Origin of the sequence: Chryseobacterium shigense, assembly GCF_900156575.1 — a bacterium.
Taxonomy (GTDB): domain Bacteria; phylum Bacteroidota; class Bacteroidia; order Flavobacteriales; family Weeksellaceae; genus Chryseobacterium; species Chryseobacterium shigense.
The window spans coordinates 1-57,671 of the sequence record NZ_FTNY01000004.1 but is presented as its reverse complement, the minus strand read 5'-3'; the positions used below and the strand labels follow the sequence as shown (position 1 = coordinate 57,671).

59 protein-coding genes (1 of these 59 running past the window's edge) are annotated in these 57,671 nt (G+C 38.3%); 18 read left to right on the top strand and 41 right to left on the bottom strand.

The window, feature by feature from the left end:
* A protein-coding gene (locus tag BW964_RS13730) for a flotillin family protein (protein WP_076508037.1) crosses the window boundary here: on the top strand, positions 1-96 show its final stretch. 1,473 nt of this gene lie to the left of the window's left edge; the window shows 96 of its 1,569 coding nt (coding positions 1,474-1,569); the start codon falls outside the window, past its left edge; it ends in the stop codon at positions 94-96.
* A gap of 285 nt (positions 97-381) precedes the next feature.
* Here BW964_RS13730 and BW964_RS13725 read toward each other — a convergent pair whose 3' ends face one another.
* From BW964_RS13725 to ppk1, 5 genes are all read right to left on the bottom strand, one after another.
* Complete coding sequence (locus tag BW964_RS13725; RefSeq protein WP_076508036.1) at positions 382-3,420, bottom strand: choice-of-anchor I family protein; 3,039 nt, start codon at positions 3,418-3,420, stop codon at positions 382-384.
* A gap of 215 nt (positions 3,421-3,635) precedes the next feature.
* Positions 3,636-3,788: a hypothetical protein gene (locus tag BW964_RS22565; protein ID WP_165789177.1), complete on the bottom strand. Its 153-nt coding sequence runs from the start codon at positions 3,786-3,788 to the stop codon at positions 3,636-3,638.
* Positions 3,785-4,438, bottom strand: coding sequence for an NAD-dependent epimerase/dehydratase family protein (locus BW964_RS13720; protein ID WP_076508034.1), 654 nt, complete (start codon positions 4,436-4,438; stop codon positions 3,785-3,787). The genes BW964_RS22565 and BW964_RS13720 overlap by 4 nt, the downstream gene beginning before the upstream one ends.
* 288 nt (positions 4,439-4,726) lie before the next feature.
* Positions 4,727-5,611, bottom strand: a complete 885-nt coding sequence (locus tag BW964_RS13715) for a Ppx/GppA phosphatase family protein (protein ID WP_073336132.1) — start codon at positions 5,609-5,611, stop codon at positions 4,727-4,729.
* A complete protein-coding gene (gene ppk1 / locus BW964_RS13710) occupies positions 5,608-7,680 on the bottom strand; it encodes a polyphosphate kinase 1 (protein WP_076508033.1) in 2,073 nt (690 codons plus the stop codon). The genes BW964_RS13715 and ppk1 overlap by 4 nt, the downstream gene beginning before the upstream one ends.
* Before the next feature lie 255 nt (positions 7,681-7,935).
* Here ppk1 and dnaK point away from each other — a divergent pair, with 255 nt between their 5' ends.
* The 4 genes from dnaK to BW964_RS13690 all read left to right on the top strand — a co-directional run bounded on the left by dnaK (position 7,936) and on the right by BW964_RS13690 (position 12,515).
* Positions 7,936-9,834: a molecular chaperone DnaK gene (gene dnaK / locus BW964_RS13705; RefSeq protein ID WP_076508031.1), complete on the top strand. Its 1,899-nt coding sequence runs from the start codon at positions 7,936-7,938 to the stop codon at positions 9,832-9,834.
* Positions 9,835-10,183: 349 nt separating this feature from the next.
* On the top strand, positions 10,184-11,281 hold the full coding sequence (locus tag BW964_RS13700; protein WP_076508030.1) for a heparan-alpha-glucosaminide N-acetyltransferase domain-containing protein: 1,098 nt from the start codon (positions 10,184-10,186) through the stop codon (positions 11,279-11,281).
* 192 nt (positions 11,282-11,473) lie between these two features.
* Complete coding sequence (locus BW964_RS13695) at positions 11,474-11,806, top strand: hypothetical protein (RefSeq protein WP_076508028.1); 333 nt, start codon at positions 11,474-11,476, stop codon at positions 11,804-11,806.
* Between the two features lie 190 nt (positions 11,807-11,996).
* Positions 11,997-12,515 (top strand): thioredoxin family protein, encoded by a 519-nt coding sequence (locus BW964_RS13690; RefSeq protein WP_076508027.1) that lies wholly within the window; start codon positions 11,997-11,999, stop codon positions 12,513-12,515.
* A gap of 93 nt (positions 12,516-12,608) precedes the next feature.
* Here BW964_RS13690 and BW964_RS13685 read toward each other — a convergent pair whose 3' ends face one another.
* From BW964_RS13685 to BW964_RS13655, 7 genes are all read right to left on the bottom strand, one after another.
* Complete coding sequence (locus BW964_RS13685; protein WP_084175873.1) at positions 12,609-14,081, bottom strand: thiol-activated cytolysin family protein; 1,473 nt, start codon at positions 14,079-14,081, stop codon at positions 12,609-12,611.
* A gap of 2 nt (positions 14,082-14,083) precedes the next feature.
* A complete protein-coding gene (locus BW964_RS13680; RefSeq protein WP_076508023.1) occupies positions 14,084-15,154 on the bottom strand; it encodes a thiol-activated cytolysin family protein in 1,071 nt (356 codons plus the stop codon).
* 255 nt (positions 15,155-15,409) lie between these two features.
* A complete protein-coding gene (locus tag BW964_RS13675; RefSeq protein WP_123911940.1) occupies positions 15,410-16,009 on the bottom strand; it encodes a hypothetical protein in 600 nt (199 codons plus the stop codon).
* A 225-nt stretch (positions 16,010-16,234) separates the two neighbouring features.
* Complete coding sequence (locus tag BW964_RS13670) at positions 16,235-16,630, bottom strand: DUF7674 family protein (RefSeq protein ID WP_073336152.1); 396 nt, start codon at positions 16,628-16,630, stop codon at positions 16,235-16,237.
* A gap of 48 nt (positions 16,631-16,678) precedes the next feature.
* Positions 16,679-16,810, bottom strand: coding sequence for a hypothetical protein (locus tag BW964_RS22840; protein WP_262484544.1), 132 nt, complete (start codon positions 16,808-16,810; stop codon positions 16,679-16,681).
* An 80-nt stretch (positions 16,811-16,890) separates the two neighbouring features.
* Entirely contained in the window at positions 16,891-17,247 is a 357-nt protein-coding gene (locus tag BW964_RS13665) for a DUF7674 family protein (RefSeq protein WP_076508020.1), read from the bottom strand.
* A 614-nt stretch (positions 17,248-17,861) separates the two neighbouring features.
* Positions 17,862-18,728, bottom strand: coding sequence for an AraC family transcriptional regulator (locus tag BW964_RS13655; RefSeq protein ID WP_076508017.1), 867 nt, complete (start codon positions 18,726-18,728; stop codon positions 17,862-17,864).
* Positions 18,729-18,923: 195 nt separating this feature from the next.
* On the opposite strand from BW964_RS13655, the gene BW964_RS13650 reads away from it, so the two are divergent.
* Together BW964_RS13650 and BW964_RS13645 are read left to right on the top strand one after the other, a co-directional pair.
* Complete coding sequence (locus BW964_RS13650; protein WP_073336235.1) at positions 18,924-19,937, top strand: nucleoid-associated protein; 1,014 nt, start codon at positions 18,924-18,926, stop codon at positions 19,935-19,937.
* A 62-nt stretch (positions 19,938-19,999) separates the two neighbouring features.
* Positions 20,000-20,959 carry a hypothetical protein gene (locus BW964_RS13645; protein ID WP_076508016.1) on the top strand — a complete coding sequence of 320 codons (960 nt, stop codon included), beginning with the start codon at positions 20,000-20,002 and terminating at the stop codon, positions 20,957-20,959.
* Positions 20,960-21,204: 245 nt separating this feature from the next.
* Here BW964_RS13645 and BW964_RS13635 read toward each other — a convergent pair whose 3' ends face one another.
* Genes BW964_RS13635 through BW964_RS13610 form a run of 6 tightly spaced genes read right to left on the bottom strand, consistent with a single transcriptional unit; the run spans position 21,205 to position 28,256 of the window.
* The gene (locus tag BW964_RS13635; protein WP_076508014.1) at positions 21,205-21,954 is read right to left on the bottom strand and encodes a succinate dehydrogenase/fumarate reductase iron-sulfur subunit; all 750 of its coding nucleotides are present in this window, start codon (positions 21,952-21,954) and stop codon (positions 21,205-21,207) included.
* 12 nt (positions 21,955-21,966) lie between these two features.
* Positions 21,967-23,883 (bottom strand): fumarate reductase/succinate dehydrogenase flavoprotein subunit, encoded by a 1,917-nt coding sequence (locus BW964_RS13630; protein WP_076508012.1) that lies wholly within the window; start codon positions 23,881-23,883, stop codon positions 21,967-21,969.
* 11 nt (positions 23,884-23,894) lie between these two features.
* Positions 23,895-24,551: a succinate dehydrogenase cytochrome b subunit gene (locus tag BW964_RS13625; protein ID WP_076508011.1), complete on the bottom strand. Its 657-nt coding sequence runs from the start codon at positions 24,549-24,551 to the stop codon at positions 23,895-23,897.
* An 18-nt stretch (positions 24,552-24,569) separates the two neighbouring features.
* Positions 24,570-26,000 (bottom strand): anion permease, encoded by a 1,431-nt coding sequence (locus BW964_RS13620; protein WP_076508010.1) that lies wholly within the window; start codon positions 25,998-26,000, stop codon positions 24,570-24,572.
* A gap of 21 nt (positions 26,001-26,021) precedes the next feature.
* Positions 26,022-27,182 (bottom strand): porin, encoded by a 1,161-nt coding sequence (locus tag BW964_RS13615; protein WP_076508008.1) that lies wholly within the window; start codon positions 27,180-27,182, stop codon positions 26,022-26,024.
* Between the two features lie 27 nt (positions 27,183-27,209).
* Positions 27,210-28,256, bottom strand: coding sequence for a linear amide C-N hydrolase (locus BW964_RS13610; RefSeq protein WP_084175870.1), 1,047 nt, complete (start codon positions 28,254-28,256; stop codon positions 27,210-27,212).
* 382 nt (positions 28,257-28,638) lie between these two features.
* On the opposite strand from BW964_RS13610, the gene BW964_RS13605 reads away from it, so the two are divergent.
* The 3 genes from BW964_RS13605 to BW964_RS13595 all read left to right on the top strand — a co-directional run bounded on the left by BW964_RS13605 (position 28,639) and on the right by BW964_RS13595 (position 32,450).
* Positions 28,639-30,828, top strand: a complete 2,190-nt coding sequence (locus BW964_RS13605) for an ATP-binding protein (protein ID WP_076508005.1) — start codon at positions 28,639-28,641, stop codon at positions 30,826-30,828.
* 27 nt (positions 30,829-30,855) lie between these two features.
* A complete protein-coding gene (locus tag BW964_RS13600; protein WP_076508004.1) occupies positions 30,856-31,407 on the top strand; it encodes a biliverdin-producing heme oxygenase in 552 nt (183 codons plus the stop codon).
* 116 nt (positions 31,408-31,523) lie between these two features.
* Complete coding sequence (locus tag BW964_RS13595) at positions 31,524-32,450, top strand: malate dehydrogenase (RefSeq protein WP_073336180.1); 927 nt, start codon at positions 31,524-31,526, stop codon at positions 32,448-32,450.
* Between the two features lie 258 nt (positions 32,451-32,708).
* Here BW964_RS13595 and BW964_RS13590 read toward each other — a convergent pair whose 3' ends face one another.
* The 11 genes from BW964_RS13590 to BW964_RS13540 all read right to left on the bottom strand — a co-directional run bounded on the left by BW964_RS13590 (position 32,709) and on the right by BW964_RS13540 (position 39,851).
* Complete coding sequence (locus BW964_RS13590; protein WP_076508002.1) at positions 32,709-33,245, bottom strand: hypothetical protein; 537 nt, start codon at positions 33,243-33,245, stop codon at positions 32,709-32,711.
* 35 nt (positions 33,246-33,280) lie between these two features.
* Positions 33,281-34,204: an alpha/beta fold hydrolase gene (locus BW964_RS13585; protein ID WP_076508001.1), complete on the bottom strand. Its 924-nt coding sequence runs from the start codon at positions 34,202-34,204 to the stop codon at positions 33,281-33,283.
* A gap of 343 nt (positions 34,205-34,547) precedes the next feature.
* Complete coding sequence (locus tag BW964_RS13580) at positions 34,548-34,796, bottom strand: hypothetical protein (RefSeq protein WP_076507999.1); 249 nt, start codon at positions 34,794-34,796, stop codon at positions 34,548-34,550.
* Position 34,797: 1 nt separating this feature from the next.
* Positions 34,798-35,394, bottom strand: coding sequence for a hypothetical protein (locus tag BW964_RS13575; RefSeq protein ID WP_076507997.1), 597 nt, complete (start codon positions 35,392-35,394; stop codon positions 34,798-34,800).
* A gap of 45 nt (positions 35,395-35,439) precedes the next feature.
* Positions 35,440-36,018 (bottom strand): hypothetical protein, encoded by a 579-nt coding sequence (locus tag BW964_RS13570; protein ID WP_076507996.1) that lies wholly within the window; start codon positions 36,016-36,018, stop codon positions 35,440-35,442.
* A gap of 137 nt (positions 36,019-36,155) precedes the next feature.
* Positions 36,156-36,389, bottom strand: coding sequence for a bacteriocin-like protein (locus tag BW964_RS13565; protein WP_076507994.1), 234 nt, complete (start codon positions 36,387-36,389; stop codon positions 36,156-36,158).
* A gap of 210 nt (positions 36,390-36,599) precedes the next feature.
* Complete coding sequence (locus tag BW964_RS13560; protein ID WP_076507992.1) at positions 36,600-37,337, bottom strand: SDR family oxidoreductase; 738 nt, start codon at positions 37,335-37,337, stop codon at positions 36,600-36,602.
* A 70-nt stretch (positions 37,338-37,407) separates the two neighbouring features.
* Entirely contained in the window at positions 37,408-37,992 is a 585-nt protein-coding gene (locus tag BW964_RS13555; protein WP_076507991.1) for a TetR/AcrR family transcriptional regulator, read from the bottom strand.
* Positions 37,993-38,113: 121 nt separating this feature from the next.
* Positions 38,114-38,647: a GNAT family N-acetyltransferase gene (locus tag BW964_RS13550; RefSeq protein WP_076507990.1), complete on the bottom strand. Its 534-nt coding sequence runs from the start codon at positions 38,645-38,647 to the stop codon at positions 38,114-38,116.
* A gap of 24 nt (positions 38,648-38,671) precedes the next feature.
* Positions 38,672-39,064: a VOC family protein gene (locus BW964_RS13545; protein ID WP_076507988.1), complete on the bottom strand. Its 393-nt coding sequence runs from the start codon at positions 39,062-39,064 to the stop codon at positions 38,672-38,674.
* 7 nt (positions 39,065-39,071) lie between these two features.
* Positions 39,072-39,851, bottom strand: a complete 780-nt coding sequence (locus BW964_RS13540; protein ID WP_076507987.1) for a hypothetical protein — start codon at positions 39,849-39,851, stop codon at positions 39,072-39,074.
* Positions 39,852-39,951: 100 nt separating this feature from the next.
* On the opposite strand from BW964_RS13540, the gene pafA reads away from it, so the two are divergent.
* A complete protein-coding gene (gene pafA / locus BW964_RS13535) occupies positions 39,952-41,598 on the top strand; it encodes an alkaline phosphatase PafA (RefSeq protein WP_076507985.1) in 1,647 nt (548 codons plus the stop codon).
* A gap of 103 nt (positions 41,599-41,701) precedes the next feature.
* Here pafA and BW964_RS13530 read toward each other — a convergent pair whose 3' ends face one another.
* The 12 genes from BW964_RS13530 to BW964_RS13475 form a co-directional block, all read right to left on the bottom strand.
* Positions 41,702-42,517: a hypothetical protein gene (locus tag BW964_RS13530; protein ID WP_076507984.1), complete on the bottom strand. Its 816-nt coding sequence runs from the start codon at positions 42,515-42,517 to the stop codon at positions 41,702-41,704.
* A gap of 41 nt (positions 42,518-42,558) precedes the next feature.
* Positions 42,559-43,353: a hypothetical protein gene (locus BW964_RS13525; protein ID WP_076507982.1), complete on the bottom strand. Its 795-nt coding sequence runs from the start codon at positions 43,351-43,353 to the stop codon at positions 42,559-42,561.
* Positions 43,354-43,397: 44 nt separating this feature from the next.
* The gene (locus BW964_RS13520; RefSeq protein ID WP_076507981.1) at positions 43,398-44,189 is read right to left on the bottom strand and encodes a hypothetical protein; all 792 of its coding nucleotides are present in this window, start codon (positions 44,187-44,189) and stop codon (positions 43,398-43,400) included.
* A gap of 291 nt (positions 44,190-44,480) precedes the next feature.
* Positions 44,481-45,725, bottom strand: coding sequence for a hypothetical protein (locus BW964_RS13515; RefSeq protein WP_123912037.1), 1,245 nt, complete (start codon positions 45,723-45,725; stop codon positions 44,481-44,483).
* A gap of 67 nt (positions 45,726-45,792) precedes the next feature.
* Positions 45,793-47,040: a hypothetical protein gene (locus BW964_RS13510; RefSeq protein WP_123912036.1), complete on the bottom strand. Its 1,248-nt coding sequence runs from the start codon at positions 47,038-47,040 to the stop codon at positions 45,793-45,795.
* A gap of 72 nt (positions 47,041-47,112) precedes the next feature.
* Positions 47,113-48,363, bottom strand: a complete 1,251-nt coding sequence (locus BW964_RS13505) for a hypothetical protein (protein WP_076507976.1) — start codon at positions 48,361-48,363, stop codon at positions 47,113-47,115.
* A gap of 119 nt (positions 48,364-48,482) precedes the next feature.
* Entirely contained in the window at positions 48,483-48,788 is a 306-nt protein-coding gene (locus BW964_RS13500) for a barstar family protein (RefSeq protein WP_076507975.1), read from the bottom strand.
* 57 nt (positions 48,789-48,845) lie between these two features.
* Positions 48,846-49,154 (bottom strand): GIY-YIG nuclease family protein, encoded by a 309-nt coding sequence (locus tag BW964_RS13495; RefSeq protein WP_076507973.1) that lies wholly within the window; start codon positions 49,152-49,154, stop codon positions 48,846-48,848.
* A gap of 56 nt (positions 49,155-49,210) precedes the next feature.
* On the bottom strand, positions 49,211-49,726 hold the full coding sequence (locus BW964_RS13490; protein WP_084175867.1) for a ribonuclease domain-containing protein: 516 nt from the start codon (positions 49,724-49,726) through the stop codon (positions 49,211-49,213).
* A gap of 22 nt (positions 49,727-49,748) precedes the next feature.
* Positions 49,749-50,543 (bottom strand): NAD(+) synthase, encoded by a 795-nt coding sequence (gene nadE, locus BW964_RS13485; protein WP_076507970.1) that lies wholly within the window; start codon positions 50,541-50,543, stop codon positions 49,749-49,751.
* Between the two features lie 197 nt (positions 50,544-50,740).
* On the bottom strand, positions 50,741-51,268 hold the full coding sequence (locus BW964_RS13480; RefSeq protein ID WP_228432174.1) for a GNAT family N-acetyltransferase: 528 nt from the start codon (positions 51,266-51,268) through the stop codon (positions 50,741-50,743).
* 9 nt (positions 51,269-51,277) lie between these two features.
* Complete coding sequence (locus tag BW964_RS13475; protein WP_076507967.1) at positions 51,278-51,919, bottom strand: leucine-rich repeat domain-containing protein; 642 nt, start codon at positions 51,917-51,919, stop codon at positions 51,278-51,280.
* Positions 51,920-51,971: 52 nt separating this feature from the next.
* Between BW964_RS13475 and gldB the strand changes: the two genes are divergently transcribed.
* The 7 genes from gldB (at position 51,972) to BW964_RS13440 (ending at position 56,781) form a co-directional block, all read left to right on the top strand.
* Complete coding sequence (gldB, locus tag BW964_RS13470; protein WP_084175864.1) at positions 51,972-52,955, top strand: gliding motility lipoprotein GldB; 984 nt, start codon at positions 51,972-51,974, stop codon at positions 52,953-52,955.
* Between the two features lie 190 nt (positions 52,956-53,145).
* Positions 53,146-53,475 (top strand): gliding motility protein GldC, encoded by a 330-nt coding sequence (gene gldC, locus BW964_RS13465; RefSeq protein WP_076507966.1) that lies wholly within the window; start codon positions 53,146-53,148, stop codon positions 53,473-53,475.
* 28 nt (positions 53,476-53,503) lie between these two features.
* Complete coding sequence (locus BW964_RS13460; protein ID WP_076507964.1) at positions 53,504-54,064, top strand: hypothetical protein; 561 nt, start codon at positions 53,504-53,506, stop codon at positions 54,062-54,064.
* Positions 54,065-54,075: 11 nt separating this feature from the next.
* A complete protein-coding gene (locus BW964_RS13455; RefSeq protein WP_262484547.1) occupies positions 54,076-55,218 on the top strand; it encodes a cystathionine gamma-synthase in 1,143 nt (380 codons plus the stop codon).
* A 19-nt stretch (positions 55,219-55,237) separates the two neighbouring features.
* On the top strand, positions 55,238-55,720 hold the full coding sequence (locus BW964_RS13450) for a nuclear transport factor 2 family protein (protein WP_076507961.1): 483 nt from the start codon (positions 55,238-55,240) through the stop codon (positions 55,718-55,720).
* A 5-nt stretch (positions 55,721-55,725) separates the two neighbouring features.
* A complete protein-coding gene (locus BW964_RS13445) occupies positions 55,726-56,178 on the top strand; it encodes a GNAT family N-acetyltransferase (protein WP_076507959.1) in 453 nt (150 codons plus the stop codon).
* A gap of 96 nt (positions 56,179-56,274) precedes the next feature.
* Positions 56,275-56,781, top strand: coding sequence for a DinB family protein (locus tag BW964_RS13440; RefSeq protein WP_076508945.1), 507 nt, complete (start codon positions 56,275-56,277; stop codon positions 56,779-56,781).
* Positions 56,782-57,671 lie beyond the last annotated feature (890 nt).

Genomic DNA, 57,671 nt, shown 5'->3' with positions numbered 1-57,671 from the left:
GAAGAAATTCAGAAAGAAATTGTCATGGTTCCGGAAAAGAAAGAGAAAAAGAATTTTGATGATATGAATCCGGAAACTGAAGCTCCGAAAGCATAATATTGAAGTATAAAGATAAGTTCGGGGCGGAAAGCGAAGCTTTCCGCCCCGAACTTTTTATTTTAAAATAATTTTTGCGCCGTGGTTGGCAAAAAGGTTCATTATTATATTAAAACTAGTCTTAAATAATTTTTTACTTCTTTGATGATTAATCCATGTTAATTTTGAAATCGATTCTTTTTAAATTATTTCAGGACATTAGTACTGCCCTAAATCTACCGAATTTGCAGATCAAAAAAAGCCCCGGAAAATCCGGCACCCTATCAACTGAACTATATTTATATGCTATTTTACAATAACCCTTTTAATGGACCCTTCTGAGGGTTTCAAAAGATAAACGCCTGTAGAAAGTTTTGAAGTGTCTATGATTAATGCATTTTTCTCTTTTCCAAGCATCTTCCCGGACATATCGTACAATTCATAATCCTGAGATCTGTTGAAATAAAGCATATTCCCTTTTGTCACAGGATTAGGGAATACATTGAATGTAGCTTTTTCCGTTTTTGTTTCACCCGTTGCTAAGGTAGCAGGAAAAGCCACTTCATACGTCGATAATGTTCCGCTGATTTCGTTCGCAACAATCACATAGCCTTTTCCGGTTGTCGTGTTTCCAGGAGCGATATAAGTGATGCCTTCAGGGCCATTATCACCGCCATAAGCTGATGTAGAACGGGAATGTTTATAATCTGTAAACGTAGGATGGTTAGGATTAGTAATATTGTATACCATTACTCCTCCGGTTCTTTCCAATGTAATAAAAGCATAAGTCTGCCCGTTGATCGTAGCTAATGCAACACCTTCCGGTTCAGGACCTTTGGCGCGGCTTCGGTTTTTGGCACCATTACCTTCATTGTCTGCATTAAAGATCAGTGGATGCTTGGCTGCAATATATCTTTCAAACTGGTCACCACTGTCATACACCAATTGCTTTGTATCCGCATTAAAAATAGAGAATGAACGGGCACCTAAAGCCGAAATCTCTTCAAAATCCGAATCTGCATCCGTATTTCCTGTAGCACTGGAAACCCTGAATCTTCCTAAATTGTGGGAAGCCTTTAAAACAGATGCCTGAGGAAACAGGACGGGGTCTAAAGTATAAGTTCCTGCTCCCACAGTTGTTCTTTCGCTAAAACCGGAGAGATCCTTTTCATCTCCTTCGTTGGCTGTTACGATATAATGGATATTGCCCACTTTGTAATTTTGAACCGCATCAGGAGTATAGTACGTTTTCAAGGGCCAGTTGGCAATTAAAACTTCTCCATTATTATCAGAGGCGTCAAAACCGTTCCCCGGAAGACTCATATCTTTTTTGCCTAATCCCCAGATACTTGTAATCGTTTTCGTAGCTAAATTAACTTCTGCAATGCCATTGTTTTCCTGAAGCGTTACCCATGCTTTCTGACTGTCCGCACTTACCGTAATATATTCAGGTTCCAGATCCTGGGAAAGCGTATTATTGGTTCTCACTTTTCTTAGTCCTGTTGCTAGTAAAGCAGGAGTTTGAGAATCGAAACTGTTAAAATTAAGAGTTGTGACATTACTTTGGGTAAGATTTCCTATACCTCCTGAAATATCAATAATACTGATCGTTCCTTCAGGGTCTACCGTATATGCATCGTTCGGTTCACCTTCATTCGCTGTGATCACTTTAGTTCCGTCGGGAGTGAAAGCCACCATATCAGGAAGCGCGCCCACAGTTACCTGTTTCAGAAAGTTTCCGTTGATATCAAAGAATACGACAGAGCCATTTTGCTGTGGGTCTGCATTCGGAGAAGCAGTAGCAATGATACCATTTTTAACTGCAATGCTGGTGATTCCACCGTATGGCGCCATATTTACGGTTTTAACCACCGATAGAGCAGTGGGAGTGCTGAAGTCAATAATATCAAAAACATCGGTAATCGAACTGATGGTGAACAGTTTTTGGGTAGCAGGATCATGAACTACAATTTCTGTAGAACTGTTATTATTTCCGGAAGGGTCAAAGCTTCCGATGTAGTTCAGCTGGATCTGTCCGGAAGGAACCGGTGCAGGTTGATCATTATCCACAATATAAACCGTTGCCGTATGATCTCCTGAAATAGTCGTTCCCGTAGGATTTTCCAAACTTACCACGAAATATTCTGCCTGCTGCTCTTCGAGGGTATCATCAATGATTGGGATATTGACGGTATAGGTGGTTGTAGAAGGAATAATATTGATCGTTTGATTGACCAATGTAAAATCATTGCTATCGGCAGTACTGAACGGGGCTGGTTTTACCACAAGATTGACAGTAGCCGCAGAAGGATTGGAAACATTAATCTTGAATGCCAGAGTTCCGGCATTTTCATTGACTTTAATGAAGTTTTTATCCAGAGAAACTGTAGTCCCCGCTGTTGTGAAAGAACTTGATGTTACTGTTGTAACCCCATTATCATTGAAGTCTTCAACCGTATTAGGTTTAAGGGAAAGATAATACGTCTGTCCTGGAGTGAGGGGAGCTCCCGGAATCACGGTGATCTTATTATTGTTAAAAGTAGTTGTAAAGGGAACGGGAGTACCTGAAGCATTTCCAGTACGGAATTCTACAAGGTTTTGTGCATTAGAATCGTTGATCGCGGAATTGTCTGTAAGTTTTACATTTTCATTAAAAGAAATAGTGGGCTGTACAGAAGTAGAAGCATTATTTGTGTTGTGAGCGGGAAGATAAGTGGTGGTAGGGGGAGTTGTATCAACACCTCCGGATGCCGTGGCATCCATTGTAAAATTATCGAAACGGTTATTACCTCCCGTCCCGCCACCTGTAGCAGTGAATTCTACTTTTAATTTGAAATTCGGGTTATTGGAAACTCCGGAAACTGCAGAAAAATTAAACGTGATCAGTTGAGGATTGGCATCCTGCGGATTGACATTTTGGTACGGAATAAAAGTTGTTCCATCGGTTGAATAAGACCAAACCTGGGTTCCTGCGCCCTGTCCCGATCTTCTTGTCGTAAATTTTACAACAGCATTTTGATACCCTGTCGTAGGGAGATTAAACTGTAATGCTCCGCCAATAGGAGTGTTGAATCTTAAATGAGTTCCGGATGGATCATTGTTTCTTGTATTTAAATTAGCATCACTAAAATTTTGCCCCGTTCCTCCGGCAAAATCTATTTCGCTGGTTCCTCCAGCCACGGCAGCAAGAGATCCGCCGGTTAAAGAGAAAGAAGGCGCTGTAATGGCTGCTGCAGATGCATTATTGTTGAAATTCCAGTAATGGATAAGGGTCTGTCCGAAAAGTCCGCCCTGAAGGAAGAATGCGGCAATGACAGATCCTTTTAAGAGATAGTTGTGGATCATTTTTATTTATAATTAGATATATGCAAAAATGAACTTTATACTTCGCAAGTATTTTAATGGAATTTTAATAAATGTTTAATAAAAAGGGAGTCTATGTTACGAAAAGGTGAATTTAAAACTTTAAAAAAGGAAATGTGGAAAAAATGAAACGAAATGGAAATAAGCAAATAAGCTGATGAGCTGATTTGCGTTCTCAGAAGATCATTTCTTTTGGCCTATTTTAAATGATTTCCGGAGAGATTCGATGTTTTATTGATCGATGTCTTTCCGTCCAAAGGATTTTTCTGCATATAGAAAAACCCTGAAATTGCCGTCAGAACCAATAGTACAAAAATAACCAGAACAATTCTTTTGATCATTTCTCTCATATAGTCAAGTTTTTAATGTCCCTAATTTCCAGAGCAGAGGTAGGATAGCCTTTATGTACGGCATTGATCATTGCTCTGCCTACTTCGTGTAAAGTTAATGATTTTGAAGGAAAAAAAACAGGAAAAAACCAAATAAAAGGTTTGAAAAACCATTTTACATTAATTTGACCTTCAACGGGTTTCATGAATCCGGGACGGAAATTGAATGCATTCCTGAAGCCGAGTTTCTTCAACGCATTTTCAGTTCTTCCTTTCACTCGTGCCCACATCAGTTTTCCGCTTTCCGTACTGTCGGTATGAGCTCCGGAAACATAATTGAACACCATATCCGGATTTTGATTCAGAACAGCCCTGGCAAAATGAAGGGTAGTGTCATAAGTAATCTTGGTATAGTCTTCCTCGTTCATCCCTACACTGCTGATTCCGGCGCAGAAGAAGCAGGCGTCATATCCTTTCAGCTTCTCATCATGAAGGTCAATAGCCATAAAATCAGGCACCAGATATTCTTTGAGTTTGGCGTGTGTTTTTCCGGATGGTTTTCTGCTTATGCTTAATATTTCAGAAACGTTTGGGTTTTCCAGGCATTCCATTAAAACTCCTTCCCCTACCATCCCGGTCGCTCCTGTAATAATTATTCTGATCGGATTCATTTTTTTCTATTGGTATTAGGTAAGACGTATTATCATTTAGTATTACTTTAAATTTACAGTAAAAAAATTACATTTTGAAAGATAATATGGATGGATAGCCTTTTATAGATAAATAGAATGATCATTCACCACAAACTTTACAAACCCAATTTTTAAAATTGAAAAAATAGAGAGCATTTCTGTGATAATAGTCATTGGAGATCAGTTTATTATGCTTGTGCTGACAGATTTCAAAAACAAAAACCAGCCAATGAGCGGCCGGTTTTTACGATATTTTGGGTGAAAAATTTATTTCTTTTCGTGCAGCTGACTGAAAATATTGTGAATCAATCCATCGGCTACTGATATTTTAGGAACAAAGATCCTGCTGATATCAGACCATGACATGACATTATTGAAAATTCTCAAAGCGTGCACAAGAACATCTGCTCTGTCTTCTCTTAGCGTATGTTTGGTCATCCTTTCTTCTACTGAAAGTTCATTAAATTCTTTATACACTTTTTTAAGATGCGCGAGGGTCATCGGCTTTCCGTCTTTGGTTTTGCTCATGGAAAAAACCTTGTTGATGTTTCCTCCTGAACCGATGGCAACGATCGGTTTTTTACTGACAATATTCTTCTTGATTTCGTCGTTCATTTCTTGCCAGTTTTCCGGAGTGACGAGGTTGTTCAGAAGGCGGATCGTTCCTATATTGAAGGATTTTTCATATACCATTTTTCCGTTTTCGTAAAAGGTAAGCTCTGTGGAACCTCCTCCCACGTCTATATACAAATAGGCGAATTCTTTGTCAAGTCCTTCTGCAACGTGATTTTCATAAATAAGAGTGGCTTCCTCATCCCCGGAGATAATCTCTATATTGATGCCTGAAGTTTCCTTTACCTGTTTGATGATCTCATTGCCATTCGAGGCATCACGCATCGCACTCGTGGCACAGGCTCTGTAATGGTCTACTTTATAAATCTTCATCAGGTCACTGAAAATCTTCATCGAATCGATGACCATTTTTTCTCTTTCCTCTCCGATCATTCCCATGGTGAAAACATCCATGCCCAGTCTTAAAGGAATCCTTAAAAGATTAAGTTTTATAAATTCAGGTTTTCTGTTGCTGATCTTTACTTCATTGATCAGAAGTCTGGCGGCGTTGCTTCCTATATCTATCGCTGCAATCTTCATTTCTTGCTTGTTTTAGCTTTTAAATACTTGTAGGTTTCTATTTGAGAACGGCATTCCTTTTTATCATTCCTGACATACTCGTTGCTCAATTTTTTGTCTAAAATACGAGCTTTTACGTTATCTCTCAACTGAATGTCGAGAATATCTTTCAATTCCTTTTTCAGTTCCTTGTCTGTGATCTTTGCAGCAGCCTCAATTCTGTAGTCCAGATTTCGGGTCATCCAGTCCGCAGATGAAATGTAGATGTCTTCTGCGCCTTTATTATAGAAATACATCACCCTTGCATGCTCCAGGTATTCGTCTACAATACTTATGGCTTTTATTTTTTCTTTAAATTCTTTTTGATTAACGGGGCAATAGATTCCTCTTACAATAGTTTTTGTGACCACTCCGGCATAGGCTGCCTCATAGAGCTTTTCTATCAAAGCCCTGTCGCTCATGGAGTTGACTTTCACAATGATTTCCGCTTTTCTCCCTGCCTTGGCTTCTTCGATTTCCTTATCGATATGGTGAACAATCTTTTCACGCATAAATTGCGGGCAGATCATCAGGTTTTTGCAGGTTTTCAGCACCGGAAGAAAATCATCTTTCGGTTTTTTCAGCACATTGAATACTTTATTGATATCCGCCATGATGCCACGGTCAGATGTCATCAGTAAATGGTCACCATAGATTTTTGCGGTTTTCTCATTGAAATTTCCGGTACTAACAAAGCCATATTGGAGCGTTTTATTATGAGACCTTTTTTTAATGATGCAAAGCTTGGCATGTACTTTTTTATTGGGAAGGCCTACCAGTACGGTAATACCTTCGGGCTCAAACATTTCTTTCCATTTAAGATTGGATTCTTCGTCAAACCTTGCCTGAAGCTCCAGCATGACGGTTACTTCTTTTCCGTTTCTTGCGGCATAAATCAAAGCATTGCTGATCTTTGAGCTGCTGGCAAGACGGTAAGCGGTAATCTGAATAGACTTTACATCAGGATCCATGGCTGCTTCCCGAAGAAGATCGATTACAGGATTGTATTTGTGGTAAGGGAAAGAAAGGAGAACATCATCCTTTAAGATGACATCGGTAACTCTTTCACCATGCTCAAAAGCCTGATGGGTGAAGGAAGATCTTTCCTCTGGTCTTTCATACGTTTCAAAAACATCCGGGAAATCCATAAAGTGTTTGAAATTGTGAATTTTCCCACCAGGAATGATGCTGTCTTTTTTCGTTAAATTTAATTTTCGGATGAGAAGCTCCAGCAGCGCTTTATCCATATCTTTATCGAAAACAAAACGGGTAGGCTTTCCTTTTCTTCTGTTTTTAAGTCCCTTTTCTATTTTTTCTGCGAAGTTGGTGCGGATGTCGTTATCCAGTTCCAGTTCAGCATCTTTCGTTACTTTGAAAGCATTAGCTGCAAATTCGTCATAACCGAAATAAGAGAAAATATGTGGCAGATTGAACGTGATAACATCTTCAAGCAGCATTACATTTTTTTCTTCCGGATCTTCTGTTGGCAATAAGACAAATCTTCCTACAAAACGGGACGGGATTTCAATAATAGCATAATTGCTGGAATACTGCCAGTCTTTTTTTCTCATGGCGACCCCCAGATAGAGACTTTTATCCCTTAAATAAGGCATTGGGGTGTTTTCGTGAAGCAGGATTGGAATGACATTGGATTCTACCACTTCATCAAAATATTGTCGTACGAATTCTTTTTGCCTGGAGGTAAGGTTTTTAGAAGTTTTTATAGAGACTTTAAGGCTCGCCATTTCAGTCTGGATATGTTTCCAGGTTGTATCAAAATTCTGCTGTTGTCTGATCACAATTTCATTGATCCTCTGAAGAATCTTTGAAGGCGGCTGATAAAAAGATTCTGCAATCACTTTTTCTTTAAAATCCATCGCACGCTTTAATCCGGCTACACGTACCCTGAAAAATTCATCTAAATTGTTGGAAAAGATTCCAAGGAAACGTATTCTTAAATGTAAAGGAACATTTTCATCCATAGCCTCCTGTAAAACCCTTTCATTGAAGGCAAGCCATGTAATATCTCGCGGATTGAAGTGTACTGACATTCTAAAGTGTATATTTTATCAAAAATAGCAATTCGTACAGTTTAATTCATGTTTTTAAAGTTAAACTTTGATTAATTTTTTTAGATATCCGATGTTCAAACTGTCTTGAATAGTACAATTTAACATAATCTGGAAGACGATAATAACTGCAGACATTTTTGATTCTGTCATTTTGTCACAAAATTTTAAATGGTACAGATATTGAGAAATTGAGAGTGTAAATTAAAATATAAAAATTAGAAAAAATATAATATTATGAGTAAAATAATTGGAATTGACTTAGGAACAACCAACTCTTGTGTTGCTGTAATGGAGGGTAAAGACCCTGTTGTTATCCCTAACGCTGAAGGAAAAAGAACAACTCCATCTATCGTAGCATTTACAGAAGATGGTGAAAGAAAAGTAGGGGATCCTGCAAAAAGACAGGCTGTAACGAATCCAAAGAAAACTGTATACTCTATCAAGAGATTTATCGGAACTCATTTTAAGGAAGATGCCAAAGAAATTTCAAGAGTACCTTATGAAGTAGTAGCAGGACCTAATGATACCGTAAAAGTAAAAATCGACGACAGAGAATATACACCACAGGAAATTTCTGCAATGACGCTTCAGAAAATGAAGAAAACAGCAGAAGACTATCTTGGACAGGAAGTAACAAGAGCAGTAATTACTGTTCCCGCTTACTTTAACGATGCACAGAGACAAGCTACTAAAGAAGCAGGAGAAATTGCAGGTCTTATTGTAGAAAGAATCATCAATGAGCCTACAGCAGCAGCATTAGCTTACGGTTTGGATAAAAGCCATAAAGATCAGAAGATCGCTGTATATGACCTTGGAGGAGGTACTTTTGATATCTCGATCCTTGATTTAGGTGACGGTGTATTTGAAGTATTATCTACCAACGGGGATACGCACTTAGGAGGTGATGACTTTGATGATGTGATCATCAACTGGATGGCAGATGAGTTCAAAGCTGAAGAAGGAGTAGAGTTGAAAACTGATGCGATTGCTCTTCAGAGATTGAAAGAAGCTGCTGAAAAAGCAAAAATCGAGTTATCTTCTTCTGCTCAGACTGAGATCAACTTACCTTATATCACGGCTACAGCTACAGGTCCTAAACACTTAGTGAAGACTTTAACTAAAGCTAAATTCGAGCAATTAGCTTCTGATCTTGTAAGAAGATCTATGGAGCCGGTAGCAAAAGCATTGAAAGACGCTGGTTTATCAACTTCTGATATCGACGAAGTAATCTTGGTAGGTGGTTCTACAAGAATCCCGATCATCCAGGAAGAAGTAGAAAAATTCTTCGGTAAAAAACCTTCAAAAGGAGTTAACCCGGATGAAGTAGTTGCTGTTGGAGCTGCTATTCAAGGGGGAGTATTGACAGGAGACGTGAAAGACGTATTACTTCTTGACGTTACACCGCTTTCTCTAGGTATCGAAACAATGGGTTCTGTTTTCACTAAATTAATTGATGCGAACACTACGATCCCAACTAAAAAATCTGAAGTATTCTCTACAGCTTCTGACAACCAGCCAGCGGTAAGCATCAGAGTAGGACAGGGAGAAAGAGCAATGTTCAACGACAACAAAGAGATCGGAAGATTTGATCTTTCTGATATTCCACCTGCACCAAGAGGAGTTCCTCAGATCGAAGTAACTTTCGATATTGATGCGAACGGTATCCTGAATGTTTCTGCTAAAGATAAAGGAACTGGAAAAGAGCAAACAATCAAAATCCAGGCTTCTTCAGGTCTTTCTGACGAAGAAATCGAAAGAATGAAGAAAGAAGCGCAGGAGAACTCTGCAGCGGATGCAAAAAGAAAAGAAGAAGTTGAAATCTTCAACAAAGCTGACGGATTGATCTTCCAGACTGAAAAGCAGCTAAAAGAATTCGGTGATAAACTTTCTGCTGACAAAAAAGCAGCTGTAGAAGCAGCTCATACAGAATTGAAAGCAGCGTTCGAAACTAAAAATGTTGATGAGGTGAAAGCTAAAACAGAAGCTTTAGATGCAGCATGGATGGCCGCTTCAGAAGAAATGTATGCAGCAGGACAACAGGCTGAAGGTGCTAATGCAGGTGCTCAAAACCCTGGAGGTAATGCAGCCGGAGCTGATGACGTACAGGATGCAGACTTCGAAGAAGTAAAATAAATACATCGTAAGAGTAATATAACACTTACTTTTGATTATACAACCGCAGCAAACCATGTTTGCTGCGGTTTTTTTGTGGGCAATATCTGCCCGTTTCAAATGATAGATAAAAAGTCTTACAGCCTGGAGAGCAAATCATTGCAGAAACATTTGACTCATGGGAGGACTTGATGATTTATCAGAGAAATAAATTATTATTTACTTTTAATCTGTATATTTGTTTTTATTTAGAATAAATAAATATTAATATAGAAAAACATCACTTGATGTACCTCTAGACAATGGTTATCAATAATCTCAATCAATTATTCAGGATAACTGGTAGCCTTCATTACAAACTAAAAAAACTATGGAACACAAAAGTAAAAGAATCGCAGCACTGGATTTAATCAAAGGAATGAGTGTCATCGGTATGATTATCATCCATACCTTACTTATTTACGCGAATGTGAAGTCGCAGTCGGAGACGGTTGTCGGAAGTTTTATTGTGTTTCTCGGAAGAGGAACTTCTATTTTTCTGATCTGTATGGGGATCACCTTTATGACGTCCAGTCATCAGAGTCTTAAAAGCTCAATAAAACGGGGTGGTGTACTCTTATTAGCTGCTTTTTTCATGAATTTCATGAAGTTTATTGTTCCGGCAATTTTAGGTTTCGCTCCGGATAATTTTATTCAGAAATATGGATGGCACGGCCCGATAGAACAACAGTATATGTACCTGGTCATGTTGGGAGATATCTTACAATTGGCCGGGATTTCTTTACTGTTGGTTGGCTTTATCCGAGAATATGTAAAAAATAAATATGCTATTCTGGCAATAGGATTGCTGGTCGCATTGGTATCCAGAGAAGTCAGCGGAACTCTTATTGATTATCCTGTGATCAATTACATCACAGATCTTTTTTTCAGCAATGATTATCCTGCTTATATCTACTTTCCGGTATTTCCTTGGATGTCTTTTATTATCATCGGAATGTTTTTTGGAAAATGGTTTCTGGAACTGAACCATGACAGTAAGACATTATTCAGGAATATGTTCTACGTAGGATTGGTATTCGTCGCTATTGGCGCTCCTCTGGTTTTCGGATTTGATGCCTACAACTATAATGGTTTTTATCACATGGGACCCGGAGGGGTTATTTACTTTGCCGGATGGACATTGATTTTCCTGTGGATTATTTTCAGGATCACCGCAAAAATGAAAGACAACAAATTCACCAGCCTTTTAAAATACTGCAGCAGAAATCTGACCTCAATGTACATGATCCAGTGGATATTGATTTCCTGGGGCAAAGGAATTTTCGGATATCGGCAGCATAGCATTGGTTCCGTATTACTGTTAATTGTACTTTATATGGTTCTGACGTTCTCGGTTCAGAAATTACTGGATCTCTTAAAAAAGAAAAAACCTGTGATTGTTGTTGATCAGCCTATTTCAGTGGAATAAACCGCTTTGAAGTGATCATTTTGAGTATATTGTGAAGGAAATGATTCGGTTGCCTGTTACAGCGACAAAGAAAGCAGCGACGGAAAATGACAGTTATTGTTTTTACTTCAATTGAGATAACTTATTTTCATATCATACAGGTTTGGCTTGTTTTATGTTATATTGATCAAACTAACTTAAAAAAAAGACAATATGAAAAAGAATGTATTAACCTTATTAGCATTCGGTTTATTTGCAACAGCTGTTCATGCCCAGGAAACGGTAAAACAGGAAGTGAAAAATGTAGGTACTGCCATTGAAAAAGGGGCAAAAGCTACAGAAAAAGGAGTTAAAAACGGCGCTGAGTGGGTTGGAGATAAAGCTAAGAAAGGTGCAACAGCTACAAAAAAAGGGGTTAAAAAAAGCACAAAATGGGTAGGCAAAACAGCAACCAAAGGTGCGAAAAGTGTTAAAAAGACCGCTGTAAAAGGTGCAGATGCAGTGGCAGATGGTTATAAAGATGTAAAAGCAGATTTAAAAAAATAATTTTTCAGAAAAATATATTAGAACGGCTTCAACAAAAGAAGTCGTTTTTTTTTACAAAGGCTCAAAGTATTAATGACATGAGATTTACATCTTTTATGTACTCTAAGGAAGTAAGACATTGAAGCATAAGTAAAAGATATCATAAGAAAAATAGCTAAATTCGTTTGAGTAAATCAAAAACAAAATTTAAATGAAATTTTTTAAAGTAATCCTTGTTGCCTCTTTATTTCTGTTTCAGCTGAATGCTGCGCAGGAAAAGGCAGATACAGAATTGAACAAAGCCCTCACAGCAGCTAAAGCTCAAAAGAAAAACATCCTGCTCGTCTTCCATGCTTCATGGTGTGGCTGGTGCAAACTGATGGAGAAAAATATGAACCTTCCTGAAACCAAACCTATCTTTGATAAGAAATTTGTAACCACTTACATCGATGTTCAGGAAAGAGGAGAAAAGAAAAAACTTGAAAATCCGGGCGGACAGGAACTGATGAATAAATACAAAGGAGAAAATGCCGGGCTTCCTTTCTGGCTGATCCTGAATCCAAAGGGAGAGGTGCTTGCCGATTCTTTTGACGGTAAAGGAGACAATCTGGGATCTCCCGCAACCCCTGATGAAGTGGCCACATTTATGGCCAAGCTGGAAAAAAGCTCAAAAATGAATAAAGAAGAACTTCTGACCATTCAGAAAGTATTTGTGAAAAAAGATAAATAAAAAGGAACTCCCCGGACACTATCCGGGGAGTTCTTGTTCAGATTAAACCAAAAATATTCTATAATCTGATCGTACATCTGTAAAGTTTATTTTTTAATCGATGACAAGGTAATTGTACTTATCACTTGGTGCGATGCTGTATTCCACATCTTCTGTGTAGATCGGTACCACTTCACACCCGAATCTTCCTCTTGGTACACAAGGCCCGTTTTCACGGGACAGCACCTGATTGGGAATACTCATATTAATATTCATTCCGGCATTTTGAAGAATAATAGGCTCATTGGTAGTAGTGTAGGTCCATGGTCCATTCATGCCGCCATTTTTTCTCCCTACTTTTGATATTTTGTTGATCACAAAGCGGATGCTTGGATGAGCAATCGTATTGGTCTGGCTCTTGCTGGAATAGAAATACAGTTTTAGGTCCACATTTCTGTTACGTCCGCTGGTTATATTTTCTTTCACCAATTTTACATAAACCGGTGGATTTTTAATATCAAATTTAAACGTAGTCTTCACGGGCGAATTATCCTTTAAATAAGAATAGGTACAGAAGATCGGCACACCCGGCTGACTTTTCGAGAAAGTTCCCTTTGAGATGTGATTCACAAAAGCTTCATATCCCTTAAAAGATTGTGCAGCGGTAACGCCACTTCCACCAATCAGGTAAAGATTAAAGTCAGCTCCGTTCAGGAAATTCTTTTCTTCCTGAGTCAGATAGCTTTCACCTTTTACAAACAGTTTACTAAATGATTCATTAATAGTGGTTCTTGCCGTTTCCGCAAGTTCATTCGTTTCAATCGTTAAAACCCCCATTCTTCCGTAAGAGATAGAGTTCACGTAGACAGGTTCTACACCGCCACTGTCAAAATTATTGTCATTCACAAGTGATCCGGCTGGAATATCCATATCGAGCGTGAAAGAGGTCTGGTAAAATTTCACATAGAATCCTGTTCTTTTGGCAATCATCCCTTCTTCAATATTCGTTGAGGAAGAATTTTTACCAAATAAAGACCTTGTATTTACATTCGATCCGAAAGCCACCTTAAGCTCATCGTATGATGTAAACTGTTCCACACTGTAGCTCAGCGTTCCGTTCTGCGTAAAATCTGCAGACTGAATGTAATCCTGTACCAGTTGTCTCGTTTTGGATAAAGAAGGCTGGTCTATAGTAAATGCCGTCTTTTTGTTCAAAGCAGGAATAGACATAGAAACGGTAACAGGCTTTACAGAGGCTGTAATAGGCTTGAAATCCATATTCTGGATAGAGTTACCTTTCAACAGAGATCCCGGGAAAATATACATCTGCAGGTGAGGCAGGACGATCGATTCTGAAGACTCAAATTCCTTGGTTTCTATAAACTCTTCTGCATTACCACCTTTAGCAAGTCTACTTCTGTTTTTACCGGATAAAGCAGATGGATAAGTTCCGAATGAAGTAATATTGACGACCTGCTGGGGAGAGCGGGTCATTTCCTGAGCTTCCGCAGTGGCCTCAAGCTCACTCGCACAACTTTGTAAGGCAGCTATAGAAATAGCTGCCATTAGGTATATTAATTTTTTCATGTTTATTTATCTACAGTAAACGTAGTGTAGTATACTGAATTGTCTCCTGCGTGAGCCGCTGTAAAGTTAATTGGCACTCCCGGAGCATTAGCCGTAAACTGACCTCCGTTCACAATAAAGTTGATAAAGCCTGTGTAGCCCTGTACCACTTGTACTGCATCAGAACCAATACCTCCCAGGATGTACACTTTCAGATCAGATTCTTCAAGAATTTTTTTACTCTGAACATCAATGCTGATCGATCCGTTCACCATTTTAGCATTTAATGCCGCTTTCAAAGCAAACGCAGTTTCGTTATACGAATAATCAGATTCCAGAGAGATGATTCCCAGTCTTCCGTAGGTGATAGAGTTGATGTAAACCGGATTTTTAGAAGCTGCCAGGTTCAGGTCAGATTCATTTTTAAAAATATTGCCATTATCCGGAAGATCCATATCGATGGTGAAATTCTTCTGAGTGAACTTTGCGAAGATCCCTGTATTTCTCTTTACTTTATTATTGCTTCCGCTGATGTCTATGCTGAAAATACTTCCGATATTCACGTTAGCTCCAAATGCAATCTTAAGTTCGCTGTAATACGAGAACTGCTTGATGTTGTAATCAAAAGCCAGAGACTGCTGACCACTGAAATTAGCACTCTGCATTGCCTTGAAGATCGAAGATCTCATGCTCGAAAGCGTTGGCTTTTCAATCGTATCTACAATAAAGTCAGACGGGAAAGAATAAGAAACCGTGATCGGCTTTACAGGATAAGAGATCGGAGTGTATGAAAGATTATCAAGAGTCGTGGAATTATAAACTCCTCCAATAAAAGTTTTGTTCGGTGACGTTACCACCATCTGATCGCTGTTTAAAGTGACTGTAGTCGTTTTGGAAGCCACTTGCTTTCCTCCTACAGATACTTCATCATAATTTAAATACTTAGAAGGTAAACTTACAACAGGATTGATTCCTTTCGAAGCTTTTCCTCCTTCTAAAACAGTTGTTGTTTCTTCGTTGATATCCTGACGACAGGAGATGGAAGAAATAGTCGCTACAACCAATAGCGCAATAGGTACAATGATTCTTTTCATAAATTAATTTGAGATCCTAAAAGTATAATTTTTACACATTGTGGTGAAATATATTATGATTAAATCTTTGTTAACCACTATTAACAAAAGATTAATTTAATATAACTGATTGATTTTAATTATAATAGTTCTCTGTATAGTGATAAAAATTATATAAAAACTCCCCAAACGTGATAGTTAGGGGAGGCTGTTCTCAGATCAAGTAAATGTATAAAAGGATATTTCTGTGACCTGAGTACACATCGTCAAAATTTGTTATAAGTTTTTGTAGTGATAATCAATGTTTGACCAAAGAATATCATCTCCGTTTACAGTCATTTCTGATGGACTGCTGAAAACATTATTCCCGAAAATATCCTGATAAGCGGTCATTCCGAAAACAGCTTTCTGGGAAATGGTCAGAGCACTATTCGAGTCTCGTGGCATCTTTTTAACATAACGGAACGACCTTTTCAGCGTAAAAGAAGATTCATTTCTGTTAAAAATCCCTGCAAAAGTCTGCTCATTGTTTTCACTGATAAATACAGAATCTTTTTCAATCTTCACGGCATAAGTGATATCTGAAGATGTTCCAGAGATCAACTGTAAAGAATTGTTTTTCAGATCTAAACTTATCTTCTTCCACGCCGGTTCCTGATAGGTACTCCAATAGGTGCTCAGATAAGATTCTGAGGGAGCGGTTTTTTGACCTGACGGGCCTTTATAGGCTGAGATCCCTTGTACAGTGTAATTTTTATATTCAAAAGTATACACCTGCTTTTCTGCAGGCAGTATATTTTCAGCTACTGCATCGTCATTTCCACTGCATGAGATCATCGGTAACGTCGCAAGAATAAGTAGCGAAAAGTATTTCATAGGATAATTTTTGCAAAAGTATATATTTTACACCATATGGTGAAATATAATTTAATAAAATAGTTGTGATGCATAGTAAAGAATAGGGGGATTCCTTTTTACGCTATAGAGTAATTGAAGATTGAGAAGTTGTAGTATTGAAAATTAATACTTTGACGTTTAAAAAATAAAAAACTCCCCAGACCAAAATGCCTGAGGAGCCCTATTTACAAATTAAATTATTTTTTACTTACCGAAAAAGATCTCGTCCTGTTTCTGCTGCTCATTATAAATAAGCTGAAAATTATCAGGCATGTTCTGATAAAGAAGCTTCCATTGCTGGATTTTAGAATGCTTTTTAAAGCTTTCCAATGATCTTACAAACAGATTTTCGATCACGGTTCTTACATAAGAATCACCGTTTCTGTAGATCCAGTCCATCAGTTTGATGTGATGGGCTACGATGTAGATTTTCGATTCCTGCAGCATATCCTTTAAATAATTGATCGTAGCCTGGATAATGCCGGCAAAGTTTTCCTGCACAGATAACTGTGTGATTTCCTTTCGGAGTGGTGGGTAGAAAAATTTTAAGTATTCAACGGCTATCTTTTTATTAATAGCTTGCATTTGTACTTTCATCATAACTAATATTTTTCAGTATTTATATTGCAGCCAAATGTGTACCAAAATTTACAGCATGGCCGCAAAAATAAAAACCCCTATAATCACAGCGATGTGAGTAAGTAAAACCTCTGTATTGTGCCTGTTGGTCGTGGTTTTCCATGTTTTCCAGTCGGATATTCTTCTTATCTTTGATTTCATAACTTGTTGAATTTGAGTAGTTTTAATTTTTATGCAAAATTTGTTTTTGTAACGAAACAGATGAAAAATGTAACAAAACTTTAAATACCATGAGTGTAAATCTGTCTTGAATAGGTTTGTTGCAAGTCCTTTGAGATGTGACTAAAGATCACTTTCCGGTATTCGCCACTGCAAAAAGCAGTAAAATTGTCCAGTGAATAGATGAAAATTCCTTCCACAGCATTTTTTAAAGCGATATCTCCACAGGTGTAAATTTTGTCCATCTTCTGGAGACTTTTGAATAAAACATTTCTGTCATTCTGGCGGATCATATGCTTGATACGTTCCGTGAAAGTTCGGATCACACTGTAAGAGTTTTGTGGTGTTGTTTTCGTAAGTTCATTTTCAAAGTCAGGAATCACTTCTGTAATTTCCTGCACGGCTTCTGAATAGTTCATATAATTAATGATTTTGTTCTAAAAGTTTAATAATTGCTCCAAATACGAAGACCGTAAGAAAAGCCATAAGAATTACATGATAAGGTTTTAGCCACTTTGGAGTCGCGGGTCCTCTGCTTTTTAATCTTCTTAGCTTGTCTATGCGGTTTAAAGTCTTCAAGTCCATTGGGTAGGTTTTGAAGATGATGATGCGAATGGCGTTCCTTTGAGAATTGAATCTTTATAATTAACAGTATATCAATTAGTTATTTTGTTTTTGCTGAAATTTTATTGTTTAAAAAACATGTCAAAATGATAAGGTTGCTATCAAAATGAGACAGGCCTTTACTGAAAATATGGAATATGATAAAAGCAGGTATCCAAAGTCGTACCTGAAACAATAAAAGCTGTCTCCATGTTAAAGACAGCTTTCGTTTGTGTTTTTACCTTCCCGCAAGCTTATGTTGAAGACCTGCAATCAGTTTGTATGAAGTTTTATAACACCCCGGATTTATATAAATTGTGTTTTTAAATCAGAAATAATTTCATTGGGATATTATGAATACAAAGATGTATTATTAGCGGGAATCATAAAAGGTTTAAAGCAGACAAAAAATGATAAAAAACGGACACTTCTATTCTTTATATGTTGTAGGTGTCTGTCCTGTATGCTTTTTAAAATACTTGATGAGGTTCGTAGGTTCATTGAAATTTAGGGCATAAGCTATTTCTTTGATGCTTAGTCTTTCAAATAACAAAAGACGTTTCATCTCGATGATAACCCTGTTGTCAATGAATTGTTTTGCAGATTTCTGAATAGCAGACCGGGTAATCCTGTTGAGTGTTTTGGGAGTAATGGCCATTAGCGATGCATAGAAATCTACACTGCGTTCTTTCAGGAAATGCTGTTCGAGTAATTGTTTGAAGTGATAGTATTGGGACAAATAGTGGTGGTTGGGAATACTTTTATTATCCATCTGTTTTTGCCTTTCGGAGTAAATAAGAAATAAACTGGTCAGCTTTTGGAGGCTTTCTTCCTTCGAAAAGGTATAATGGGATGAAATTTCTTTCATCAATAAAAGTAAAAGCTGAATCATTTGGCAAAACGTTTCCGGATCAGGTTTTACCAGGGCATTGGATAAAGTGGTATCAAATAGGGAGGACTGATTCAGAAAACTAAGTTCGTTGGCCTGTTTACGGAAAAAATGCTCAGCAAATAGGAGCATATATCCTTTATATTGAGGCGTCGTTTCATAGGCTTGAATCTGACCGGGAGCGATAAACAGAATCGTTCCTTTTTCCAGCTGGTATTCCTTAAAATCTACAAAATGCTTTCCTTTTCCTTCTGTAATAATCATGACTATGAAAAAATGGATTCGTTCTGTTTTGCCGAAATAAGTGAAGGTGGAAATTTTTTTTAATAAATCATCCAGCTCCAGTACTTCACATCCGTACGGTGCTTTCTCATGATTGAATCTGATATTTTTAATGTTTTTCTTCAACTCGGTACTATTCGAAAACAGAGGGTAATTAAATCATCGTTTTATTAAAAAAAAGATCCAATACAAGATAAAAATAATCACTCACTATTTCCAGTCAAAGATACGGTGTTCTCACCAATATACTTTTCAGGTATTTTTTATTTGTATGATAGAAAGGATAGAATGAATATCTTTGCACTCCAAATTATTCAGGACATGTTTTCAAAAATTATAGTACACAGAGTAGGAAATAAAATCAATGGAGAATCTTTAACGCTTTCTCAGGAAGAGCTGAAGCTGGAAGAAGGAATGGCAGAGCTGCTGGAAGATTATTTTTTAGGTTCTTTTAAATCAGAAGAGACCTTCAATTTTTACAGCGATACATATTTGGTCAATAATCCGGTCTACAGTTCGGTGTCCGAGATTTTTGAGGATAAATCGAAATTCCTTTGGGAATCTGAAAATATTGCCAAACACCTTTTTGAAGCAGCGGAGAACCCGAGAGTTCAGGGCGGAGAATTGTTTATCGTGCTTTTTGAAGAAGAAAGCGACCGTCCGGATAAAGTAGATAAGATTGGAATCTTTAAGACAGAAAAGAGAGAATCTTTCCTTAAAATTTCTCCTCAGGAAGAAACTTTTGATATCGAAAAAGATCAGGGAATCGGTTTGTCTAAGATTGACAAAGCAGCTTTGATCTACAACAATAACAAAGAAACCGGTTATGTACTTTCCGTGGTTGACAACAACAAAAACGGAGATATGTATTACTGGTTTGAAGATTTCCTGAAAGTAAAACAGCGTGACGACGAATATTTCCACACTCAGGAAGCTTTGATGGTTTACAAAGACTATATCACCAAACAGCTTCCACAGGAATTTGAAGTGTCCAAAGCAGATCAGGCCGATTTCTTAAATAAATCCATCAATTTCTTCAAGGAAAAAGAAGAATTTAAGCTGGATGAATTTGCAACTGAAGTATTAGGAGACGAACACGTTATTGAAAGTTTCGTGAATTTCAAAACCGATTACGAGCAGGATATGCAGGTGAATATCGCTGAAGAATTCCCCATCAGTGAAGCCGCAGTGAAGAAAACCCAACGTCATTTCAAAAGCATCATCAAACTTGATAAAAACTTCCATATTTATATCCACGGTGACCGACAGAAACTGGAAATGGGAGAGGATGACAAAGGCAAATACTACAGACTTTATTTTGAAAAAGAAGTATAATAGAGAGAAGGCCCGTTAAATAATAATATCATAACTTTATCACGCACCGCAAAATAACAGTTATGAAATTTATGATCATTTTCTGGACGCTTTATATGCTTGTTTTCTGCATACCGTTTCCGATATTTATCTATATGATGACTTCGGAGATCACAACTGAACCGAGAAATACACCTGCCGTGAGCTATGTATATCTCGGTTTTTCTTTGCTGATATGGCTTTATGTTCTCCTGTTTTTTATTAAGAACCTTTTCATTAATACCTTTCAGGAGAAAAATACGATTACTCATATGGCACAGAACGGTCTTCCGAGAGAGGCTGAAATTATAGATTACAAACTTGTGCAGTATGATGCCAGAAAGAATATCAATATGATTCATATTGTGCTTTCCTTTAAGAATCTGAGCAATATAATGATCCGGCATGAAATGATGTTTTATGATACAAAACCACAGGAAAAAAGATTTGAGGTGGGAAAAACCATTCAAGTCCTTCTGAATCCTGATACGTCGAAAGAACCTTATTTTATTCTGAGCGGTGTACAGACCAAATTTAAAATTAAAAATATGATCTTAAGGATCGTATTTATTGTCTTCATGATAGTGTATGTAATCGGTCTTTACAGCTACTTTTATCTCAGGGAATCATTTGATTTCGGATGGAGGTTTCTCACCTTTATGCATCCTGTTATTTTTAGTGGAGTCATGTTTTTGCTCACGATCTTAGTCTATAAACAAATCGTAGGGAAATTTGTAAAAAATAAAAAAGAAGAACGTATTCTATTTGCCGGAAGAAATGCACAGGCACAGATTATCAGTGTAAGCCAAACCGGACTTACCGTGAATGATCAGCCACAATTGATATTTCAGGTGAGCTTCAAAGATGCTAAAGGCATTGAACATATCACCGTTTACAAAAAGATTGTGAGGCTTCTCGATTTAGCATCGATCCCACAGCAAGGCACGATAGAGATCCTGTATGATCAGAATAATCCTAAGAAAATAACAATCCCGGGAGTTTGATTTGATGTTCTTGTCTTTTTACACTTTCTCAATATAATTGAACAACTTACCAACCTCAGTGCATTGCCTTCTTCAGGGTTTAAAGTCAGTGTATTTCTGCTGAAAATTGTGGGCGGTTCCGCAGTTTGGGTCAGAGTAGTGGCTATCATCAATCCTTAGACTGGAAGCTTGACGAAAGTTTCGGAAGTTATGCTTGGCAAGGTTTTGAATCTTGCCAAGGAGGATATTCAAAGGTATTTTTTCAGTTACTTTTTCCTGAAGAACAGTGCCCTTCCAAATTCGTAATTCATTCTTGCGATGTTCAGAACAGAAATTCCCTGCGGACATTCTACTTCACAGGCTTCGGTATTCGAACAGTGCCCGAAAAGTTCATGATCCATCTGAGAAACCATATTCAGGACACGGCTGCTCCGTTCCTCCTTCCCTTGTGGGAGAAGCACCATGTGCGTGATTTTTGCAGAAGTGAATAAAGCGGCACTTCCGTTTTTGCAGGTAGCCACACAGGCGCCACATCCAATGCAGGCGGCAGAATCAAAGGCTTCTTCGGCAGTCTGATGGGTCACCGCAATGGCTGTGGCATCCGGAGACTGACCTGTATTTACAGAAACAAATCCGCCTGAAGAAATAATTCGGTCAAAAGCGGAGCGGTCGACTTTGAGGTCTTTTTTTACAGGAAAAGCCTCCGCCCGGAAAGGCTCAATTAAAATCGTTTCACCGTTTTTGAAAGACCTTAAGTGAAGCTGACAGGTCGTTGTGTTTTTTAAAGGTCCGTGGGCAATTCCGTTGATCATCATGCCACACTGTCCGCAGATTCCTTCACGGCAATCGTGATCAAATTCCACAGGTTCGTCGCCTTCCGTAATGAGCTTTTCATTTAAAGTATCCAGCATTTCCAGGAAAGACATGTGAGGGTTCAGTTCTTTCAGATCATAGCTGACCAGTTTTCCTTCACTCTGTTTATCTTTCTGTCTCCATATCTTAAGATGTAAATCCATAATTTTTGTTTTTTATTTGTAGCTTCTTACTGTAGGTTGTATCTCTTCGAATATCAGCGGTTCTTTGATCAGTTCAGGCTCATTGTTTTCACCTTTCCATGCCCATGCTGAGATAAACTGATAGTCGGCATCATTTCTTAAAGCTTCTCCGTCAGGCGTTTGAAATTCTTCCCTGAAGTGGGCGCCACAGGATTCGTTTCGGGTTAAAGCATCGTAGCACATCAGTTCACCGATTTCAAAATAATCGGCGATGCGGCCTGCTTTTTCCAGCTCCGTATTCATGGCATCTCCCTGTCCGGAAACCCGTACGTCCCTGTAGAATTCTTCTTTTAATTTCCTGATTTCTTCGATGGCATAGTTCAGACCTTCTTCATTTCTGGCCAGACCACAATAATCATATAAAAGTTTACCCAGTGTTTTATGGAAGTAGTCAACGGTTTTGGTTCCTCTGATACTCATGAAATCGTTAATTTGTTTTTTTACGGCATTTTCTGCTGCTTCAAACTCAGGAGCATCTGAAGAAATTTTTCCGGTATGAATTTCATCTGCAAGATAATTGGCAATCGTGTAAGGAGCAATAAAATAACCATCTACAGAAGCCTGCAGCAGTGAATTGGCTCCCAGTCTGTTGGCTCCGTGATCCGCAAAATTAGCCTCTCCCAGGGCAAACAAGCCGGGAATGGTCGTCATCAGCTCATAATCTACCCAAAGCCCACCCATTGAAAAGTGCGCTGAAGGAGAAATCATCATCGGTTCATTATAAGCATTGTATCCGGTAATTTTAAGGTACATATCAAATAAATTCCCATATTTCTCCTGAATTTTTTCCTTTCCCTGTTCTCGTATCGCTTTGGAAAAATCAAGATACACCGCATTTTTCAGAGGCCCGATTCCAAAACCAGCGTCAATTCTTTCTTTGGCAGCACGGGATGAAATATCTCTCGGAGCGAGATTTCCAAATGCAGGATATCTCCGTTCCAGATAATAATCCCTTTCGTTTTCCGGAATGTCATTAGGCAATCTGCTTTCATCCGTTTTTGAAGGCACCCAGATCCTTCCGTCATTACGCAATGATTCTGACATCAGGGTTAATTTGGACTGGTAATCTCCGGACTGAGGAAGCGAAGTAGGGTGTACCTGAATCCAGCTTGGGGAAGCCATCAAAGCTCCTTTTTTATGAGCTCTCCAGATTGCAGATCCGTTGCATCCCATTGCCAGAGTGGAGAGATAGTAGATTTTTCCATAACCTCCCGTGGCCAAAACTACAGTATGGGCAGCATGCCTCTCTATTTCTCCGGTATCCAGATTTCTTACGATAATTCCTCTTGCTTTGCCATCAATCATGACAAGATCAAGCATTTCATGTCTGGAATACAACTGTACGGTACCTTTTCCCACTTGTCTCATGAGCGCCTGATAAGCACCCAGAAGCAACTGTTGCCCCGTCTGTCCTCTTGCATAAAATGTCCGGCTCACCTGAACTCCACCGAAGGAACGGTTGTTGAGGTAGCCGCCATATTCACGACCGAACGGAACACCCTGTGCTACGGCCTGATCAATAAGGTTTAAAGAACATTCTGCCATACGGTAGACATTCGCTTCACGGGCTCTGAAGTCTCCGCCTTTAAGCGTGTCTACAAACATTCTGTAAACACTGTCTCCATCATTTTTATAATTTTTAGCGGCATTCACACCGCCTTGTGCAGCTACGGAATGTGCCCTTCTCGGGCTGTCCTGAAAACAAAATGATTTAACATTGTAGCCCATCTCACCCATAGAAGCAGCAATAGAGCTTCCTGCCAGTCCTGTTCCTACAACGATAACGTCCAGTTTTTTACGGTTGGCAGGGTTAACCAGTTTGGCTTTCTTTTTATAATAGTCCCATTTTTGTTCTAACGGGCCTTGAGGTATTTTTGAATTTAAGATCATAATTTTTCTGTTTAATGGGCAGTAAAGAATACATAAACCGGCATCAGCGCAAAACCGATACTGATAATGACAGCGTAGGCAATTCCGGCGGTTTTGAACCATTTTACAAACTTAGGATGGTACAATCCCAATGTTCTCGCCGAGCTGTGAATCCCATGGATCAGATGATAGCATAAAGCTCCCATCGATACAACATAAATGATGACGTACCACCATTCTTTGAAAACAGTTACTACCAGAATGTACAGGTCCTTATTTCCGTTCTCGTCCAGCGGTGGGTTTCCAAATTTGTAGACGTACCAGAAATTCTGAAAATGAATCACCAGAAAGATGAGAATGAAGGTTCCTAGAATTCCCATATTCCGGGAATACCATTTGCTGGCTCGCCCCCGTCTTTCCGACTGATAACTACCTCCTGATTTTTTATTTTTCAGGGTAATGACCAATCCGTCCAGTGCATGCAGAATAATACTTCCATACAGCACATAGGAAACCATTTTGATGAGAATATTGCCGGACAGAAAATGCGAATAGGCATTAAACTGCAGGTGCGCCTGCTCCGGTGGAAGAAACAGCTGAAGATTTCCCAAGAAATGAATCAACAGGAAGAAGCTCAGGAATAGTCCTGTAAGGCACATCAGCATTTTTCTTGACAAGGTTGACAGCATATTTTTTTATTTATTTGATTAATAATATCCTAAAACTTTCATCCAAAGTCCTCCGACGACCATATAGATGATCAGTAACACAATCCCGATTTCAAGACCCCGCAGCCACCAGGCTTTCAGTTCTACATAGCCGCTTCCATAAAACACCGGAGCCGGGCCGTGGCCATAGTGGGTAAGTACTCCATAAATTGAACCCAGAAAACCTAGCATCATTGCCAGCAACATGGGTGGAATTCCTAAAGAGACTCCCACTCCTAATAAAGCAGCATACATCGCTGCCACATGAGCTGTTGCACTGGCGAAAATATAGTGACTGAAGAAATACACCACAATGATCACCGGAAACGCAATCTGCCAGCTTAATCCTCCGATTTTCACTTTGATCAGATCGCTGAACCAGCCAATAAAACCGAGCTCATTTAAAGAACTGGCCATCATCACCAGAACGGCAAACCATATGATGGTGTCCCAGGCTCCTTTTTCCCCTTTGATATCTTCCCAGGTCAATACGGAAGTAAGAAGTAACATCGTAAGTCCAATAAAAGCGGTTGTCGTCGCATCAATAGATAATGTGCCTCCAAATATCCAAAGGGCTAAAAGAATAAAGAATGCTAATAACATCAACCATTCATTTCTGGAAATAGGGCCCATTTCTTTTAATTTCTGAGCCGCCATTTTCGGTGCATCTGCTGTTTTTTTCAATTCAGGTGGATACAATTTGTATAAAACCAAAGGCACTACAAAGAAGGCTACCATTCCGGGAACGAATCCGGCAGCAGCCCATGACATCCAGGTAATATTGATTCCTAAATTCGCTGCAAATTTCTGACACATCGGGTTACTTGCTGTTCCGGTAAGAAACATAGAAGATGCGATGAGGTTCATATAATAGCTGTTCAGAGTAAGGAAAGAACCTAGTTTTCTGTGGGTTTCCGGTTTTTCAGGAACAGAGTCAAAGCTGATGGCCATCGATTTCATGATAGGGTAGATGATTCCACCGCCTCTTGCTGTATTACTTGGGATCGCGGGAGCAAGACATACATCGGCAAGTCCAAGTCCGTAAGCCAGTCCTAATGAGCTTTTACCGAAGATTCTGATAAATAAAAAAGCAATCCGGTTTCCTAGTCCTGTTTTAATAAAGCCTCTGGCAATAAAGAATGAGATTCCGATCAGCCAAATGACTTTATCCCCGAATCCGGAAAGGGCTTTTGTGATTGATTTTCCTGCATCTCCGGGAGCTACCACCTGAGTAAGCGCTGTCAATGCAATGGCCATCATACACATGGTTCCCATGGGCGCCGCTTTAAGGATAATTCCTAGGATGGTTGCCGCAAAAATAGCAAACAGATGCCAGGCATTTTCAGCAACTCCTTCCGGGGCAGGAATAAACCATATGATCAGCGCAACGGCAAACGTTATCGCGATATTTCTGATATTAATTTCTTTCATGATCTATAAATATTTAAGCGGTTAAAATCTACTTTGCACCTGAACAATGAATAGATTGTTATTGTATTGTGAGGTGTTGTCTACCTGATATTTGTAACGGTCGAATTGTATGCCCAGCTGGATTCTTGCTCCATAGTTCTTCAGGAATTCCAGTCCGACCATTGGAGTAATGGTCTGTCTTGGATTGGAGTTTAGTCTGAAATTGGTATCGATATATTCGTACCGGCAAGAGAGCTCGAAGGCACTGAGGTTTTTATGATTGATCTCGTATCTTACATTCGGAAGAAAATAAGCGCCACGAATCAGATATTGGTCAGGATTGTAGGGTCTCAGTTCAGGGCTGACAGCATTGTAAAGAACGTGGTTGGTTGCCTGTTTGGCTTCCAGTTGCATATCCAGACTCCATTTTGGATCAAAATGGATCAGTGAGCTGAGGTCAACTCCTACTGCATATACTTTTTTGCTGAAAACTTCACCAATACCACCATTCAGTCCTACATTGAAATTATATTTTTTTGACAGACCGAAAACCAGTCTTGTAGAATATTGTTTTCCGCTGTCATTATCATTGACTTGGTTTTTTCCGTTTCCATTAACAACGGAAACAGCGTATTGGAAGGGGATTTTACCCAGTTGAAGTTGTCCGGTGGCAGAAAGTCCGATCTGAAAACTCGTCCAGCCCAGTTTTCCAAATTCCGTATACTGATTGGACCAGTCCAGAGATTTGATGATATCGATAGGATAGGTCTCCTCAATACCGAACCAGGGTCTGAACTGTCCGGCAGTAAAGGCTAGTTTAGGATTGAAGGTATATTTCAAGTACGCATTTTCAAGGACTCTGCTTTTAGGATCATTTTTAAAATCAGCGAGATTGGCAAGTGCTACAACTTCGGCTCTTTTGCTGATCTGCGCACGTACCTGAACTCTCATGTATTTAAGCATGAAATTGTTACTGGTTCCTGATCCGTCTGCATGGTGCAAACCATTCACGTCGACATCTTCGGTCATGCCGACAAGATAGCGTGCCTGGAAAAGACCTTTAATCTGAAGCACCGGATATTTCACGTTGTCTTCCTCCTGTTTGTTCTGCTGCAGAGAGTCCCGGGTCTGTGCACCGGCGAAAAAACCAGCGAGTAGAGCACAAAAGATCAGGCTTCTCTTTTTGGGTGAAAAAGGGGTCATAGTATTTGTGTTTAATGAGTATATAATTTAGATGCCTAAGAACTTAAAAGAGGCCGATTCCTTAAAATCTTCGTTGGATTTTCCATTGTAAGTCTGGAAGTTACTCAAATCCAGTTTCATTACTTTGGCTTTTGGACTCAGGTCAAAATCTTTAAGGTCTACCCAGAAAGTGTTAGGGGTAAATACCGTTTCGAAATAATAAACCAGATTTTTCTGGTCGGAAACCGAACGCCATCTTGTGGATGAAATATTAGGCTCTGTATCGGACGTGATTCCGTAGGGTACCGAACAGTTTCTGATCACGCTGAATACACTCGCGACTGCGGTGCGCGTATCACTGGTTTTAGGAATCGCATTGATATAATAGGATGCTCTTACAAAACGGTCGGCGGCACGGTTGGTTCCCGGAAGCATAATGGTTCCCGGAATGCCTTGCCAGTAATTATTTAAAGCCAGCTGCTCATCGAAAACAGGAGAGTTGGTCATCACGGTGTATTTGGGGTCGTGGTGTACAACCAGTTTTCCGTTGATGTATTCAAATACGGCGTTGTCTCCTGAGGCATCGGAAATAGAAAGGTGTACGGTGGCAAATTTTTCGGTACCCGGAATATAGTCGCTTACAATAATAAACGGGTCTTTTTTTAGATGGTCTACCGCATCTTTTACGGTTGCAAAATTATCCAGAAAATACTGTGCCCAAAGGGAAATAGCCAGTCCCTTTTGTCTTCCTTTAGGATTGAATTCGGGGTATTGAGATTCACCCAGCCATAGCATATTGGCGACAAGTCCCTTTTCGTTCATCCCATCTGATGAAGCGATGTCCCATGAAGAACTGATGATGCTTCCATATTTGGAGGTCCATTGTATGGAAGATGCCCCTACTTCGCCGGTTCGCCGGATGTCTCTGGGAAACACCCATAGGTTAGCAGGTATTTCGTCACGCCAGTCCATGGATCTTGCAGTGATCACAGTATTGTCGGTACCTTTATAGACTATTCTTGTACAAGCTTCATAGCCGCTACCGATTCCTATGGTGAGGATACATGTGAAAATAATTAAGGGGAACTTTTTCATAGTACTATTATTTTGAATTTAAAAGAGGATTTCATTGAAAATAATACAAAGAAATTTATGAATTTTTAAATGTATTCATTATTTGGTGATATAAATTTAATAAATTTTGTTTAATTAACATAAGTATTTTGGATATTAATGTAAAATTCATGTGATGAATCATGATCAGAAAATTAAACTTGATCAGTGACAGAAAAATTAGTATATTATGTGTGAAATGCCTTGATTACTGTTGAAAAAGCAAAGGATTTTTGTTTGAAATACAGGGTATTATACCTTCCGGATGGGTAAGGTGACTGTATTTTCAGTACTTTTATGATTTCATACCACAAAGTAATATCTCGTTAAAAAAATCGTTATCTTTGATTGATCAAAGAATTATATGAATTTTGTAGAGTGTCATGAAGAACCCATCCATATCCCTGGGTATATACAAAGTTTTGGATATCTGATTGGCATTGACGCAGGATCTCATTCCATTACTCTTTTCAGCAGGAATATCACGGATATATTTACGGTCGAAAAAGCAGAACAGCTTTTTGACAGGAAGCTTACGGATTTTCCTGAAATCTTCCGTTCTGTGATAGATTCTGACCTCTATACCTCTATTCAGGACTTTACAAAGAGAGAAAATGAAACTCATTTTGATAAGGTATTCATCGGTGGAAAAGAATATCATTTTTCTATTTTAAGAAGCGGGAAACATATTTTTCTCGAATTTGAAGCGGTACAGGAAAACCCCAATAAGCGTATTTCCAATAAGTATGATAATTTTTATGTTATCGACAACGAGAAGGAGCTTTGGGAGCAACTGTTGAGTACGCTTTCCAAGATCGTCAATTATGACCGGATGATGGTTTATAAATTTATGATGGACGGCTCTGGTAAAGTGATTGCAGAGAAAAGAGATGAGAATATGGAAAGTTATCTCGGTCTTCATTACCCGGAGTCTGATATTCCGAGACAGGCGAGAGAACTTTATTTGAAGAAAAGAAAAAGAATATTCAGTAACGTGTATTCGGAAACGGTTCCTCTTATAAGTAGGTCGGATGAAAGTATTGATCTTACTTTTGTAGGTTCAAGAGGAATGTCACCGGTTCACGGGCAATATATCAAAAACTCCGGAGCTTCTTCCAGCTTCAGTGTATCCATTATTATTGATGATTATCTTTGGGGACTGGTGACCTGCCAGAATTCGGAGGCTAAGCATATTGATCTTGAAGACAGAGTGCAGGCGGGAATCTTTACAGCTCTTGCTTCCAATGCCTATTCTTCATTCAAATCTAAAAACGAACTGAACTACCGTCTTGAACTGAACGAAAGAGCTTCGCAGCTGAAAGCAGAATTTTTAAAGCATAATAATCTTTTTGATTCCCTGGCAGACAATAAAGGAAAGCTCCGAAAACTTCCTGAAGCAGATGGTCTGGTTATTATCTCAGACGGAGAACCGGTGACGGTAGGAACTGTGCCGGAACGTGAAGCGATTGACCGAATTGCGCACTGGGCTCTTGAAAATACGAAAGAAAGTATTTATGTCAGCAGAACTTTTCTTAAGGATTACGGAGAGGAATTGGAACTGACTGAAAATGCAGCCGGAATCATTATTTATTTTATTGAAAGAAGCAAAAAAGAAATGCTGATCTGGTTCCGAAAAGAATTTAGCGAGCATATCAACTGGGCGGGCAATCCAGAGAAACAAGTAGGGGTGATTTTGCAGAATGGGGAAGAAAAACATATCATTTCTCCGAGAACATCTTTTCACATTTTCACCGAAAATATAAAAGGAAATTCTAAAAGGTGGAATTCCAGAGATATCAGTTCTGTACAGGCCATCCGGGATGTGATCCTTGAGACTTCTCACAAACAATATAATGCAATCAAAGCGCTGAACAATGAATTGAGAAAAGTAAATGAGGAACTTGACAGTTTCTCTTATACCATTTCACATGACCTGGGAACTCCTCTGACCGTCATGAAACTGAATGCTCAGATGCTGCTTTCTAATTTTGAGAAAACAGAGAAAAATAGAAATAAACTGACCTCCATTGTTGAAGAAATCGACAATATGGCGGAAATGATGCATGATGTACTGGAACTCAGCCGCGCGAAACACAGCGAGATAGAACTGGAACGTCTGCAGCCTTCGAATACAATTCTGAAAATTTCTGAAAATGCAAAAATCACGTTCGAAAGCCCGAAAAGTGAAATTATTATTAAGGAATGTCCCGATGTCCTTGCTGATAAAACGATGCTTCATCAGGTGTTCCTGAATGTGATCAACAATGCAGTAAAATACTCTTCTCACCGAGACGAACCGAGAGTAGAAATCTGGGGAACAGAGGTGGATGAAAATATTGTCTACAGGGTCTCTGATAACGGAATCGGGATTCCACAGGAGGAAAAGCATAAGATGTTTAAGATCTTCAACAGAATGGATAATGCTAAAAAGTTTAAAGGAAACGGAGTTGGGCTGTCTATTGTCCACCGGATTATGAAAAGGATTGGTGGAAATGTGGATTATGATAGCAATAAAGAGGGTACTTGTTTCATTTTAACGTTCAAAAAACCGTAAATTTGGGAAACTTTAAAAACCTTATTTATGGTATCAGAGTATCTTAAGCAAAATACAGCGGAATATCACGATGCTGCGGAAAAACTTTTCAATTCTGGAAAAATTTTCAACAAAACTTTCACTTTAGAGGACTATAAAAAGATCATCAATACGAATTATCTGATGCTTCTTCACAGTGAAGACAAAATATTCGGAAGTCTATCTGATAAATATTCGGAAAAACTTCAGCTCAACAACAGAGTAAAACTTCCTCTTATTGAAAAGGATCTTGAAAGCCTTTCTTTAGAAAACCAAACGGCTTCACACGATCTTCATTTTAACAACGAACATGAAGCTTTAGGGGCAATGTACGTGATCGAAGGTTCTACATTAGGTGGAAATGTGATCGCAAAACAGCTTTCTAAAACGGAAGGTTTTGACAATGTAACGTTCAATTTCTTTGGATGCTATCAGAAAAATACAGGACCCATGTGGAAAAATTTTAAAGAGGTTCTGGATACTGAAGTCGCTGAAGAAAACTATAATGAGGTCCTTTCAGGGGCCAAAAAACTATACACGTTTTTACTGAACGTCAATTAATTTCATTGAACCCTAATTAAATTCCTGAAAAATTGCCCACATTTTCAGGAATTGTTAAATTTGGGCGTTTCAATTTTTAGACTAAACTAAAAAATAATTTAAAAAAAGTATACAATATGAAAGTAACTGTAGTAGGTGCAGGCGCTGTAGGTGCAAGCTGTGCAGAATACATCGCAATGAAGAACTTCTGTTCAGAAGTAGTTTTAGTAGACATTAAAGAAGGATTTGCTGAAGGTAAAGCAATGGATTTGATGCAGACTGCATCGCTTAACGGATTCGATACAAAAATTACCGGAACAACAGGAGATTACAGCAAAACTGCAGGTTCTCATGTAGCGGTTATTACTTCAGGTATTCCAAGAAAACCTGGAATGACGAGAGAAGAGCTTATCGGTATCAATGCCGGTATCGTAAAAGAAGTTACTCAAAACTTAGTAAAAAATTCTCCGGAAGTGATCATCATTGTAGTTTCTAATCCAATGGATACCATGGCTTATTTAGTACACAAAACTTCAGGTCTTCCTAAGCACAAAATCATCGGAATGGGGGGTGCATTAGATTCTGCAAGATTCAAATACAGATTGGCTGAAGCATTGGAAAGCCCGATTTCTGATGTAGACGGTATGGTCATCGCGGCACACAGTGATACCGGAATGCTTCCGTTATTGAGCAAAGCGACAAGAAACGGTGTTCCTGTAACTGAATTCTTAGATGATGAGCAGCAGAAATATGTTATCGAAGAAACTAAAGTAGGAGGGGCTACCTTAACAAAATTATTAGGAACTTCAGCTTGGTATGCTCCAGGTGCAGCGGTTTCTGTAATGGTTCAGGCCATTGCCTGCGACCAGAAAAAAATGATCCCTTGTTCTTTAATGCTTGAAGGTGAATACGGACAAAATGATATCTGCTTAGGTGTTCCAGCTATTATCGGAGCTAACGGAGTAGAAAAAATTGTTAACGTAACGCTTACTGCAGAAGAGCAGTTAAAGTTTGCTGAAGCAGCTAATGCTGTAAGAGAGGTAAACGGAGATCTTAAGTTTTAATTGATTTAAGCTTTATATAATAGCTCAGCGCGGCCAAAGGCCGCGCTGAGTTTTTTATGTACATAAGAAATTCTTAGTCGCTGCAAAGATTTTATAAAAAGATTAATTGTTTCGGCGCGGCCAAAGGCCGCGCCGAAACAATTAATCCATAAATAATCTAGAAAAGATATGATTTTAGGATGATAAAAATTTCACAGTATAAAAAAAATTAAGACACGCACTGGTGTTTTGAATTGTTTTGTATTGACTGTAAATTTCTTACTTCTTTACTTTAAACAGTAAAACAAGAACCCAGACCTGAAGAATGGTTTGTATACTACTTAATATTCCTACTACAGGATTAGTAAACAAACTTAAGTAAATAGAAGGAAGTCCAAGCAATCCCAGCAGGAAAGTGATCAGCAGAACGAGTTTTACCCATTCGGTTCCTTTTCCGGCAAGATAACCCATTCCAAAAATAAAAGCTAAAATAGCAACGCCAATCAATAGGGACAGCGTAGTTTTAAAATCTTCATAAGTCCAGATCATAGTCGCAATGCTCAGTACACCGGAAAGATACATGATATTGGCAGCTTTGGTATGATGGGGATGTATGATGACCTCCTTTTCCTTTTGCATTTTTGAAACCATGGAATTGATTCTGGCTTCTTCCTCCGGGCTGAACATTTTTCCTCTTGACTGAAGTATTTCATACGCATATTGAATGGCTTCAGGAACAAAGCGGCTCTCCGGTTTTACATATTGTTCAAGTTCCTGGGTTGACATCTTTGCCAGGGTATTTTTATTGGTACTCATTGAAATTATTAAAGAGGCAAATTTAACGAAAGTACTTAAGTTGAATGATGTCTGAAGACGAAATTCCAAACAGAATGAATGAATTTCCTGTTTTTCTCATAATACAAAAGATGTCCGCCATCGATAGAAACGACTTTCTGGTGGGGAAACTGAAACGTTTGATAGTGTCTGGTTCCTACCGCTTTATCCTTTTTTCCGGTGATAATTAATACAGGAACACGAATGTCTTTTGTAACCGGTGCATAGTCAGTATAATATTCCGGATATTCCTTAGGTTTTGAGATCACGGCCATTCCAAAATCTATAATTCTTGGATGGAGGGAATCTATTTTTTCCATTTTTTTGATGGTTTCAATATCCTCCGTAAGAAATTTATAGCCTATTCTTTTCTTTCTTAATGCAGCGCTTATTTTTGAAATTTCTCCGGAAAGACTATCTTCAGGAACAGTTTTATTTTCCTTTACAAGAAGGCGGTTTCCGTATTCAATCTGTTCTTTGACAGATTCATTATTGAGAAAATGGAGGGTGACATTAGCCAAAATCAATCCTTTTATATGCTGAGGGTATTTTTTAGCATAATTGACCGCAATAATTCCTCCGAAAGAATGGGCAAGCAGAAAAACTCTGTCCAGTTTCAGATGCTGTCTCAGTTCTTCAATATCCTTTACCATAGCTTCCAGATGATAATGCTCTGATGTTCCTGATTCACCGGATCCCCGCTGATCCATATAGACCATTTTCATATTTTTTTCAAGATGGCTTCCGCCCATGAGTTCAAATGACGGGTATCCCTGTCCAGGACCTCCCGGAACATAGATGCAGGCTTCTCCTTTTCCGGAGACCTTATAGTTGATTTTAACGTGATCGGAAGTTTCAAAAATACCTTTATAACTGCTTTTCTGAGCTGAAGCAAACGTCCAAGAAAGGAAGATGAATAGAAGTAAGTGTATGGTTTTCATATAGTAATAACATTTGAGAGACAATATTTATTACTTATATTATAAAAAAACAGACTCAATAGTTGAGTCTGTCGTGGTATTGTATGTGTTGTAGGGCGTATTAGTTGATGAATACAACTACATTATTTCCTAAGGAGTTCCATGTTGCATTGATGCCGCTGGTTATAGAACCAGTGAATGCTCCATGGTGGCTGTCCACATATCCGCAGTCTCTTCCAAATTTAACCCAAATTGTTTATTAATGTTTAAAACTTAATTCATTGGATTTGCGGAAATCAGGCAAATAAAAAGCCTTATACGAATATAAGGCTCAAGTATACTTTACTTTTTTAGAGGATTGAGTCTATTGTAAATTTCTCCTTTCTTTTTCTTTGTTTACTCGCTTCCAGTTCATCATACCAATGATGAATAAAGGTAGAAGACAGATCGGAACAATCACAATGGGAGTGAAACCTTTCTTGATCGTCAGGACCATCGTTGCAAAAAATAGCAATACCATAAATACTCCCAGCAAGATGGTCATTATTTTGAGTTTTTTTTCATTGTTCAAAAGCTCTTCATCGGTACATTCGGTTATTAGTTTGTTTTTCATATTATTTATTGTTAATTACTTCAATGTTTCCGATACCTCCCACAGGAGCTATTCTGACTTGTTTTTCATCCTTTTTGACATAGAAATAATAGATGCTGTTAATATCTATAAGATACACAGGAACCCTTTCTCCGGAGCCGGTAGTAAGGATATAATTATGTTGTAAAGTCTGGCTGTCCAGTCTCTTTTTTATTTTCTCTCCCTGCCCGAGTCCCAGTCCTATGAATAGGGCAAGAAGTTCAAAACCAGCGAGCATAACAAATGCAGGAATCATGGCTTTTCTCAGCTCACGCTTGTCGAGATTGGTGTCCATTCGATAGCTTTTTAAGATTTTCTGAATCCAGTTTTTATGACTGTATTTAACAAGTAAAATTTGAAATAAAAAGAAAAGAAGCACTACGGAAAGCACAACAAGAATCAGGATGGGATTGGAGGTCATATCTGAAATAGGACTGATCAGAATATCGGTAATGGAGGAGTAATTGAGAATATTGATTCCCAGAGGATAAAAAAAAATAGTTTCTTTTAAAAGTCCTAAAACGATTAGATACATATAACCTAATGGAAGTAAACTCTGTATTTTTTCTAGATATTTCATGGGTTAGTAGATTAGATAGCGTTTATATGTTGTATTTTTCCTATTTCAGAGACCTTCTTCAAAATCTTCCAGATCACCTTTGATTCCCTTTATTTTCTTGTTTTCAAAATGATCAATATACGCTTCCCTGTTTCTGAAGATCACATCCGGATCAGATTCATAATATTCAATGGTAGCGAGGATTTTCTTATTCAGTTCTATGTTTTGTGTATCTGAAGTAAGGTATTGCTTCATGTGCTCTTTATCATATCCGAATATAAGTTCAATATCTACATACACCTGCGCATCGGTGCCGGCCCCGAATTTTGTATGATAAAGAGCATAGACATCTTCGTTACTCATATATTTGTATAGCATAAAAGCGCAGACATCTAAAGTGTAGAGGGGAAGATCAATCTCAAATCCTTTCTGCTCTTCTTTGAGCAGCCATTGAATAAGAGGTTTATGTTCGGGACCATAATCATGGTACAGTTCGAATATGAGTTCCTTTCTTTGCCAGTAGTTCACATCAAACGAATCATTATAACCTGTTTTTCCATTATGAAGAAACTTAAAATTCTTTAAAAGAGTTTCATCCGCATGATCCTTATACTCTTCAATTATCTTTCTTATGGGATTGCTCATCAATTAGAGATTGTTGATTTTTCTGCAATATAATATTTTATTGCATAACACCCCAGTAAAGGATGGGTGGTCATCATTGAAAGGAACAAAAAAAGAGCAGTAAAAACCGCCCCCTTCTTTATCTAACAATATTTCTTTTAAAAGTAAACACATCCGCATCCCGTTTCCCACGGTTGACACAAATGCTTTGGCTCATTACAGCCTCCTCCTGGATTACCACCTCCGGTTTCCCTGTAGCAGATTCCTCCGCTGCAATAATAGGCTCCTATGGTCGGGGGGCAATGACCATCAGCATCACAAATAGCATAAGCAATATCACCTCCGCTGATCAATTCCAGCTGCTTTCTGCTTAATTTCTTTAAATTTTTCATAGCAGTTGATATTTTTAATTTATTGATAACTAATATATGAATTTTTTTATTACACGTATTGGTGATTTAAGAAATATTATTGAAAATTTAAAGATTTAGTAATGGAAGCGCTGTGAAATTGCGAAAAAAACTTTTTAGATAGGCATCACAATGAAACTGCGGGAAAAGAATGATCTTGCCCGCAGTATATGATTGGATGGATGGAACAGACTATGGGTTCATCACCCCAAAGGCTCCTTCAGAACCAGCAAAGAAACTGCTGTATAAAGCTTCCGTATGGCCTACGCGAATCTCAAAAGTATCTTCAAGAAGCCCTTTCACAAAGCTTTCTGCCACTTCCGAAGCAGGAATACCATTTTCCCTACCTCCGATTTCAACTGAAAAATCAGTGTTGACAAGAGGCGGCATCAACTCAAAAACTTTGACCGGAGTGTCTTTGGCCAGTTCATACCTTAGGAGTTTGGTGTAGGAATGGAGAGCCGCTTTGGAATCAGAATAGGTAGGAAGATGTGATCCCGGGGCCAGTGCGACGATGGAAGAGACGTTAACAACGGCTGCGTTTTCCTGTTGCTTTAATAAAGGCAGAAGTTTTTCAGTCAGACGTATCGGAGCAAAATAATTGGTTTCAAATTCTGCTGCTGCCTTCCGGTATGTGTCTGATGTATCAGAAAGAGTGTAAACGTAAGCGTGTCCTGCATTGTTGATCAGGATATTCAGACCCCCGAAATTGACTTTGATTTCTTCAACCAGTCGCTCTACATCTTTTTCATCAGTAATATCTGCCTGGATGGTAGAGACATTTTCAAGACCCGCTGCTGCTGCATCAAGTTTAGCTTTATTTCTTCCTGCAATGATAACTTGGTTAGAGGTATGAAGTACTTTCGCTATTTCTAATCCGATTCCTGAGCCTCCGCCCGTGATAAGAATAATGTTGTTGGTAATGTTCATGACATTTTTTGTATTAAATTAATAAGTATTTTTAAATTGTACCATTTAGTACAAAATTGAATAAAAAATTTTAGTCCAGTATTTTAAGATTCATTTCAATGATGCTTTTCAGGATTTCCGGTGAGGTTTCCATTCTTCTGGTAACATGAATTCCGTTCCATAAATTGCTGAGGTGCCATCCGATGATCTCCGGATCTTCCTTGCTGTTTGTCTGACCCTTTTCCCTGGCACTTCTGATGGTCTCGGCAAAAAGAGACTGAAGTTTTTTCAGTAATTGCGCTGTAATATTTTTTATTTCCTGATCTTTTTCAGAAAGCTGTACCAGAGCATTACCCAAATAGCAGCCACGCTCTTTATCACAATCCGAAGCATACGCCAGACTGATAAAAAGATCTTTGATCAACTGGATCTTGTTCTCAGATGCAGCAAGGCTTTGCGAAAGCTTTTGATAAAAGTACTCTGAAAACTGAGTGATAGAGCGCACATAAAGCTCCTGTTTCCCACCTTTGAAAGCAAGATAAAAGCTGCCTTTTCCAATTCCCATTGCTCCCAGCAACTCTTCAGCAGAGGCTGTATCATAACCTTTGTCCCTGAAAACTTCAGTAGCTTTTGCTACAGCTTCCTGTTCGTTAAATATTTTAGGTCTTCCTGCCATCGGGATTCATTTTCTGAGACAAAGGTATATAATTGTACCATTCAGTACAAAATAAAAATTTCAATAGGTTTTATAGTTTTTGTCGATCATTCAGCTTAAGATTGATGCGATGCTTGTTTTTTTACAAATCCAAGGTCATAAAAACAGCCGTTTCCTCAGGATTTTCATACATCCTTGTATTAAGTCCCGTAATGCTGAAGCCCATCCTTCTGTAAAACTGTAGGGCAGGATAATTTGTATTCTGTGTTTCCAGCTCTATAATCCGGCAGTTTAAATTTCTGGCTTCACGCACCACATTTTTGATCAGCAGCGCTCCGGCTCCGTTTCTTCTTAATTTTTCACTGATCAGGATATTTTCAATATAAAAACTATTATTCCAGATTCTATGTTCGCCAATAATCCAGCCCATGAGCTCTTCATCCTCAAAAACTCCAAAAGAATGTCCTTTTTGAATCATCCCATTAAGATCATCCATATCGTCGGAAGTGATTTCCCAAACCTTATTGTAACTCAGGGATTTTTCTCTTAATATAAATTCAAAAGAACCGGAGTATTCAACAAAAGAGATTGAAAGTATGGTGTCAGTTGTATAGCCGTTCAATCCCCAGTTCAGAATAGGATTTTCAGTCAGTTTTTCTAATTTTTTTATTTCCATGAAAATGAAGAATATGATTGGTTTTTATTGAATTTCTGTGCAGATCTCAACCAAATAATTGTCAAGATCTTTGATATAGGCCACCTTTTGCCCCCAAGGTTTTACAGCCATATCTTCATATAGGGTTGCGCCGTTTTTAACTGCTTTTTCCAAAAGTTTTTCAACATCATCCGTTGTAAATCCTAATTCTATACCGAAAGGTTTTTCCTGAGACTGAGAAGATAAAAATCCCTTCTTTATATTAGAGCTGGCAAGACTGACGGAAGCGAAAGAAAGACTGGTTTCTCCGGTAATCAATTCTCCATAATCTTTTTCAGGGGTGATGAATTTTATTGGGGTATCAAATGTATTTTGGTAAAAGTTCATCGACTTTTCAACATCTTCCACATATAAAATAACGTATTTGAATTTAATCATAGCAGCTTTATTTTTGAATTAAAATATATTCTTCATCTTTTATCAATTCTACCAATGGTCCATGTAAAGGATAGTCATCCATGCCTCCGAAATGCCCGAAATGAATCTGATATTTCTGAGCCATTTGAAGGATCTTATTTCCAAACGAATGAATATCGACATTCTGAACCGCATCTTCCATTTGCCTTCCGTTAGAGAAAATCAGCATCAGATTGCACTGGTTTTTAAAATCCTTTTCATAATAGTAAAAGACGTGTATATTTTCTTCGTTACAGATGGCAGTAATACCATTAATGAAGCTTTTCTTACAGGAAAGAGGAAGATTACAATCAATTCTTACGGAAAGGTTTTCGGCATCGTCTTTTTTGAAATCTGATCCAATGATCTGAATAAACCGGTGTTCTATGGTTTCATACGGTCTGTTTTCCGGTCTGAAATTCCTGCTTGATTTTACTTCAAAAGGCGTTTCAATCAGATGAGCGTGGGAGACCATCAGCAATTTTTCTATTTCCGAAACGAATTGGAAATGTTCATCAAAAAGGGTATAGTCCCCGGTTGAGATTAATAACTGATTTCCATTAATCTTGACATCTAAATAAATTCTTTTAAAATGGAGATGCAATTCCTCCAGTTTTTTCAACAGATTCTCAGGCTGTTCTACCAAAACCCTGGCTTCCAGCTCGGCAAGATTGTCAGCATGACCTCCAATTCCTTTAAAAAAATTAAAAAACTGAAAACGATATAAGTTTTCGGGAAATTTGAAATACCAGTATACTCCTAAAATCATTACGGTATGGCTTGGTTTAAAGATGTTGCCAAATTTAATGAAATTTCACACGCCAAAACTTTCAAAACCCTTAAATTTGTGGTCAACAAAAATTTACTAGATGCTTAGGAAAATTTCAATTGCGGCAGCGGCTTTATTGTCCGTAATTACAATCAATGCTCAGAAGAACAAAAATTCTCAATTAGAAAGACCCAAATTAGTCGTAGGATTAGTCGTAGACCAGATGAGGTGGGACTATCTGTACCGATTTTATAATAAATACGGAAACGATGGTTTTAAAAGGCTTCTGAATACAGGATATTCTTTAAATAACGTCCACATCCCATACGTCCCTACCATTACTGCTTTGGGACATACCTGCATCTATACAGGTTCTGTACCTGCGATCCACGGAATTGCCGGAAACGACTGGACAGATAAAGAAACCGGAAAAAATGTTTACTGTACAGCAGACGAAAGCGTTCAGCCGGTAGGAACAACCAATACAAAGACAGGAAGTCATTCTCCCAAAAATCTTTGGTCTACCACGGTGACGGATGAGTTGAGGCTGGCGACCAATTTTCAGGGGAAAGTAATCGGGGTTTCATTGAAAGACCGTGCTTCCATTCTTCCTGCAGGCCATACGCCGAACGGAGCTTTCTGGTTTGATGACAGTACAGGAAATTTTATTACAAGTACCTGGTATATGAATGACCTGCCTCAATGGGTAAAGTCTTTCAACTCTCAGAATCTTCCTGAAAAATTAGTAGCCAACGGCTGGAATACTTTGCTTCCGATCAACCAGTACACAGAAAGCTCACCGGATAATTCGTCATGGGAAGGCCTTCTTGGAAGTGCAAAGACCCCTGTTTTTCCTTACAGTAATTTAGCCCAGGATTATCAGACTAAAAAGGATAATATCCGTTATACACCTTTCGGAAATACACTTACACTGAAATTGGCCGAAGCTTCTGTAGAAGGAGAGAAATTAGGAGGAGATACTATTACTGACTTTTTAGCCATCAACCTGGCTTCTACCGATTATGCAGGGCACAAATTCGGGCCGAATTCGATAGAAGTAGAAGATGTGTATTTAAGACTCGATCAGGATCTGGCTCAGTTTTTCAGCTATCTGGACTCAAAAGTAGGAAAGGGAGAGTATACGGTTTTTCTTTCTGCTGACCACGGTGGAGCTCATTCAGTAGGGTTTTTGAAAGAACATAAAATCACCACCGGATTCTTCGGGGAGGGAATGGAAAAAGGTATCAACCAGAAACTGAAAGATAAGTTCGGGGTTGATCAACTCATCAATGCAGTAGATAATTATCAGATCTATTTTGACAGAAAGCTGATGCAGGATAATAAAATAGAATTGGATGACCTTAGAGATTTTACCATCAAAGAATTGCAGAAAGATCCTACTGTTTTATATGCCGTTTCTGTAGATGAAGTTCAGGAAGCCACGATTCCGGAACCCATTAAACAGAGGATTATCAACGGAATCAACAGACAGAGAAGCGGTGATATCCAGTTGATCTCTCACGATTCAATGCTTCCTCCTTACTCTAAAACAGGAACCACACACAGTGTTTGGAATTCGTATGATTCTCACATTCCACTGATCTTTATGGGATGGGGTATTCATCAGGGAGAAAGTAATAAGGAATACCATATGACCGATATTGCCCCTACGGTTTCATCATTACTGAAAATTCAGTTCCCGAGTGGAAATGTAGGAAACCCGATCACGGAGGTTATTGGAAGATAAATAAAATATTCACCAGAGTTTTTTATTATAGTCTAAAGATTAAAGAGATGCAGAATATGCATCTCTTTTTTTGTATTCATTGGTATTGTAAAAACATAAGATACTATTTGATAGGTGTTGCTCTTATATTGATGGCATCCCGGTTTCCTGATCCAAATGTTACTCTGAAAGCCGTTCCGCTTCCACCTGAACCATTGACTGTAAGGGTGTAGCTTCCGGCAGGCAATGTTAAAGTAGTACGGGGCACAATATAAAAATTACCTGTAGGGACAAAAGTTGAGAAGCTGTTGGTATATGAGAGTGAAGATATTCCAAATACGGTATTGATCGGTATACTGGCAGGCGCCGAAGTAAATGAATAATAAACATTGCAAAGTTTTACCGCATTATCTGTTATTCCAGCTCCTGTACCTCCTGGCGCAATACCTGAGTTGGTGAAAATGGCCGAGATATTTGAGTAAAATTCTACTAAAGACGGTTTGTTCAGGGTAAATGATAGGGTCGCCAAAGTAATCGTAGTAATGGATCCTGTAGTGGTAGATGCCGGAACATCTAAACTTGTTGCAGCAAGTGCATCTCCACCTATTGTACCTCCTGAAAGCATTGTTTTTTCAAACCAGGCTGTTTTTCTCTGCCATTGTGTTCCATCATTGTAATATTCTCCCGGATAAACAGGATTTGCTGCTACAGAGGTATTGGTAGCTGTGTTGTATACGGTCATACCTGCAACATGCGCCGAAAGAGGTGCCGGGTTATTGGTTGCTGTAAGAGCTACTCTTGGAAGCAATATTCCTTTATTAGTGCTGCTTACTTCAAGCATAGCATTAGTATTGGGCGAAGCAAGGCCTATTCCCACCTGTGCCATCATTGCTGATGGGACGCTTGAAAAAATGATGAATGCAGCAAATATATTTTTCATTGATTATGTTTTTAATAAGTTTAAATTCAAAATTTTCTCCATTATTTGGTGGGAGTTGCCTTAATCTGAACCATGTCGCGAACCCCGGATCCATAAGTAACTCTAAACGCATTACTGCTGGATGCCAATCCATTTAAATTAACCACATAATTTCCTGCCGGCAATAAAAGGGTCGCATGAGGAGCTGTATAAAAGTTCCCTATAATAGTCGTAATATTGGCTGTGACCGCATTCATATAAGTGATGGTACTGTCTCCAAAGGGAGAGTTTAAAGCGATACCGCCCGGTGCTGTTGTAAATACAAAATTTGCTGTCACCAGCTTTATGGCTGCATCTCCTACTGGCGTATTGCTATCACCATTCACATTAAAGGACATCGAAATATTACCACTGAATTCCACACTGGAAGGCCTGTCTAAAGTAAAAGAAAATGTACTCAAGGTAGTGGTGGTAGGAGTGCCTGCAGCAATATCTATGGGAGTAGATGAGAGGAGATCAGTAATGGTACCTCCGGTTATCATTCTTACATCATTCAACGCGGATTTTCTCTGCCATTGGGTTCCGTCATTATAATATTCTCCGGGATATACCGGGTTGGCGGCAACAGAAGTATTGGTTGCCGTATTATATACCATCATTCCTTCCACATGAGCTGTTAGTGGTGAAGGATTATTGGTTGCAGTTAATGCTACTCTGGGTAATAAAAACCCTTTACTGGAACTTGTAATATCCAGCTGTGCATTGGGATTGGGAGTAGATATTCCTACGCCTACCTGAGCGTTCATAAATGAAAAGCAAGCAAGAAATAAAGGGATCGTATGTTGAATTTTTTTCATTTTGTGGTATTTAAATGGTGTTTAAAAAAAAGATGAACCTACCATTACTGTAACGGTGTCGCTCTAATCTGAATCATATCATGGGTGCCTCCACCATAACCTATTCTGAAAGCAGTTCCGCTTAACGTGGTACCTCTTAAATTAAGAACATAACTTCCTACAGGTAAGGTAATCACTCCGTAAGGATTCAGATAAACATCTCCCGTTGCTGTTCCTGCCGAAGAAAGTGCGGTAGTATAAGAAGTAGAATGATCACCAAAAAAAGCTGTTGTTGAAACTCCTGAAGGAGCTGTCGTAAATTGAAAATTAAGAGTACATAATTTAACAGCGCCGTCCGACAAAGGAGTGGTATTACTTCCTGAAGCAGTATACCGCGTAGAAACGTCAGCACTAAACTCCACAGTAGACGGTCTGTCCAATGTAAAAGAAATCGTACTGAGTATGGTAGTGGATGCCGTTTCGGCAACAACATCTGCTGTGGTTAATGAAATAGCATCCGTTATACCTCCGCCAGTGATCATTCTGGTATCATTCCATGTGGATTTTCTTAGCCATTGTGTGCCGTCATTGTAATATTCTCCCGGATATACCGGATTGGCCGCAACAGAAGTATTGGTGGCCGTATTATACACAGTCATTCCGGCAACATGGGCTGAAAGAGGGGAGGCACTGTTCGTAGACACAAGTGCAATTCTCGGAAGGAGTAGTCCTTTACTGGTACTTGTGACATCTACTTCAGCATTGGTATTCGGAGAAGATATTCCTATTCCCACCTGTGCTGTTACAAGTGAAAAGCCAGCTAATAAAAAAGGAACAACACAATTCAATTTTTTCATCTCTGTTTAGTTTTTATTTGATTTGTCAAAAAAACATTCCAATGGTTATAAGCGTTTTTTTAGTGAGTAATTAACAATTAATTGGTTTTTATTTTAATAGATATTCAGGTGTGTGGTGATTATTTCTTGTTATTAATAATTTCATTTTAATATATATACGAGGTAGAACGGGGTTTGGTTTTTATTTTTTTATTTTTTTTTCGTGATGTTTTTAATGCTTCTTTACAATAAAAAATGACACAAAAAACCCGCAAAATTTTTTGCGGGTTTTGTACAATATGGTTGGGCTCTTTAGTTAATATACGAAGCGTTAAATGATATTGAAATAGGTCTGCAAGGCATATTGGCGCCTGATGTTGTTCCATTATTAATAGCTCGTATCATTCTGATGTCTAATGTGTGATTTCCTGCGGACAGAAACTTAATGGTATTGATGGTAAATTGGGTATTGGTTCCGGCTGTGGTTTCCTGAGTCCGCAGATAACAGTCTGTTGCCGCTCCGTCAATATATAATCTTGCTTCATAAGTGGCCTGTCCACCTCCCGCAGGATTCCCTGTATAATCGATTCCAAGCATGAAATTAATAAATAAAGTTTTGCCTCCTGCAGGGATTGTAATCGTTTGTGATGTTCCCGTGACTATGGTCGCAGTAAGGTCATTGACATTATAATTGGCGCTATTCGTACTATTCACGGCAGCTGTATTAATACTTGCCGGAGCAGGATTGGCGACCGTAATTATATTTCCTGTGGCATCAACGCCTATAGCTTGTCCTGTACTGATGGGAGAGGCTGAGGTGAGATTGGTGAACTTTAATCCCGAGATATGGGCACTGCCGGAAGCAATTTCAAATTTTGAGCCGGGAGTATTGGTTCCTATACCCATATTTCCGTTACCCAGTATTATAATTTTTTCTCTGTTATTAGTTTTTAAAGCTAATGAAGCATCGTTGATAGTACCTATACTGAATTGAGTAGAATTTCCATAAGAATTGATTTGTGCCAGACTATTGTCATCCACATAAAGGTCGAGATGTGACGATCCCCCGGTCAGGTAAAGAGATCCTCGTGAAGATCCGTTGGCAGAAAGCGTTCCCAGAACCGAGCTTGCTACAATTCCTACACTGGTCATGCCATTCATAAAGACGAGAGGATTTCCATTGGTCGTTACTGTTCTTGTTCCCGATAGGAGGCCATTTGAATTATAGAAATTGGATGTCCCAAGTTTTGTCCAAGCTATTCCATTAAAATAATAATATCCTGTTGCATTCATATTGACGGCAGTTCCCGTTAATGTCCCTGTAGCAATACTATTGACGAAAATCAATGTTGAAATAGGAATAGCAGCCATGTTTTGGGCTCTTTCCCGGTCTACTCTGGGAATTAATAATCCATCAATACCGTTGCTTGTCCCTGTAGGATTTTTTGCATTAATATCAAGGGTGGAAAGTGGCAGGCTCGTATGAATTCCCATCTGTGCCATCACAAGAGACATTCCGGCAAATAGAAATATAATGGAGCGTTGAAATCTTTTCATGAAGTAGTTTTAAAATAATGATTAATGATCATGCTAATTAAATAGTCATTTCTTACTGATTTTAGGCTTAGTTTAAATAGGAAGCATTAAATGATACTGACAGGGGACTGCAAATCATATCTGCACCCGAAGTCGTCCCATTATTGAAAGTTCTCTGCATTCTAACGTCTATGATATGGTTTCCGGCTGCAAGAAACTTGATGGTACTGATGCTAAAGGAAGCATTTGCGCTGATTCCTATTTCCTGTGTTCTCATATAACAGTCGGTGGCAACACCATCTATATATAATCTTGCTTCATAGTATGCGGTTCCGCTTCCTGGGGGATTATTGAGGTACTCCACTCCAAGCATAAAATGGATAAATAAAGCTTTTCCACCCATGGGAATAGAGATCGATTGTGATGTTCCGGATATAACCGCAGCGGTGAGATCATTTACATTAAAGCTGGCTTCAGCTGTACTGTTTACCGATGAAGTGCTTACAGTAGTTGGGTTGGGATTAGCAACCGTCACTACATTTCCATTGGCATCCACACCCAAAGCCTGCCCTGTACCTATTGGAGAGGAAGAGGTAAGATCAGTAAACCTTAAGCCCGATGTATTTGCAGTTCCTGAATTTAATTCCAATGCAGTATTAGGGGAAGTAGTGCCGATTCCTACATTTCCATTATTCAGTAAGGTAAGTTTTTCTGTTCCGTTTGTTTTAAGAGAAAGAGGGGCTGTATTAGTGGTTCCGATAGTTAATTTTGTGATTGTTCCTGAAGAATTCATTTGGGTCGCATTGCCATTGTCTGCATAGGTTTCCAATGTTTCGGCAGATGAAGATAAAGTGACAGACCCTTTAGCTGATCCGCTTGCTGAAAATCCGCCCTCTGTTTCGCTGGTGATAATGCCGATAGTACTGGTTCCGTTGACAAAGCTGATAGGATTTCCATTGGTTGTTATTAATCTGAGCCCGTTTAAAGTGCCGTCTGAAGTATAGAGAGTGTTGGAAGGAATGAGTTTTATCCAGGACGTTCCGTTAAAATAGTAAAATCCGGTTGTATCTATATTGACAGCAGTGCCGTTTTGGGTGCCGGTGGCAATACTATTGATGTAAATCATTGTAGAAACAGGAACACTACTCATACTCTGTGCTCTTTGTCTGTCTATTCTGGGGACCAGTATTCCATCTATATCTGTGGAAGTACCTGTAGCATGTTTAGCATTAATGTCTAATGTGGAAAGAGGAGCGGGAGTATTAATACCCACTTGTGCATACATAAGTGAATAGCCTGAAATAATGAATAATATGGAGAGTTGTAATATTTTCATGGAAATTTTTTAAGAGGATACGTCATTAATTTTACGGTAAAAGAAAGTAATGGATTACTTGAATGATCTGCATTAATTCAAATAAGTAGCATTGAATGACATAGAAATCGGGATGCAGAGCATATTGACACCTGAAGCCACTCCATTATTAAAGGTTCGCGTCATTCTTACATCGATGGTATGATTTCCGGCTGCAAGAAATTTCACTGTATTAAAGCTGAACTGAGCACTGAATCCACCAGGTCCGTATTCCTGAGTCCGCATATAGCAGTCGGTAGCTGCACCGTCTATATACAATCTTGCCTCATAGTAAGAGGCGCCACTTCCTGCAGGATTGCTGCCATAATCTATTCCCAGCATGAAATTGATAAACAATGCTTTTCCACCTGTAGGAATAGCCACAGTCTGTGACGTTCCCGGTACCATGATCACAGTCGTGTCGTTTACATTAAAACTGGCTCCCGTGGTACTGTTTACAGAAGCAGTTGTGACGCTTGCAGGCGTTGGATTGGCTACAGTTATGACATTTCCCGCAGCATCTACGCCTAAAGTTTGTCCTGTACTGATGGGAGATAAAGAAGTAAGGTTCGTAAGTTTTGTCCCTGAAATATGGGCTGTACCGGAAGAAATTTCCAGTTTTGTATTGGGGGTTGAGGTTCCTACACCTGTATTTCCATTACTTAAAATGGTAATTCGATCCGTTCCGTTCGTTTTAAGAACAAGAGGAGAAGCGTTGGTAGAACCGATACTGAGTTGAGTAGAAGTTCCGAAAGAGACCAGTTGGGCAATACCTGTATTGTTTACATAATAATCAAGATTTGCCGAACCTCCGGCCAGATTTAACCATCCTCTTGATGATCCGTTGGCTGAAAGGGCGGCTTGAGTGGCTGAAGTGACAAGTTTTACATTGTTTACTCCATTAATAAAACTTAGCAGATTGCCATTGGTCGTCACAATTCGGGGATCAGATAACATCCCGTCATAATTATAAATATTGAGTGAAGTAACAAGTTTGCTCCATACTGTTCCATCAAAATAATAATATCCCACAGAATCGATACGGGCTGCTGTACCGGTTAATGTTCCTGTGGCAATATTGTTAACATAGATTAATGTTGATACAGGAACCGGGGTCATGCTTTGTGCTCTTTGTCTGTCTACCCGCGGCACCAGCAATCCCTCTGTATCTGTAGAAGTTCCTGTTGAATTCTTTGCACTGATATCCAGTGTAGAAGAAGGAGAAGGAGTGTTGATGCCTGATTGAGCAGTCGTGAAAGCAAAATTTGTCAGTAAGAATAGAAGAGAAAATGGTACTCTTTTCATGGTTTAGTTTTACAAGAAGAATTAATGATTGCTATGTTGCAAATATTAATCTTTTATTTTAAAAGTACCTTAAGAAAGAGAATAATATTCTATTAAACCGTTATAATTGATGTTTTTAATTATTCTTCTTCACCTTCATCCTCCTCATCCTCATACTGTTCCAGATAATAAGTGAAAGTGAAATCTTCTGTTTCGTCCTCGGCGTCTTCAAGAGTCGTCAGCAGATCTTCAAAGATTTCCAGCTGATCTACGGTCATGTTAACGAATTCAAGGTGAAGCGGCATTTCCAGTTCCCCGGTAATGACATCAGAAAGCGCATCCAGGTTATCTCCGAAATGTTCCGGAAGACTTATTTTTTCCTTTAATTGGGCGTAAAAATCTTCATAGTCTCCGATGTTTGTAAAATCGATATATATTGTCTTCATATTCTTTTTTTATTCATTTAATATTAGTCATTGCGAGGAGCTAGCGACGAAGCAATCTCAAAAAATATCCATGATATTTTCGATATCATCTGCTAAATCTCTCCAATCAGGATTTATTGAATTTATTAAATCTATTTTCTTTTGCCTTGAGCCTGCCTTGATTTGCTTTTCACGAAAAATAGCATCTCCTATCTCCTGAAATGATTCCCAGTAGACCAGTATATATAAGTTATATCTTGACGTGAAGCTTTGCTGGTAATACATTTCTTTATGTTCTTGCACACGTTTGGGCAGGTTTGAAGTAACTCCTGTATAAAGAGTTGTTTTGTTCTTGTTGGTCATAATGTAAACAAAACCTGGTTTCATATTCCTTTATCATAAAGATTGCTTCGTCGCTACGCTCCTCGCAATGACAAGCTTAATTACTGCTTCTCAAAGCTCTTATAATGGTTTTTGGTTAAATAAACATCTCCGTTTCGCGTAAAAATAATACGGTCTGCATTTCGGTTTCCACATCGGTAGTTCACATCCGCTTCATAATATTTTTCATCTCCCGGAAGCCTCTTCTCCCGGTTGCTGAACTTGTCACCACCGATTGCTCTTCCCGGCAATACGTCGCACAGGTTTCCTTTGGAAGGATTCCACCCCAGTTTTCTGGCTTCATTTTTAGAGATGTAATAATCCGGAAGTCTGTGGTTTTGCTTAACGTAGCTAATGACTTTTTTTTCCTCTGTAATCTGGTCGATGGACTGGGAAGAAGACTGTTCAGGGATATCTCGGGAAGCTGTGGAAACTTTTGCATTTCTCGAAACTTCCGTTTGTGCAGCTTCTGTATTTGTTTTTTTGTCCGCAATAAAATTATTGTAGATATACATCACAGACATTCCGAAGAGAAGTCCAAGACAAATAAAAAATACAGATCTTATTTTACCGTTCATATATAAAATTTATCACTCAAAGCTAATCATTTCTCCATTCCTCAGGAATATCGCAAACCGGGATAGGATTTATTTTATGTTGAGCTGCTTTATGCATTCTGTCAAAAATTAAAAATACTTCTTGATCACGGCCTTCATAGTCGTCGGCAGTTTTGGTTCCGTATTCTTTCTGGATTTTTTCCAGTTCTGGATAGGTCGCTCCGATTTGTTGTTCATCAGTTCTGTCTACATCCCAAAGACCGTCTGTAGGAATGGCTTCCTGGATGTTTTTAACCAGATTTAAAGCTTTTGCAAGCGTATATACTTCAGTTTTGTAAAGGTCTGCAATAGGAGAGACGTCTACACCGCCATCACCATATTTTGTATAAAATCCTATTCCGAAATCCTCTACCTTATTTCCCGTTCCACATACCAGAAGACCATTCAGCTGTCCGTAATAATACAATGTAAGCATTCTCAGACGAGATCTGGTGTTGGCAAAAGCCAGTTTCTCATTGGGAAACAGATCATCTTTTACATCAAAAGTTTTATAAAGTTCTTCGAAAGCAGGAGTCAGGTTCACAGACATGGCCTCTACGTTAGGAAACTTAGATTTCAGATCATTCATATGTTCCCAGGCACGGTCTATCTGATCCGGCTTCTGGCGGATAGGCATTTCGATAACAAGAGTTTTCAATCCTGTCATAGCGGCAAGAGTAGAAACCACACCGGAATCCACACCTCCGGAAACCCCAATAACATAGCCGTTTACTTTGGCTTTTACAGCATAATCTTTTAACCACTGTACAATATGATCTATTACTTTTTGAGTCTGCATTATTTATATTTTTTTAGTCTGTTTCAAATTCATTTTTTAGTCCATCTTCAGTCCGCTCAACAGTCACGTCATTACCTTCAGGAATCAATTGGAAAAGAGATTCCAAAATTACAGGTTTTTTCGGAATCAAATTGACGATAGTTGAAATGTCTGCGAAGTATAAGCGGTACTCTCATCTTCCTGATTGGGTCATTATATTATGGTATATATTTTTCGCGTTTGAGCTCATACCAGTTACAGATCCCATCAGGTTCTTCAAATTCACTGGTTTTCACAAAGCCTAATTTGGTTAGAATATGATTGGAACCCTCGTTTTCACAATGGGCATAAGCATAGATAACATCAGCTTTCATATCAATAAATCCAAGATCCAGAGATGCTCTTGCCGCCTCCATTGCATAGCCTTTACCCCATGACTCAGGTAAATAACGGTAACCGAGATCCAATACATTTTTATAACCGTTGGTCTCTTCAGTAAGCCGTTTCAATCCGCTCCAGCCGATTAAAAGTCCGGATTCCTTTTCAATGACAGCCAATCTTCCTGTACCATTTTCATCATATTGTTTCCGGATCATTCTGATCACGTTTAATGATTCATATCGCTCTGTGAGTACCGGAACGCCAATGTATTTCATTACTTCAGGATTAGAATCCAAAAGAAACATCCGTTCAACATCGGTTTCTTCAAGTTTTCGTAAGATCAGCCTTTTTGTTTCTATTTTCATATTCATAATTTAGAGCTCAGTTCCGAAAATCGTAACGTCGGTTTTCGTTCCTTTCCTGATGTCTGCTTCCTTCATTTTATTTCCGCCTACGTTCAGTGTTTGAAGGGCCGGGTTTCCGGAGATATCAAGTTTTTGAATCTTATTGTGTTCAACGTTCAGTTTTCTAAGATTTTTGAGCGCAGTGAGATCAATGGTTTTTAATTGATTTAAAGATAATGTTAATTGATCAATTTTTGGGGTGTCCTTTAATGAAATGTTCTCCAAAAGATTCTGGTCAAGATACAGTGAAGTCAGATTTTTAAGATCTTCTCCCTTAAAAGCCGAGATTCTGCATCCTGTACAGGAAAATAGCTCTAGATGTGGGAAATTGGCAATAGACACATGGGAAATAGTATTGTCATCCAGCACGATCATTTTGACGTTGGGGAAGAAACGAGTATCTTCAGCCGATTGAATTCCTTTTTGAACCAGAAATAAATTAGTGACTACGTCTGCCTCCAGCTGTTCCAGCGAACCATTTTTATTAAGATCAAAATTTTCCAGTACAGCCTTTTCAAAGTTTTGATCTTTAAAATTAATTTTTTGAGCTGAAAAAAAAGAAAATCCTGACATAATCAGGCAGAGGGTTGCAAATATTTTAATTTTCCTCATCGATTGTGTTTTTAATCCTTATTTTTGTACACTTAAATTTCATGTAAAAATAATGAAGATTTTTAGAATTATTGCCCTTTCTTCCATTTTAGTTCTTGCTTTGGATTCCTGTAAAAAAGAACCCGGAAACCAGTGGAAAGTAGAAATAAAAGATACTGCAGAAAAAGTTGAATTAACGGATATTTCCAAACAGTTTTACAATCAGGATATTCCTCTTGAACAATTTAAAGCTAAATTTCCATGGTTCCAGGGAACCGTTTCTGATGCCGATTTTGGAAAAAGAAGAGCGGACGTCGAAGAGATCAAGATCTATAAAGAAGCAGCGGGCAAAATAGATGAGACCAAGCTTCAGAAAGAACTTCAGGACCTGTTTGCTCATATAAAATATTATTTTCCGCAGTTCAAAAATCCTAAAGTTTATTTGTTTTCATCAGCATTACAGATGGTTCAGGACCCTATTTTTTATGATTCAAAAGGAAATCTTCTCTTCATCGATATCACAGGATTTATGGGAGATGGAAATGCCAATTACAAAGGACTTGAGTTATATTTTCAGAAGTCGATGAACCCACAGAATATGGTTCCTAAAGTTTCCCAGATCTTTGCCGAAAATATTGTAACAGAAGATCCGGATCATCAGAAATTCATAGATAAAGTCATTCTGAATGGAAAAATCATGATCTTACAGGATGCCTTCCTTCCGGAGACGCCGGATTATCTTAAAATGAACTATACCAAAAAACAGTACGATTGGGCTGTATCTAATGAGTCCAATATCTGGAATTATTTTGTAGAAAGTAATCTGATCTTCGGAGATGATCCCAGGTTGGTCGAACGTTTTATTTCTCCGGGACCTTTCTCCAAATTTTATACAGAAATTGATAATGAGTCTTCCCCTCAGATCGGAATCTTTACCGGATGGCAGATCTGCAAAGCCTATTTCAGACAGAAACCCGAAACCAAACTGGTGGATTTCTTAAAGTTTGACGGCACAAAGATATTTAATGAAGCAGTCTACAAACCTAAAAAACCATAACATTTAAAATAAATGATAACCTTCAAATTAATTTGAAGGTTATTTTTTTAATGGGAAACTTTATATTTATTGCGGCTTCAACGAAGGAATTCTTTTTTACTTTAATAGTCATTTCCTGGTGAAGATAACTTCGTAGAAATTTTAGATAAGCTGAAGAAGTAGTAACTTTGCGGAAAAATTTTAGATTGATATGAGAAAAACTCAGATTACAATAGATGTAGAGTTGGATGAGAACCACATTCCTGAAAGCATAACATGGAACGCTCAGGACGGCGGGGTAGAAAAAGAGGAAACAAAAGCTACGATGATCTCTGTTTGGGACGACAAAACAATGGAAGCTTTAAGAATCGATCTTTGGACAAAAGAAATGCCTGTAGATCAGATGAAAATGTTTATTCATCAGATTTTGGTATCTTTAGGAAGTACATACCAGAGAGCTACCGGAGAAGAAGATGTCGCACAGTGGCTGGAGCAGATAGCGGATGAATTCGCAATTAAATCAGCCATCAGATCGGTATAGCAAAACTCCACACCAATCACAAAATTATATGAAAAAAGCACTTTTACTCATCAGTACAGCGGTAATGTTGGCCGCATGCAGCAAAAAAAACGAACTCAAAGAAACAAAAACAGGAGATTCTGTTGTCATGGCAGAAAAACTTCCTGCTTCAGAAAATAATGAAGTTTCAGGGACTGAGAAAGTTGCTGAAAATGCAGATCTGGATATTTCTTTATTCAAAGAAAAGGAGATTCCTGCAGCGATGGTAAAGGGAAGCCTTCATCCTCATGACATGGAAGGAGAATCTATTATGGAGCTTGTTCCTGGTATGGATGATTTCATTAAAGGAAACGGCTCAGATATTGCTTATATAGATCATTCTCTGAAAAAAATCATTCTCAAAATCAATGGAAAGTTTGAAGAACTGAAAGAAACAGGGAAAGATCAGTATGAAAACAGTGAATATCAGGTTTCTTACACAACCACTGTTCCTGATAAGATTCCGCAAGAGATAGAAGCAGTAACTTACGCTTTTAACGGAAAGCTGGAAGTGAAAAGAAAATCCGATAACGTTTCAAAAAGCCTTGACTTTTTTATGGCAGGCTTATAAAAAATAAAAATATTATGAATTTTAATACAAAAGTAATTCACGGAGGGCAGCATCATGAGTCTGCAACAGGTTCTGTAAATGTTCCTGTATTTTTAACGTCTACATTTGCACAAAAAAGTCCGGGTGTACATTCCGGATACGAATATTCAAGAGCAGCCAATCCTACAAGACAGGCATTGGAAGACTCTTTGGCAAGCATTGAGAACGGAGCAAGAGGTCTTGCTTTCGGTTCCGGACTGGCAGCTATCGACTGTGTGTTAAAATTACTGAACCCTGGCGATGAGGTAGTAGCTGTAGATGACCTTTACGGGGGTACCTACAGAATGTTTACAAGACTTTTTGAAAAATATCAGCTGAAATTTACTTTCGTGAATTTTGACGATGTTTCTAAAATTGCAGAGGTCATCACAGACAAAACCAAACTGATCTGGGTAGAAACACCTACGAATCCTTTGATGAAACTCGTAGACATCAAAGCGGTAGTGGAAATGGCAAAAGGAAAAGATATTTTAGTGGCTGTAGATAATACTTTTGCAACACCTTATATTCAAAGACCAATTGATCTGGGAGCAGATATCGTGATGCACTCAGCTACAAAATACTTAGGCGGACATTCAGATGTCATTGCCGGAGCATTGATTGCAAAAGATGCTGAATTGGGAGAAAAACTGCATTTCATTCAGTTTGCGAGTGGTGGTATTTTGGGACCTCACGATTCTTATCTGGTTTTAAGAGGAATCAAAACTTTAGCATTAAGAATGCAGCGTCATTCTGATAACGGACTTGCCGTAGCTAAATATCTTGAAACGCATCCTGCAGTGGATCGGGTGATTTACCCTGGATTGGAATCTCATCCTCAGTACGAACTGGCAAAATCTCAAATGAGAGAACCTGGAGGAATGGTTTCTTTTACTTTTAAATCAGGCAAAAAAGAAGATGCAGTTAAATTCTTGGAGAAAGTAAGAGTTTTCACTTTAGCAGAATCTTTAGGAGGAGTAGAATCATTAGCCAATCACCCTGCATTGATGACGCATGCTTCTATTCCTGCAGATAAGCGTGAGGAATTAGGGATTACAGATGATCTTGTTCGTTTAAGCGTTGGGATCGAAGATGCAGAAGATCTTATTGCAGATCTTGAGAAAGCTTTTTCTTAATACTTTAAAATACAATATAATGAGAAAGATGCAATTCTTTTTAATCTTAAGTTTTTTTAGTCAGATCGTCTATTCCCAGGTAAAAACTACCGATGAATTATACAAAACAGCCAAAAAGCTGGATAGTCTGATCTTTAATATAGGATTTAATACCTGTGATCTTTCTCATTATCAATCTATAGTAAGCAACGACCTGGAGTTTTACCACGATAAAGGTGGAATTACTTCCGGAGAGAAAGCCTTTACCGCCTCCATAAAAAATAATATTTGTGGAGGACCGAATAAAATAAGACGTGATCTGGTTCCGAATAGTATGAAAGTCTATCCTTTGTACAATAATAATGTTTTGTATGCTTTCATAGAAGAAGGAGAACATGATTTTTTTGAATTTTCAAATGAAAAATGGAATCAGGGAAGTCGTGCAAAATTTACCATTCTGTGGATTCTTGAAGATAAGCAATGGAAAATGAAAAGAGTGTTAAGCTACGATCATCATTTATAATCAATATGAAGAATACCAGAAAAGCTACTTTTGGAGATGTAAGTCAATTGGCAGAATTATTTGACCAATACAGAATTTTTTATCACAAAGAGTCTGATATCCCTTCTGCGGAAAATTTTCTTAAAGAAAGACTCAAGAACAGAGACTCTGAAATTTTTGTAGCAGAGGAAGAGGGGAAACTGACAGGATTTGTTCAGCTCTATCCTATATTTTCATCCACAAGAATGCAGCGTTACTGGTTATTGAACGATCTTTATGTCAACGAAAATCATAGAGGGAAAGGGTATTCCAAAGAATTGATTGAAGAAGCAAAAGAACTTTGCCGATCATCAGATGCGTGCGGAGTCCTGTTGGAAACTGGAAAAAATAATGACATCGGAAATCAGTTATATCCGGCTTGCGGCTTTCAATTGTATGATTCAGTGAATTTTTATGAATGGACAAACAAAAGAAATTAAAAATGTGAATGGTCAATAAGCAATGGTTAAATGGTCTTTTCTAAACCATCACTGCTGATTTCATTCATCACTAATAACTTATTAACTCAAAAAAATATGTCTGATTTTCAAAAATACGTACAAAGATACCTTGATAAGATCCCTTCTGAGGACTGGATAGGAGAATTAAAAAGATCTGGGGAAAAAACCCTGGAGGTATATTCTGCCATTACCGAAGAACAATCTCTTTTTGCCTATGCAGAAGGAAAATGGACACTAAAAGAGCTTTTATTACATTTATCTGATACTGAAAGAATATTTCAATACAGAATTCTGGCTTTTGCAAGAGGGGAGAAGGCGGAATTACCTGGCTTCGATGAAGAAAATTATGCTGCGGCTTCTTTTGCCAATCATAGATCTTTAGAATCCTTGCTTGAAGAATATAAACTGATAAGAAGGTCTTCACAAATACTACTTGAAACTATTGAGCCATCTGTTTTAAAAAATACAGGTATAGCTAACGGAAATCCATTGGCTGTAGAAACGATCGGAAAACTGCTAGTAGGACACAATTATCATCATTTGAGCATTATTGAAGAAAGATATTTATCGGAATTGAAATAGTTTTTATAGAGATAATTGATTCTCGTAAAATTTTTAAATTTCTTTTGTTTTCAACTTAATCAGATTGGGAATTTTATGCGGTAAAATGCTATTATACAATCTCAGGAGCACAAGAAATTTTCATTTCTCCAATAGAAAATAGTTACCTAACTTTTTATACATATATAATAGGAGTATTCTCTTAAAAGTAAAAAGCTTCCTAAACTTGTGAAATCTCTAACTTAGCTCTATTCTAAACTCAGAGATTCTAGATCAACTATTCTTTATCGTGTCTACATAAAGTCCATTACCAAATAAAATTTCAGAATACAGAACATATTTAGCCAAAAGCCCTTCTTAAGTCAAAATCTTCTACGATCAGACTCTGTATAGGATAGATTAAATAACTCCTACGCCGATTTTTTAAGCCTTATCTATATACAAAATAAACAGTAGACCTGTTTTTACATAAAAACTTCATTTAAGATTAAACATTAGTTTAAATTTTTCTCTCTGCCTACCAGCTGTTTATGTTCCAATATGACGGAATGGTAAATTTTATGTTAAATAAGTTTGTTTTGCTATGTGATAAGTTGTTATCTTTGCCCCACTGAAAAACGCGAGTTATCCAGTAGCACAGAAGAGCTTTTAGATAAGCAATAGTATTTATGAAATGCTTTAATAAGATAAAAAAAGAGCTTACAATTTTTTAGAAATAAAAGTTGCGGGCGTTAAAAATTTTCTTATCTTTGCAGTCCGGTTAAACGGAGCGCAGAAGCAGTAAGGACAGATGTTTGTAGAGGGATTAAGGTTACTAAAAAAACTTTAAATTTTCTTTGGTAAACATTTTGTCAGTTAGAAATAAATACTTACTTTTGCAACCGCAAATAGGGAACAGAACGACAGAAAAG

Coding starts and splice junctions, on each gene's coding strand:
- BW964_RS13725 (WP_076508036.1), bottom strand. CDS start 3,420: ATGATCCACAACTATCTCTTAAAAGGATCTGTCATTGCCGCATTCTTC.
- BW964_RS22565 (WP_165789177.1), bottom strand. CDS start 3,788: ATGAGAGAAATGATCAAAAGAATTGTTCTGGTTATTTTTGTACTATTG.
- BW964_RS13720 (WP_076508034.1), bottom strand. CDS start 4,438: ATGAATCCGATCAGAATAATTATTACAGGAGCGACCGGGATGGTAGGG.
- BW964_RS13715 (WP_073336132.1), bottom strand. CDS start 5,611: ATGAAGATTGCAGCGATAGATATAGGAAGCAACGCCGCCAGACTTCTG.
- ppk1 (WP_076508033.1), bottom strand. CDS start 7,680: ATGTCAGTACACTTCAATCCGCGAGATATTACATGGCTTGCCTTCAAT.
- dnaK (WP_076508031.1), top strand. CDS start 7,936: ATGAGTAAAATAATTGGAATTGACTTAGGAACAACCAACTCTTGTGTT.
- BW964_RS13700 (WP_076508030.1), top strand. CDS start 10,184: ATGGAACACAAAAGTAAAAGAATCGCAGCACTGGATTTAATCAAAGGA.
- BW964_RS13695 (WP_076508028.1), top strand. CDS start 11,474: ATGAAAAAGAATGTATTAACCTTATTAGCATTCGGTTTATTTGCAACA.
- BW964_RS13690 (WP_076508027.1), top strand. CDS start 11,997: ATGAAATTTTTTAAAGTAATCCTTGTTGCCTCTTTATTTCTGTTTCAG.
- BW964_RS13685 (WP_084175873.1), bottom strand. CDS start 14,081: ATGAAAAAATTAATATACCTAATGGCAGCTATTTCTATAGCTGCCTTA.
- BW964_RS13680 (WP_076508023.1), bottom strand. CDS start 15,154: ATGAAAAGAATCATTGTACCTATTGCGCTATTGGTTGTAGCGACTATT.
- BW964_RS13675 (WP_123911940.1), bottom strand. CDS start 16,009: ATGAAATACTTTTCGCTACTTATTCTTGCGACGTTACCGATGATCTCA.
- BW964_RS13670 (WP_073336152.1), bottom strand. CDS start 16,630: ATGATGAAAGTACAAATGCAAGCTATTAATAAAAAGATAGCCGTTGAA.
- BW964_RS22840 (WP_262484544.1), bottom strand. CDS start 16,810: ATGAAATCAAAGATAAGAAGAATATCCGACTGGAAAACATGGAAAACC.
- BW964_RS13665 (WP_076508020.1), bottom strand. CDS start 17,247: ATGAACTATTCAGAAGCCGTGCAGGAAATTACAGAAGTGATTCCTGAC.
- BW964_RS13650 (WP_073336235.1), top strand. CDS start 18,924: ATGTTTTCAAAAATTATAGTACACAGAGTAGGAAATAAAATCAATGGA.
- BW964_RS13645 (WP_076508016.1), top strand. CDS start 20,000: ATGAAATTTATGATCATTTTCTGGACGCTTTATATGCTTGTTTTCTGC.
- BW964_RS13635 (WP_076508014.1), bottom strand. CDS start 21,954: ATGGATTTACATCTTAAGATATGGAGACAGAAAGATAAACAGAGTGAA.
- BW964_RS13630 (WP_076508012.1), bottom strand. CDS start 23,883: ATGATCTTAAATTCAAAAATACCTCAAGGCCCGTTAGAACAAAAATGG.
- BW964_RS13625 (WP_076508011.1), bottom strand. CDS start 24,551: ATGCTGTCAACCTTGTCAAGAAAAATGCTGATGTGCCTTACAGGACTA.
- BW964_RS13620 (WP_076508010.1), bottom strand. CDS start 26,000: ATGAAAGAAATTAATATCAGAAATATCGCGATAACGTTTGCCGTTGCG.
- BW964_RS13615 (WP_076508008.1), bottom strand. CDS start 27,182: ATGACCCCTTTTTCACCCAAAAAGAGAAGCCTGATCTTTTGTGCTCTA.
- BW964_RS13610 (WP_084175870.1), bottom strand. CDS start 28,256: ATGAAAAAGTTCCCCTTAATTATTTTCACATGTATCCTCACCATAGGA.
- BW964_RS13605 (WP_076508005.1), top strand. CDS start 28,639: ATGAATTTTGTAGAGTGTCATGAAGAACCCATCCATATCCCTGGGTAT.
- BW964_RS13600 (WP_076508004.1), top strand. CDS start 30,856: ATGGTATCAGAGTATCTTAAGCAAAATACAGCGGAATATCACGATGCT.
- BW964_RS13595 (WP_073336180.1), top strand. CDS start 31,524: ATGAAAGTAACTGTAGTAGGTGCAGGCGCTGTAGGTGCAAGCTGTGCA.
- BW964_RS13590 (WP_076508002.1), bottom strand. CDS start 33,245: ATGAGTACCAATAAAAATACCCTGGCAAAGATGTCAACCCAGGAACTT.
- BW964_RS13585 (WP_076508001.1), bottom strand. CDS start 34,204: ATGAAAACCATACACTTACTTCTATTCATCTTCCTTTCTTGGACGTTT.
- BW964_RS13580 (WP_076507999.1), bottom strand. CDS start 34,796: ATGAAAAACAAACTAATAACCGAATGTACCGATGAAGAGCTTTTGAAC.
- BW964_RS13575 (WP_076507997.1), bottom strand. CDS start 35,394: ATGAAATATCTAGAAAAAATACAGAGTTTACTTCCATTAGGTTATATG.
- BW964_RS13570 (WP_076507996.1), bottom strand. CDS start 36,018: ATGAGCAATCCCATAAGAAAGATAATTGAAGAGTATAAGGATCATGCG.
- BW964_RS13565 (WP_076507994.1), bottom strand. CDS start 36,389: ATGAAAAATTTAAAGAAATTAAGCAGAAAGCAGCTGGAATTGATCAGC.
- BW964_RS13560 (WP_076507992.1), bottom strand. CDS start 37,337: ATGAACATTACCAACAACATTATTCTTATCACGGGCGGAGGCTCAGGA.
- BW964_RS13555 (WP_076507991.1), bottom strand. CDS start 37,992: ATGGCAGGAAGACCTAAAATATTTAACGAACAGGAAGCTGTAGCAAAA.
- BW964_RS13550 (WP_076507990.1), bottom strand. CDS start 38,647: ATGGAAATAAAAAAATTAGAAAAACTGACTGAAAATCCTATTCTGAAC.
- BW964_RS13545 (WP_076507988.1), bottom strand. CDS start 39,064: ATGATTAAATTCAAATACGTTATTTTATATGTGGAAGATGTTGAAAAG.
- BW964_RS13540 (WP_076507987.1), bottom strand. CDS start 39,851: ATGATTTTAGGAGTATACTGGTATTTCAAATTTCCCGAAAACTTATAT.
- pafA (WP_076507985.1), top strand. CDS start 39,952: ATGCTTAGGAAAATTTCAATTGCGGCAGCGGCTTTATTGTCCGTAATT.
- BW964_RS13530 (WP_076507984.1), bottom strand. CDS start 42,517: ATGAAAAATATATTTGCTGCATTCATCATTTTTTCAAGCGTCCCATCA.
- BW964_RS13525 (WP_076507982.1), bottom strand. CDS start 43,353: ATGAAAAAAATTCAACATACGATCCCTTTATTTCTTGCTTGCTTTTCA.
- BW964_RS13520 (WP_076507981.1), bottom strand. CDS start 44,189: ATGAAAAAATTGAATTGTGTTGTTCCTTTTTTATTAGCTGGCTTTTCA.
- BW964_RS13515 (WP_123912037.1), bottom strand. CDS start 45,725: ATGAAAAGATTTCAACGCTCCATTATATTTCTATTTGCCGGAATGTCT.
- BW964_RS13510 (WP_123912036.1), bottom strand. CDS start 47,040: ATGAAAATATTACAACTCTCCATATTATTCATTATTTCAGGCTATTCA.
- BW964_RS13505 (WP_076507976.1), bottom strand. CDS start 48,363: ATGAAAAGAGTACCATTTTCTCTTCTATTCTTACTGACAAATTTTGCT.
- BW964_RS13500 (WP_076507975.1), bottom strand. CDS start 48,788: ATGAAGACAATATATATCGATTTTACAAACATCGGAGACTATGAAGAT.
- BW964_RS13495 (WP_076507973.1), bottom strand. CDS start 49,154: ATGAAACCAGGTTTTGTTTACATTATGACCAACAAGAACAAAACAACT.
- BW964_RS13490 (WP_084175867.1), bottom strand. CDS start 49,726: ATGAACGGTAAAATAAGATCTGTATTTTTTATTTGTCTTGGACTTCTC.
- nadE (WP_076507970.1), bottom strand. CDS start 50,543: ATGCAGACTCAAAAAGTAATAGATCATATTGTACAGTGGTTAAAAGAT.
- BW964_RS13480 (WP_228432174.1), bottom strand. CDS start 51,268: ATGAAAATAGAAACAAAAAGGCTGATCTTACGAAAACTTGAAGAAACC.
- BW964_RS13475 (WP_076507967.1), bottom strand. CDS start 51,919: ATGAGGAAAATTAAAATATTTGCAACCCTCTGCCTGATTATGTCAGGA.
- gldB (WP_084175864.1), top strand. CDS start 51,972: ATGAAGATTTTTAGAATTATTGCCCTTTCTTCCATTTTAGTTCTTGCT.
- gldC (WP_076507966.1), top strand. CDS start 53,146: ATGAGAAAAACTCAGATTACAATAGATGTAGAGTTGGATGAGAACCAC.
- BW964_RS13460 (WP_076507964.1), top strand. CDS start 53,504: ATGAAAAAAGCACTTTTACTCATCAGTACAGCGGTAATGTTGGCCGCA.
- BW964_RS13450 (WP_076507961.1), top strand. CDS start 55,238: ATGAGAAAGATGCAATTCTTTTTAATCTTAAGTTTTTTTAGTCAGATC.
- BW964_RS13445 (WP_076507959.1), top strand. CDS start 55,726: ATGAAGAATACCAGAAAAGCTACTTTTGGAGATGTAAGTCAATTGGCA.
- BW964_RS13440 (WP_076508945.1), top strand. CDS start 56,275: ATGTCTGATTTTCAAAAATACGTACAAAGATACCTTGATAAGATCCCT.